Source organism: Xylophilus sp. ASV27, assembly GCF_016428875.1.
Classification (GTDB): Bacteria; Pseudomonadota; Gammaproteobacteria; order Burkholderiales; family Burkholderiaceae_C; genus Xylophilus.
In genome coordinates this window covers 1-56,246 of sequence record NZ_JAELTO010000013.1, presented here as the reverse complement: position 1 = coordinate 56,246, position 56,246 = coordinate 1, and the positions used below count along the sequence as shown (strand labels likewise).

Annotated in this window: 51 protein-coding genes, 1 tRNA gene and 1 pseudogene (1 of these 53 running past the window's edge); 20 read left to right on the top strand and 33 right to left on the bottom strand. The window is 68.7% G+C overall.

Annotated elements, in window-relative coordinates; translation table 11 throughout:
* The 5 genes from JHD63_RS04835 to JHD63_RS04815 all read right to left on the bottom strand — a co-directional run.
* On the bottom strand, positions 1-324 hold the 5' portion of the coding sequence (locus tag JHD63_RS04835; RefSeq protein WP_198969606.1) for a VOC family protein. 216 nt of this gene lie to the left of the window's left edge; 324 of the gene's 540 nt are visible here — the first part of the coding sequence; it begins with the start codon at positions 322-324; its stop codon lies off the left edge, out of view.
* Between the two features lie 703 nt (positions 325-1,027).
* A complete protein-coding gene (aroQ, locus tag JHD63_RS04830) occupies positions 1,028-1,483 on the bottom strand; it encodes a type II 3-dehydroquinate dehydratase (protein ID WP_198969605.1) in 456 nt (151 codons plus the stop codon).
* Complete coding sequence (gene pcaD / locus JHD63_RS04825; protein WP_198969604.1) at positions 1,480-2,244, bottom strand: 3-oxoadipate enol-lactonase; 765 nt, start codon at positions 2,242-2,244, stop codon at positions 1,480-1,482. The genes aroQ and pcaD overlap by 4 nt, the downstream gene beginning before the upstream one ends.
* Positions 2,241-2,609 (bottom strand): carboxymuconolactone decarboxylase family protein, encoded by a 369-nt coding sequence (locus JHD63_RS04820; RefSeq protein ID WP_198969612.1) that lies wholly within the window; start codon positions 2,607-2,609, stop codon positions 2,241-2,243. Before JHD63_RS04820 ends, pcaD begins: the two co-directional genes overlap by 4 nt.
* 34 nt (positions 2,610-2,643) lie before the next feature.
* A complete protein-coding gene (locus JHD63_RS04815; RefSeq protein ID WP_198969603.1) occupies positions 2,644-3,852 on the bottom strand; it encodes a lyase family protein in 1,209 nt (402 codons plus the stop codon).
* 204 nt (positions 3,853-4,056) lie between these two features.
* On the opposite strand from JHD63_RS04815, the pseudogene JHD63_RS04810 reads away from it, so the two are divergent.
* Positions 4,057-4,221: pseudogene (locus JHD63_RS04810) on the top strand (IS3 family transposase); the annotation flags it as partial.
* Positions 4,222-4,796: 575 nt separating this feature from the next.
* Here JHD63_RS04810 and JHD63_RS04805 read toward each other — a convergent pair.
* Positions 4,797-5,144 (bottom strand): hypothetical protein, encoded by a 348-nt coding sequence (locus tag JHD63_RS04805; RefSeq protein WP_198969602.1) that lies wholly within the window; start codon positions 5,142-5,144, stop codon positions 4,797-4,799.
* Positions 5,145-5,389: 245 nt separating this feature from the next.
* On the opposite strand from JHD63_RS04805, the gene JHD63_RS04800 reads away from it, so the two are divergent.
* The gene (locus JHD63_RS04800) at positions 5,390-7,255 is read left to right on the top strand and encodes a glutamine--tRNA ligase/YqeY domain fusion protein (protein WP_198969601.1); all 1,866 of its coding nucleotides are present in this window, start codon (positions 5,390-5,392) and stop codon (positions 7,253-7,255) included.
* A gap of 15 nt (positions 7,256-7,270) precedes the next feature.
* On the top strand, positions 7,271-9,133 hold the full coding sequence (locus JHD63_RS04795) for an ABC transporter transmembrane domain-containing protein (RefSeq protein ID WP_198969600.1): 1,863 nt from the start codon (positions 7,271-7,273) through the stop codon (positions 9,131-9,133).
* 17 nt (positions 9,134-9,150) lie between these two features.
* Here JHD63_RS04795 and JHD63_RS04790 read toward each other — a convergent pair whose 3' ends face one another.
* Positions 9,151-11,490, bottom strand: a complete 2,340-nt coding sequence (locus JHD63_RS04790; protein ID WP_198969599.1) for an IPTL-CTERM sorting domain-containing protein — start codon at positions 11,488-11,490, stop codon at positions 9,151-9,153.
* 334 nt (positions 11,491-11,824) lie between these two features.
* On the opposite strand from JHD63_RS04790, the gene JHD63_RS04785 reads away from it, so the two are divergent.
* Together JHD63_RS04785 and JHD63_RS04780 are read left to right on the top strand one after the other, a co-directional pair.
* A complete protein-coding gene (locus JHD63_RS04785; RefSeq protein WP_198969610.1) occupies positions 11,825-12,481 on the top strand; it encodes a response regulator in 657 nt (218 codons plus the stop codon).
* Complete coding sequence (locus tag JHD63_RS04780) at positions 12,453-14,384, top strand: sensor histidine kinase (protein ID WP_233167633.1); 1,932 nt, start codon at positions 12,453-12,455, stop codon at positions 14,382-14,384. The genes JHD63_RS04785 and JHD63_RS04780 overlap by 29 nt, the downstream gene beginning before the upstream one ends.
* 73 nt (positions 14,385-14,457) lie before the next feature.
* On the opposite strand, the gene JHD63_RS04775 is transcribed toward JHD63_RS04780, so the two are convergent.
* From JHD63_RS04775 to rpsO, 24 genes are all read right to left on the bottom strand, one after another.
* The gene (locus JHD63_RS04775; protein WP_198969598.1) at positions 14,458-14,640 is read right to left on the bottom strand and encodes a hypothetical protein; all 183 of its coding nucleotides are present in this window, start codon (positions 14,638-14,640) and stop codon (positions 14,458-14,460) included.
* Complete coding sequence (locus tag JHD63_RS04770) at positions 14,637-15,134, bottom strand: DUF1178 family protein (RefSeq protein WP_198969597.1); 498 nt, start codon at positions 15,132-15,134, stop codon at positions 14,637-14,639. The genes JHD63_RS04775 and JHD63_RS04770 overlap by 4 nt, the downstream gene beginning before the upstream one ends.
* Entirely contained in the window at positions 15,131-15,724 is a 594-nt protein-coding gene (locus tag JHD63_RS04765) for an NUDIX domain-containing protein (RefSeq protein ID WP_198969596.1), read from the bottom strand. Before JHD63_RS04765 ends, JHD63_RS04770 begins: the two co-directional genes overlap by 4 nt.
* A 19-nt stretch (positions 15,725-15,743) precedes the next feature.
* On the bottom strand, positions 15,744-16,049 hold the full coding sequence (locus JHD63_RS04760) for a DUF2818 family protein (protein WP_198969595.1): 306 nt from the start codon (positions 16,047-16,049) through the stop codon (positions 15,744-15,746).
* 30 nt (positions 16,050-16,079) lie between these two features.
* Positions 16,080-17,564 carry an NADH-quinone oxidoreductase subunit NuoN gene (gene nuoN / locus JHD63_RS04755; RefSeq protein WP_198969594.1) on the bottom strand — a complete coding sequence of 495 codons (1,485 nt, stop codon included), beginning with the start codon at positions 17,562-17,564 and terminating at the stop codon, positions 16,080-16,082.
* A 24-nt stretch (positions 17,565-17,588) separates the two neighbouring features.
* Complete coding sequence (locus JHD63_RS04750; RefSeq protein WP_198969593.1) at positions 17,589-19,064, bottom strand: NADH-quinone oxidoreductase subunit M; 1,476 nt, start codon at positions 19,062-19,064, stop codon at positions 17,589-17,591.
* A gap of 18 nt (positions 19,065-19,082) precedes the next feature.
* The gene (gene nuoL / locus JHD63_RS04745; RefSeq protein ID WP_198969592.1) at positions 19,083-21,125 is read right to left on the bottom strand and encodes an NADH-quinone oxidoreductase subunit L; all 2,043 of its coding nucleotides are present in this window, start codon (positions 21,123-21,125) and stop codon (positions 19,083-19,085) included.
* A 27-nt stretch (positions 21,126-21,152) separates the two neighbouring features.
* Positions 21,153-21,461 (bottom strand): NADH-quinone oxidoreductase subunit NuoK, encoded by a 309-nt coding sequence (gene nuoK, locus JHD63_RS04740; protein WP_198969591.1) that lies wholly within the window; start codon positions 21,459-21,461, stop codon positions 21,153-21,155.
* Positions 21,458-22,114, bottom strand: coding sequence for an NADH-quinone oxidoreductase subunit J (locus JHD63_RS04735; protein WP_198969590.1), 657 nt, complete (start codon positions 22,112-22,114; stop codon positions 21,458-21,460). The genes nuoK and JHD63_RS04735 overlap by 4 nt, the downstream gene beginning before the upstream one ends.
* 27 nt (positions 22,115-22,141) lie before the next feature.
* Entirely contained in the window at positions 22,142-22,657 is a 516-nt protein-coding gene (gene nuoI, locus JHD63_RS04730; RefSeq protein WP_198969589.1) for an NADH-quinone oxidoreductase subunit NuoI, read from the bottom strand.
* 7 nt (positions 22,658-22,664) lie between these two features.
* Positions 22,665-23,741: an NADH-quinone oxidoreductase subunit NuoH gene (gene nuoH, locus JHD63_RS04725; protein WP_198969588.1), complete on the bottom strand. Its 1,077-nt coding sequence runs from the start codon at positions 23,739-23,741 to the stop codon at positions 22,665-22,667.
* Positions 23,738-25,888, bottom strand: coding sequence for an NADH-quinone oxidoreductase subunit NuoG (nuoG, locus tag JHD63_RS04720; protein WP_198969587.1), 2,151 nt, complete (start codon positions 25,886-25,888; stop codon positions 23,738-23,740). The genes nuoH and nuoG overlap by 4 nt, the downstream gene beginning before the upstream one ends.
* A 16-nt stretch (positions 25,889-25,904) precedes the next feature.
* On the bottom strand, positions 25,905-27,260 hold the full coding sequence (gene nuoF / locus JHD63_RS04715) for an NADH-quinone oxidoreductase subunit NuoF (protein WP_233167629.1): 1,356 nt from the start codon (positions 27,258-27,260) through the stop codon (positions 25,905-25,907).
* Entirely contained in the window at positions 27,260-27,763 is a 504-nt protein-coding gene (gene nuoE, locus JHD63_RS04710) for an NADH-quinone oxidoreductase subunit NuoE (RefSeq protein WP_198969585.1), read from the bottom strand. Before nuoE ends, nuoF begins: the two co-directional genes overlap by 1 nt.
* Positions 27,760-29,013: an NADH-quinone oxidoreductase subunit D gene (locus JHD63_RS04705; RefSeq protein WP_198969584.1), complete on the bottom strand. Its 1,254-nt coding sequence runs from the start codon at positions 29,011-29,013 to the stop codon at positions 27,760-27,762. The genes nuoE and JHD63_RS04705 overlap by 4 nt, the downstream gene beginning before the upstream one ends.
* A gap of 23 nt (positions 29,014-29,036) precedes the next feature.
* Positions 29,037-29,654 carry an NADH-quinone oxidoreductase subunit C gene (locus JHD63_RS04700; RefSeq protein WP_198969583.1) on the bottom strand — a complete coding sequence of 206 codons (618 nt, stop codon included), beginning with the start codon at positions 29,652-29,654 and terminating at the stop codon, positions 29,037-29,039.
* Positions 29,655-29,665: 11 nt separating this feature from the next.
* A complete protein-coding gene (locus JHD63_RS04695) occupies positions 29,666-30,148 on the bottom strand; it encodes a NuoB/complex I 20 kDa subunit family protein (RefSeq protein WP_198969582.1) in 483 nt (160 codons plus the stop codon).
* 24 nt (positions 30,149-30,172) lie between these two features.
* The gene (locus JHD63_RS04690; protein WP_198969581.1) at positions 30,173-30,532 is read right to left on the bottom strand and encodes an NADH-quinone oxidoreductase subunit A; all 360 of its coding nucleotides are present in this window, start codon (positions 30,530-30,532) and stop codon (positions 30,173-30,175) included.
* A 58-nt stretch (positions 30,533-30,590) separates the two neighbouring features.
* Positions 30,591-30,675, bottom strand: a tRNA-Leu gene (locus JHD63_RS04685).
* A 148-nt stretch (positions 30,676-30,823) separates the two neighbouring features.
* A complete protein-coding gene (gene secG / locus JHD63_RS04680; protein ID WP_198969580.1) occupies positions 30,824-31,246 on the bottom strand; it encodes a preprotein translocase subunit SecG in 423 nt (140 codons plus the stop codon).
* Positions 31,247-31,282: 36 nt separating this feature from the next.
* Positions 31,283-32,029 (bottom strand): triose-phosphate isomerase, encoded by a 747-nt coding sequence (gene tpiA / locus JHD63_RS04675; protein WP_198969579.1) that lies wholly within the window; start codon positions 32,027-32,029, stop codon positions 31,283-31,285.
* Positions 32,030-32,066: 37 nt separating this feature from the next.
* Entirely contained in the window at positions 32,067-33,053 is a 987-nt protein-coding gene (locus tag JHD63_RS04670) for an NAD(P)H-quinone oxidoreductase (protein ID WP_198969578.1), read from the bottom strand.
* A 100-nt stretch (positions 33,054-33,153) separates the two neighbouring features.
* Positions 33,154-35,313: a polyribonucleotide nucleotidyltransferase gene (gene pnp / locus JHD63_RS04665; protein ID WP_198969577.1), complete on the bottom strand. Its 2,160-nt coding sequence runs from the start codon at positions 35,311-35,313 to the stop codon at positions 33,154-33,156.
* A gap of 200 nt (positions 35,314-35,513) precedes the next feature.
* The gene (gene rpsO / locus JHD63_RS04660) at positions 35,514-35,780 is read right to left on the bottom strand and encodes a 30S ribosomal protein S15 (RefSeq protein ID WP_198969576.1); all 267 of its coding nucleotides are present in this window, start codon (positions 35,778-35,780) and stop codon (positions 35,514-35,516) included.
* Positions 35,781-35,912: 132 nt separating this feature from the next.
* Here rpsO and JHD63_RS04655 point away from each other — a divergent pair, with 132 nt between their 5' ends.
* Positions 35,913-36,194 (top strand): hypothetical protein, encoded by a 282-nt coding sequence (locus tag JHD63_RS04655; protein ID WP_233167627.1) that lies wholly within the window; start codon positions 35,913-35,915, stop codon positions 36,192-36,194.
* 18 nt (positions 36,195-36,212) lie between these two features.
* On the opposite strand, the gene JHD63_RS04650 is transcribed toward JHD63_RS04655, so the two are convergent.
* On the bottom strand, positions 36,213-37,505 hold the full coding sequence (locus tag JHD63_RS04650; protein WP_198969575.1) for a branched-chain amino acid ABC transporter substrate-binding protein: 1,293 nt from the start codon (positions 37,503-37,505) through the stop codon (positions 36,213-36,215).
* A gap of 12 nt (positions 37,506-37,517) precedes the next feature.
* On the bottom strand, positions 37,518-38,555 hold the full coding sequence (gene tsaD, locus JHD63_RS04645; protein WP_198969574.1) for a tRNA (adenosine(37)-N6)-threonylcarbamoyltransferase complex transferase subunit TsaD: 1,038 nt from the start codon (positions 38,553-38,555) through the stop codon (positions 37,518-37,520).
* A gap of 54 nt (positions 38,556-38,609) precedes the next feature.
* On the opposite strand from tsaD, the gene JHD63_RS04640 reads away from it, so the two are divergent.
* The 14 genes from JHD63_RS04640 to JHD63_RS04575 form a co-directional block, all read left to right on the top strand.
* Entirely contained in the window at positions 38,610-39,863 is a 1,254-nt protein-coding gene (locus JHD63_RS04640) for a nitrate regulatory protein (RefSeq protein WP_198969573.1), read from the top strand.
* Positions 39,864-40,224: 361 nt separating this feature from the next.
* Positions 40,225-41,415: a CmpA/NrtA family ABC transporter substrate-binding protein gene (locus JHD63_RS04635; RefSeq protein ID WP_233167635.1), complete on the top strand. Its 1,191-nt coding sequence runs from the start codon at positions 40,225-40,227 to the stop codon at positions 41,413-41,415.
* 9 nt (positions 41,416-41,424) lie between these two features.
* Positions 41,425-42,357 (top strand): nitrate ABC transporter permease, encoded by a 933-nt coding sequence (ntrB, locus tag JHD63_RS04630; protein WP_198969571.1) that lies wholly within the window; start codon positions 41,425-41,427, stop codon positions 42,355-42,357.
* A complete protein-coding gene (locus tag JHD63_RS04625; RefSeq protein WP_198969570.1) occupies positions 42,354-43,166 on the top strand; it encodes an ABC transporter ATP-binding protein in 813 nt (270 codons plus the stop codon). Before ntrB ends, JHD63_RS04625 begins: the two co-directional genes overlap by 4 nt.
* A gap of 136 nt (positions 43,167-43,302) precedes the next feature.
* Positions 43,303-44,205, top strand: coding sequence for a pyridoxal kinase PdxY (gene pdxY / locus JHD63_RS04620; RefSeq protein WP_198969569.1), 903 nt, complete (start codon positions 43,303-43,305; stop codon positions 44,203-44,205).
* 254 nt (positions 44,206-44,459) lie between these two features.
* Entirely contained in the window at positions 44,460-46,925 is a 2,466-nt protein-coding gene (gene nirB, locus JHD63_RS04615; RefSeq protein WP_233167625.1) for a nitrite reductase large subunit NirB, read from the top strand.
* Between the two features lie 10 nt (positions 46,926-46,935).
* Positions 46,936-47,325 carry a nitrite reductase small subunit NirD gene (gene nirD / locus JHD63_RS04610; protein ID WP_198969568.1) on the top strand — a complete coding sequence of 130 codons (390 nt, stop codon included), beginning with the start codon at positions 46,936-46,938 and terminating at the stop codon, positions 47,323-47,325.
* A gap of 379 nt (positions 47,326-47,704) precedes the next feature.
* Positions 47,705-50,527 (top strand): nitrate reductase, encoded by a 2,823-nt coding sequence (locus JHD63_RS04605; RefSeq protein WP_198969567.1) that lies wholly within the window; start codon positions 47,705-47,707, stop codon positions 50,525-50,527.
* A 66-nt stretch (positions 50,528-50,593) separates the two neighbouring features.
* Entirely contained in the window at positions 50,594-51,526 is a 933-nt protein-coding gene (gene ybiB / locus JHD63_RS04600) for a DNA-binding protein YbiB (RefSeq protein WP_198969566.1), read from the top strand.
* A 21-nt stretch (positions 51,527-51,547) separates the two neighbouring features.
* Positions 51,548-52,351: a uroporphyrinogen-III C-methyltransferase gene (gene cobA, locus JHD63_RS04595; protein ID WP_198969565.1), complete on the top strand. Its 804-nt coding sequence runs from the start codon at positions 51,548-51,550 to the stop codon at positions 52,349-52,351.
* A gap of 133 nt (positions 52,352-52,484) precedes the next feature.
* A complete protein-coding gene (locus tag JHD63_RS04590) occupies positions 52,485-53,723 on the top strand; it encodes a BaiN/RdsA family NAD(P)/FAD-dependent oxidoreductase (protein WP_198969564.1) in 1,239 nt (412 codons plus the stop codon).
* 172 nt (positions 53,724-53,895) lie between these two features.
* On the top strand, positions 53,896-54,108 hold the full coding sequence (gene rpsU / locus JHD63_RS04585; RefSeq protein ID WP_007833691.1) for a 30S ribosomal protein S21: 213 nt from the start codon (positions 53,896-53,898) through the stop codon (positions 54,106-54,108).
* A 109-nt stretch (positions 54,109-54,217) separates the two neighbouring features.
* Entirely contained in the window at positions 54,218-54,685 is a 468-nt protein-coding gene (locus JHD63_RS04580) for a GatB/YqeY domain-containing protein (protein ID WP_198969563.1), read from the top strand.
* A 90-nt stretch (positions 54,686-54,775) separates the two neighbouring features.
* Positions 54,776-56,246: FecR domain-containing protein (locus JHD63_RS04575; RefSeq protein WP_198969562.1), on the top strand; the 1,471-nt coding region annotated here is incomplete at its 3' end.

Genomic DNA, 56,246 nt, shown 5'->3' with positions numbered 1-56,246 from the left:
GATGCCGTCGGCCTGCAGCGCGGCCTTGAGCGCCTCCAGCTCGGCCAGCGTCCCGACCTTGAAGGCGATGTGCTGGACCCACTCGGGCGTATTGCTGTCGCGCCCCATGGCCGGCGCATTCGGCAGCTCGAAGAACGCCAGCACGTTGCCCTGGCCGGCGTCGAGGAACACGTGCATGTACGGGTCGGGCTCCTTGGTCGAGGGCACCAGGTCCTCGGCGATGGCGAGCACGAAGTCCATGTTCAGGTGCTTCTGGTACCACTCGACGGTCTGCTTGGCGTCCTTGCAGCGGTAGGCGACGTGGTGGATGCGGCTGAGTTTCATGCGAGGTCTCCTGGAATGTCGGCTTGGGGGTTCCCGGGTCTTACAAATATTCGTCAATGAATAACCTATTCGTTACTAAAGAATGTAATCCCGGAATTTCGCTTTTGTCAAACAATTTCGTTTATTGCGAACTTTGCGTCCGTGCCGCACACGGGGCTCCACGAGGAAGCGGCATGCGCGGTCGGTCAAGCTGGGGGATTGCCTGCCGCGGGCACCGGGCAGCAGTGCGGCGGCCATGACGCGCAAGGAGTTGCCGGCAGCGGCCGACGTGCCCCCTCGCGCGTTGGCGTTTGATCGCGAGGATCAGCCGGCGTTGGGGATCGCGGTGATCCGCCGGGCCCGGCAGCCCGGGTTGAAAGGGGCTATGGCGGTTGCTGCCGGCCCAGCAGTGCAGCCGCCGCCAGAGCTGGCGCACATCGTCGGTCGGCGCCTGGCTGTGCGAGCGGATGGCGTCGGCGATCTCCGTATGGCTGCGATCCTCCTCGCGCGAGTCCTCCAGCAGCGACGCGGCCGGCAGACAGGGAATGCGTCCGCCCTCCTCGCCCAGCAGGCAATGCGCGCTCCTGCCCCCCGCTTGACAGCCTGGCTGCCGACGCGCCCCGATGGCGACACCCGCCCCGGGGCTGAAAATCCGCATTATCTTGGCGAAAAATGGCCCCAGCCCAGGTAATACCTGGGCTATCAGCTACATATTTGATAGCGCCTAGCGCGCCGAGTCGATCTGCGCCAGGCCCGCAATCGCCAGCCCGTAGCCGGCCACGCCGAAGCCGGCCATCACCGCCTTGGCCGCGGGCGAGATGTAGGAGTGGTGGCGGAAGGCCTCGCGCGCGTGGACGTTGGAGATGTGCAGCTCGATCAGCGTCACGCCCGCGCCCTTGATGGCGTCGTGCAGCGCCACGCTGGTGTGGGTGTAGGCGCCGGCGTTAAGCACCACGCCGGCGAGGCTGCCGGCGGCCTCGGCGCGGCCGGCCTGGTGCAGCCAGTCGATCAGTTCGCCCTCGTGGTTGCTCTGGCGGAAGTCCAGCGCCAGGCCGTGCGCGGCGCAGGCCCGCAGGCACAGCTGCTCGACGTCGGCGAGCGTGGCCGAGCCGTAGACGGCCGGCTCGCGCGTGCCCAGCAGGTTGAGGTTGGGGCCGTTGAGGACGAGCGCGGTTTTCATGCGTGGGCTTCCATGAACTGGGTGGTGATGCGGGCGAAGTCGGCCGGGCGCTCGGCCGGGCTGATGTGGGCCGCGTCGATGGTCTGCAGGCGCGCGCCGGGGATGGCGCCGGCGATCTCCTGCGACAGGGCGGGCGGCGTGGCCAGATCCTGGCTGCCGGCCAGCACCAGCGCGGGCACGGCGATGCGGCGGTTGCTCTGGCGCAAGTCGATGGCGGCGACGGCCCTGCAACTGGCGATGTAGCCGGCCGCGTCGGTGGCGACCAGCATGGCGCGCAATGCGGCGGCCCGCGCGGCGCCTGCGGGCGTGGCGCGGAAGGCCGGGGTGAGCCAGCGCTCGACCGCGCCGTCGGCAATCGCCGCCACGCCTTCGGCCTGCACCCGCGCCACGCGCGCCTGCCAGGGCGTCTGGTCGGCGTAGTGGGCGGCGGAGTTGGCGATCAGGATGCCCTTGAGCAGTTGCGGATGCCGCACCGCCAGCGCCTGCGCCGTCATGCCGCCCATGGAGACGCCGACGAAGAACACCGGGCCGCCGGCCTGGTCGCGGATCAGCGCGGCGGCGTCGTCGGCCAGGTCCTCGATGGAGAAGTCGCCCGGCAGCAGCGGCGAGCGGCCGTGGTTGCGGTGGTCGTAGCGCAGGACGGTGCAGCGCGCGGCGAGCGCGGCGGTCACCTCATCCCACATGTGCAGGTCACAGCCGAGCGCATGGCTCAGCACCACGAGCGGGCCGCTGCCGCGCTCCTCGAAATGCAGCGGGCTCATTCCAGCAGCCCCTTTTCCCGAAGGATGCCGGTGAAGATGCCGAAGGCATGGTTGGCCACCGGCACGCCGCAGTAGATGGCGGACTGCAGGATCACCTCCTTGATCTCGTCGGGCGTGAGGCGCGAGTCCGGCGCGCCGTCGAGCGCGGCGCGCACGTGCATGGCGAATTCCTCGTAGGCGTGGGTGCCGAGCATCATCGACAGCACCATGAAGCGGCGCGTCCTGTCGCCCAGCGCGGGGCGGCCCCAGATCTCGTTCCAGGCGTAGCGGCTGATCAGGTTCTGGAACTCGGCGTTGTAGGCGTGGAGGTTGGCGCTGGCCTTGTCCACCCAGGCGTCGCCCAGCACGCGGCGGCGGTTCTTCATGCCGTCCTGGTAGTCGGTTTCGCGGTCGCTCACATCACTCTCCTTGCAGGCTTTCCATCAGGGGGCGCAGCCGCGCCACCTGGGCGCGGGCCAGGCCGGCGCAGGGCTCGGCCAGCGCGGGATCGAACCATTCGTCAGCCACCTCGCGCGGCAGCTCGCCGCGCAGCGCGTCGAGGTTGGCGCGCATGCGCCCGGCATGCACCTGCAGGCCGGGCAGCGCGGTGGCCAGGGCGCGCACCGCGCCGTGCGCGGCCTGCAGCAGTTGCGGCCACTCGGCCAGCTCGGCCTGCCAGGCGCCCAGGGCGCGCTCGTGCTCCTGCGGCATGGCCGCGAGCAGCGCGGCCACGCGCTGCGGCGCGCGGTGCGCGGCGGCCAGCGCGACCATGGCCGCCACCGGATTGCGCTTGTGCGGCATGGCCGAGGAGCCGCCGCGGCCGGCCTCGTGCGGCTCGGCGGCCTCGCCCACCTCAAACTGGCCCATCAGCGCCAGGTCGCCGGCGATCTTGCCCAGGCTGCCGACCAGCAGGCCGACGTCGCAGCCCAGCGCGACCCAGACGTCGCGCTGCGTCTGCCAGGGCGCGTCGGGCGCGGCCAGGCCGAGCGCGGCGGCGACGCGCGCGACCACCTCCGGCCCCTTGCCGCGCAACTGCGACTGGCTGCCGACGGCGCCGCCGAGCTGCACCGCCAGCGCATGGCGCGCGGTAGCCTGCAGGCGCTGCAGGCTGCGCGCCACCGGCGCGGCCCACTGCGCGCACTTCCAGCCGAAGCTGATGACAGAGGCCGGCTGGCCCAGGGTGCGCGCCAGCATGGGCGTGGCGGCATGGCGCTCGGCCAGGTCGAGCAGCGCCGCGAGCACCTTGCGGCCGTCGGCCGTGACCAGCGCCAGCACGTCGCGGCTGACCAGCGCGGTGGCGGTGTCGATCACGTCCTGGCTGGTGCTGCCGAAGTGGGTGTAGGCCACCGCGTCCGGGTTGAACAGCAGCACCGTGTCCTTCAGCGCCTTGACCAGCGGGATGGCCAGGCTGCCGGCGCGCGCGCTGTCGCGCGCGATCCTGGAGACGTCGAACAGATCGACCTTGCAGGTGTCGGCGATCGAGCGGGCCGCCGCCTCGGGGATCAGGCCGGCCTGCGCCTGGGCCAGCGCCAGGGCGGCCTCGAAGCGCAGCATGGCGTCGACGAAGCTGCGCTCGCCAAAGGCCTCCAGCGCTTCAGGGGTGGAAAGAAAGCCTTCGAAGATGCTCATGCGTGCTTTTTTGAAAGAAATTGGCCTGAAGCCCAGGTACATCCTCGGCTTATAGCTATGAATTCAGTAGCATCGTGGCGCCACGCCAAACGCCCGGCACCCGGGCGCGCGGCGTCCGGGGCCGGGCGGTCGAGGATACCGCGCCGGTGCGCAGCGGCTTGCTTGCGGACCTTGGGGGTGGCCCGAGGACTCTGGGCCTCCTGCGACGCACGGCGGCTGGCGCACATCCGCGCCATCCACGAGCAGTTTCGCGGCGAGTACGGCTGGCCGCGCATGCACAAGGAACTGCCCGCCCGCGGCCTGCGGGCAGGCAAGGAGCGGGTGCGCCAACTGATGCAGCTCCACGGCATCCGTGCCAAGGGCAGGAAGCCGTGATGGACTGGATCGCCTTCTACGACCACTCTGGACTACATTCGGCGCTGGACCATCTCAGCCCGATGCAGTTCGAACAACGCTGGTTGGCGGCGCAGCGCAAATCTGCCGCTTGATCACCGGGCTGGGCACTCCGGTTTTCAGGGGCAACCTCCGTCTGGGGCATCTTGATTGCCCACACACTGCTGCGCCGATGGATGCGCCTGATGGCCCGGCACGCGGTTGTCGAGCCCACCCGCATCAGCTTCCATACAGCGCGCCATGCCGTCGTAGGGACGATCAACACGGTGCACCTGGCGCGCGCCGGCACCTTGCCTGCGCTCTTGCAGCGGCTGTTGGAGCAGGCCCGCTACTTCGTGCTCCCGCCTCGCCGCGCCGGGCGGTCATTCCCGCGCGAGGTCAAGCGCTCTCGCAGCAAGTTCCCCACAAAGAAAATGCCAGTCAGCTCTTAACTGACTGGCATTGGCCCCGTGGGGCGCTCTTTTGAAGAAAGAGCACTGCAAACCCTGCGCATGCCAGCAGGCCCCGGGGACATGCCCCGCACTACGGGCTCACCGCGCCTGCCGGGCGGCTCAACGCCAGTCGCGGCGCGGGCCGCCCTGCCAATGCGGACCACCGCCCCAATGGCCGCGCGGACCGTAGTAGATCGGGCGCGGTGCGTAGTACACCGGCGGCGGCGCGTAGTAGACCGGGCGCGGCGTGTAGTACACCGGCGGCGGCGCGTAGTAGACCGGTGCCGGATTGTAGTAGACCGGCGGCGGGGCGTAGTAGGACGGAGCGCTCGCACCGACCACGACTCCGGGGACCGACAGGCCGATGGACCAGGCCACGTTGGAGGCATGCGCCACACCCACGGTGCCGAGCGAGGCGGCGATCACGGCGGCGCCAAGGGCCAGCCGCGTCGAGAGGTGCTTGATCATGATGGGAATCTCCTTTCAGTCGCACGGAGGGTACCGCGCCATGGAACAAGTAACGCACGAAACCCGCCCGGCGATGGCAAGCCCGCCTGAAGACTCGTGTCGAGTGGTAACCCCGCCTGCACACGCCCCTTCGGCATGGCCGCGCCACCCGGGCGTTGGCGCCGCCCTGCCGATGGAAGGCGCCTACGTCCGGTAACCATCCTTGCAGGCCGGCACCAGGCAGCCGGGCCACCTAAAATCGCCGGATGACTTCCCCCTCCCATGGCGCACCGGCAGCGACCGCTGCCGCCACGCCCGCCGCAGAGACGGCGACCGATGCCGCCGGCCGTCCCAGCAACTTCCTCCGCCAGATCATCGAGCATGACCTCGAACGCGGCAGCTACGCCCAGCGGCGCTGGGCCGGCAGCCCGGGCGATGCGGCGCACCAGGCCGCCGGCGGGCCGGACCCGGCGCGCGTGCGCCTGCGCTTCCCGCCCGAGCCCAATGGCTATCTGCACATTGGCCACGCCAAGAGCATCTGCCTGAACTTCGGCCTGGCGCAGGAGTACGGCGGCGTCTGCCACCTGCGCTTCGACGACACCAACCCCGAGAAGGAAGAGCAGGAGTACGTCGACGCCATCGTCGACGCGGTGCGCTGGCTGGGCTTCGACTGGCGCGCCCACGGGACCGAGCACCTGTACTACGCCAGCCACTATTTCGACTTCATGTACCGTGCGGCCGAGGCGCTGATCGAAGCCGGCCACGCCTATGTCGACGAGCAGACGGCCGAGCAGATGCGCGCCACGCGCGGCGACTTCAACACGCCGGGCACCGACAGCCCGTTCCGCAGCCGCACCCCGGCCGAGAACCTGGAGCGCTTCCGCGCCATGCGCGACGGCCAGTTGCCGGACGGCGCGGCGGTGCTGCGCGCCAGAATCGACATGGCCTCGCCCAACATCAATCTGCGCGACCCTTCCCTCTACCGCATCCGCCGCGCCACCCACCACAACACGGGCGACCGGTGGTGCATCTACCCCATGTACACCTTCGCGCACCCGATCGAGGATGCGCTGGAGAACATCACCCACAGCATCTGCACGCTCGAGTTCGAGGACCAGCGCCCGTTCTACGACTGGCTGCTGGAGCGCCTGATCGAGGCCGGACTGCTCAGCGCCCCGCCGCCGCGGCAGTACGAGTTCGCACGGCTGAACGTGACCTACGTCATCACCAGCAAGCGCAAGCTGCGCCAACTGGTGGACGAAGGCCATGTCAGCGGCTGGGACGACCCGCGCATGCCCACCCTCGCCGGCCTGCGCCGGCGCGGCTACACGCCCGAGGCGATCCGCCTGTTCTGCGAGCGCAGCGGCGCGAGCAAGGCCGGCGGCTGGATCGACTACGGCTCGCTGGAGATCGCGCTGCGCGACGACCTCGACGAAAAGGCCGCGCGCGCCATGGCCGTGCTGGACCCGGTCAAGCTGGTCATCACCAACTGGGACGAGGTCATGGGCGCCGGCGCGCTGGACGCCTGCAGCGCCCCGGTGCATCCGCACCACCCGGACATGGGCCGGCGCAGCTTCCAGCTCGGCCGCGAACTGTGGATCGAGCGCAGCGACTACGCCGCCGTGCCGCCCAAGGGCTTCTTCCGCCTGTTCCCGCCGCACACCGCGGCGGACGGCACGGCCCGGCCCGGCAACAAGGTGCGCCTGAAGTACGGCCACGTCATCGAATGCACCGGCGCCACGCTGGACGCCAACGGCCAGGTGGCCGAGGTGCAGGCGCTGCTGGTGCCCGACACCAAGAGCGGCACGCCCGGCGCCGACGCGATCAAGGTCAAGGGCGTAATCACCTGGGTCGGCGCCAGCGACGGCGTGCCGGTGCAGGTGCATCTGTACGACCGGCTGTTCGCCGACCCGCACCCGGATGCGGGCGGGCGCGACTTCCTGGAAGCGCTCAACCCCGAGAGCCTGCGCACCGTGCGGGCGCTGGTCGAGCCGGCGCTGGCCCAGGCCGCGCCGGGCAGCCGCTTCCAGTTCGAGCGCCACGGCTACTTCGTGGTGGACACTGCAACGCCCGCCGGCGCAGCGCCGGTCTTCAACCGCATCACCGGCCTGAAGGACAGTTGGGCGCGCTGAGGCGCCCCGCACGCCATGGCCACCAAGACCCGCGCCGGCAGCAGGCCGGCTACGCCCTCGACCCCCGGCCGCCGGCGCCGCATGCTCGCCTTTCTGCGCCCCTACCGGTGGCAGATCGCACTGGCGCTGCTGCTGCTGGCGCTGGCCGCGGGCACCACACTGGTGTTTCCGGTGGCGCTGCGCAGCCTGGTGGACGATGGCCTGGCCGCCACCCAGCCGGGGGACGGACGCATGCAGGCGCTGCGCCAGCATTTCTTCGCGCTGTTCGGCGTGGTGGTGGCGCTGGGCGCGTTCTCGGCCGGGCGCTTCTACATGGTGAGCTGGCTCGGCGAGCGCGTGACCATGGACGTGCGCAACGCCGTCTACCGCCACGTGCTGCGCCAGAGCCCGCAGTTCTTCGAGACCACGCAGACCGGCGAGGTGCTGTCGCGCCTGACCGCCGACACCACGCTGGTGCAGACCGTGGTCGGCTCCTCGCTCAGCATGGGCCTGCGCAACGCGGTGATGGCCGCGGGCGCGCTGGCCATGCTGGTCTGGAGCCATCCGATCCTGATGCTGGCGGTGATCGGCATGCTGGCGCTGGTGATTCTCCCCAGCGCCTGGTTCGGCCGGCGCGTGCGCCAGCTGTCGCGCGCGAGCCAGGACCGCATCGCCGACGCCAGCGCCATCGCCGCCGAGGTGCTCAACGCCGTGCCGCTGGTGCAGGGCTACACCGCGGAGGAGCGCGAGTCGCAGCGCTTCACCGCCTCCAACGAGCGCGCGTTCGCCACCGCCGTGCGGCGCAGCAAGGCGCGCTCCTTCCTGGTGGCCTTCGTCATCATCGCCAGCAGCGCCGGCCTGCTGTGGGGCCTGTACGCCGGCACGCAGGCCGTGCTGCTGGGCCAGATGAGCGCCGGCGAACTGGGCCAGACCGTGGTCTACGCGCTGATCCTGGGCAGCGCCTCGGCCGTGCTGGGCGAGGTCTACGGCGACCTGCTGCGCGCCGCCGGTGCCGCCGAGCGGCTGATGGAGCTGCTGGAGAGCCGCTCGCCGATCCAGTCGCCAACGGCGCCCCAAGTGCCAGAATCATGGCAAAAAGTGGCTGAAGCCCAGGAAACACCTGGGGGTATAGCTATTGATTTCGTAGCAGTCGATTTCCACTATCCCTCGCGCCCGACGCAGCCCGCCCTGCGCGCGCTCAGCCTGCACGTGGCCCCGGGCGAGACCGTGGCCCTGGTCGGCCCGAGCGGCGCGGGCAAGACGACGGTGTTCCAACTGCTGCAGCGCTTCTACGACCCGGACCCGGGCGCCGGCCGGGTCGAGCTCGACGGCATGGACCTGCGGCAGATGGACCTGCACGCGCTGCGCAGCCGCATCGGCGTGGTGCCGCAGGACGCGGCGGTATTCTCGGCCACCGCGCGCGAGAACATCCGCTACGGCCGGCCCGAGGCGAGCGACGCCGAGGTCGAAGCCGCCGCCCGCGCCGCCTTCGCGCACGACTTCCTGAGCGCCCTGCCCGAGGGCTACGACACCTTCCTGGGCGAGCGCGGCGTGCGCCTGTCCGGCGGCCAGCGCCAGCGCATCGCCATCGCCCGCGCGCTGCTCAAAGACCCGCCCCTGCTGCTGCTCGACGAAGCCACCAGCGCGCTGGACGCCGAGAGCGAACGCATGGTGCAGGCCGCGCTCGACGCCGCCCTGCGGCGGGGCACCGGACGCCGCACCACGCTGGTCATCGCGCACCGGCTGGCCACGGTGCAGAATTCCGACCGCATCCTGGTGCTGGAGCACGGCCGGCTGGTCGAGCAGGGCACGCACGAGTCGCTGCTGCGCGCGGGCGGCCTCTATGCGCAACTGGCGGCGCTGCAGTTCACGCCTGATGCGGGCTCCCTGTCGACGTAGGAACAGCGCGCCAGGGGTCAGCGCCGCGGTCTCGCCCGCTGGGCCATGCCACGCTGGCGTGCCAGACCCAGCACGGCCAGCAGCCCGCTCAGCAGCGCCAGCGCCGCATGGCCCAGGGTGGGAATCGGGGTCGCCGCCGTGGCAGGGGGCACGGCAGGTGCCGACGGGGTGACCACGTCGGTCAGCGCTGCTATCGAATCGCCCTGGCTGTTGTGGGCCACCACCGCGAAGTTGTAGGCCGTGCCGTTGGCAAGGCCGGTGACGGTGCAGCCCAGGCCGGTGGTGGTGCAGGACTTGGTGGCATCCTGCACGGCGGTCACGGTATAGCCGGTGATGGCGGCACCGCCGTTGCTGGCAGGGGCGCTCCAGGTCACGCTGGCCTGCGCGTTGCCGGCGCTGGCGTGGGCATTGCCGGGAGCCCCCGGCAGTGTGGCGGGGGTGGCCATCACGCTGGGGGAAGCGGTCTCGCCCAGGACGTTGATCGCCGTAACAGTCACCGTATAGGACGTGCCGTTGCTCAGGCCGGTGACAGTGATGGGACTCACGGTGCCAGTCACGGTGATGTCCGGGCCGCTGGCGGGATGTGCCGTCACGCGGTAGCCGGTGACGGGGCTGCCGCCGTCCGACGCCGGCGCCGAGAAGTTCACCGTGATGCGCGCATCCGCGCCCACGGCCGAGACGATGGCCGGCGCGCTCGGTGCGGCAGCGGGCGTGGCGCTGGCCGGCACGGAGGCCGTCTCGCCCTGCGCATTGATCGCATAGACCGTGAAGCTGTAGGCCGTGCCGTTGTCCAGGCCCGTCACGGTGATGGGGCTGCCGCTGCCCGTGACCGTCACGTCAGGCCCGCTGGGCGGATGGGCCACGAGCCGGTAGCCGGTGATGGGACTGCCCCCATCGACCAGCGGCGGGGTAAAGGCAATGGTGACCTGCGCATTGCCCGCCGCGGGCTGCAGGTCCGTGGGGGCCGCCGGTGCGGCGGGCGCGCCGGCATAGCGCACCACGGTGCTCTGGTAGCCATTCTCCCAGTCCGCATAGGACACGTAGGGCGTGCCGCCGGGGCTGAAAGCGATTGCATGGCTGCGGTCGACGGAGTTCGTGGTCTTGGCGAAGCCGCGCGGGCCGAGTGTCTGCCAGGCGCCGCTGCCGCTGTCGAAGCGGCGCAGCGTCGAGTCGCCGAATTCGATCGGGAAATCCCGGTAGAGAACGTAGGGCGCACCGTCGGCGCCGAAGGCCAGGTGGGGGTGGGTAACCGCACCGTTGGACAGCCCCCCGCCGCCCACGTACTGCCAGTTGCTGCCGTCGAACGACACTAAGGATGCCTTGCCCAGGTTGCCCAATGGCGTGCTGACAGCCAGCGTGCCATCTCCAAAGGCCACGGCAGGCACGCCGTCCGGTGAAAAGGCCAGGGAGGGTTGCGAGGCGTTATCGCCTGAAAAACCTTCAGGGCCCCGCAGGATCCAGGCGCTACCGTCAAAGCTGCGCACGCTGAGCCGATAGCTGTTGTCCATGTCCACATAGGCCAGCCAGGGGGCACCATCGGGTGCGAAGGCCAGCGACAGGTCCGTCACGCCATCAGGCCCGGGGCTGTTCGACAGGTTGACACTCCCCACGGCGACCCAGGCGTTGCTGGCGCTGTCGAAGCGCCGTACCGTGGCACCCTGGCTGTTGCCGTAGTCCGCATAGGCCACCCAGGGCACGCCATCAGGCGCAATGGCGATGGTCAGGTAGACCGCCGGCGCACCCGAGAAATCGGCCGGCCCCACCTGCTGCCAGGCCGTGCCGTCGAAGCGCCACACATTGGCGTTCTGGTTGCCGTAGGCGACATAGGGCGTGCCGTCCGGCGCGACCGCTCCGGCCGACCAGTCGCCTTGGGCGAAGCCAAGGCTCCCCACCGGCTGCCAGTCCGCGGGCGAGCCGGAGAACCTGCGCATCGAGGTGTGGCCGCTGCCGGCGTCCCGATACGAAAGCTGGGGAGCCCCCTCGGGTGAGAACGTGAGCGACTGGTCGGCCGCCTGGACCTGCGAGAACAGCGCGGAGCCGACCTGCTGCCAGGCCGCGCCCGACATCGAGGCGGCCGGCAGGGTGCTGAAGCTGCGCGTGGCCGGCGCGGAAAGGCCCGTGCCATCGTCCACCGTCAGGCACACGGTGTAGGCCGTGGACTGCACCAGCGTCGGCACCACATAGGTCGCGGGCGTGCCAGCGGCCAAAAGCCCTGCGCCGCGCCGATAGGCGTTGTTGCCGCCCGCATCCCGCCCGGCCTTCACCTGCGCTGCGGTGCCGCAGGCGGTGCCGGCGCCGGAGAGCACGGTGAGGTAGCCGCTGCCGGCCGCACTGGAGTGCAGTTGCAGACGCGCCATCCCGGCGCCCGGCGCAATCTGGGTGATGGCAACGGTGGCCGCCCATGCCCCGGACCAGGCTCCCAATGCCAGGACGAGAAGCGCCGCCCGCCATGGCTGCGGCGAACACAGGGGACGATTCCAGCACCGCGCGGGCGTCCTCGGAGCGTAGAAGCGGCACATGGTGATTCCCGGTAACGACAACGGAGGCGGATTCTGGACGCCCCGCCGTGCCGTGTATGTCCCCAAAACAGGGGACATGACCGCCCCCGCGCTGCAGGAAAATGGCGGTAACCTGCCTCCATCCGTGACCGACCTGCGCCCCCTTTCCGCCGCCCACCCGCCACCGCCCGCCATGGCGCCGATCCGCGTGGCGATCGTGGAGGATGACCACCTGTTCCTGGCCGCAGTGGCCGCGGCCGTCGGCCATGCGCAAGGGCTGCAGCTGGAGTGGACCGCCGGCACCCAGGCCGAGGCTCTGCAGTCACTGCGCCGGGGCGCGGGTATCGAGGTATTGCTGGTGGACCTGGGGTTGCCGGACGGCTCGGGCCTTGAGGTGATACGCGCGGCGGCAGCGCTCTGGCAGCACTGCAACGTGATGGTCAGCACGGCCTTCGGCGACGAGGCGCACGTGCTGCAGTCCATCGAGGCAGGGGCCAGCGGCTACCTGCTCAAGGACAGCGAGCCAGAGCACATCGTCGACGAGATCCGCAGCCTGCATGCCGGCGGAAGCCCCATCAGCCCGCTGATCGCGCGCCAGGTGCTTATGCGCTTCAAGCAGGGGGCCATCCCGCCTCCGGCCGCCCCCGGGGACAAGGAAGTGGCGCTGTCCGTGCGGGAGCGCGAGGTGCTGCAACTGATCACCAAGGGCTTCACCACCCAGGAGATCGCACGGCTGCTGCAGGTATCGCACCATACGGTGCTGACCTTCGTGCGGCGCATCTATGCCAAGCTCAAGGTGCGCTCCAGGGCCGAAGCGATCCATGAAGCACGCACGTTGGGTCTCCTGTAGCCTGTTCTGCCCGGTACTGGCCGCCGGCCTTGTGACAGCCCACGCAGCATCGGCACCGCCGGACACACCGCAGGCCGTGCGCATCACCCGGGCCGATGTCCGCGCCACGCCCGGCCGGGGCTTCACCCCGCCGCCCTACGCCCTGGCAGCACAGGCGGACGCCGGCCCCTGGAACAGCGTGACGCTGCCTGACGCCGAGCCGCCGCAGGTGCCGCCCGCGCCGCCACAGGAGCTCCCCGCCACGCTTGAGGTCTGGTACCGCATGGCCGTGCCCACGCTCGCCGCCGATGCCGGCCCGCTGTATCTCTATCTGCCGCGCTGGAAGACGGATGGCCAGATCGCCCTCTATGGCGACGACCGCCTGCTCTACCAGTCGCATGCCAACCGGCTCTGGAACGGGTCGAACCAGCCGCTCTGGGTACCGCTCAACGAAACCTCCGGCACTCCACCGGTGCGATCGGTACAGATCCGCATCCAGCGGCTGCGCGGCACGGGGGGCGGCATTTCCTCGGCCTGGATCGGCACCGAGCATGCACTGGGCTGGCGCTACAAGTTGCGCTCATGGCTGCAGGCGGGCCTGCCGGCGATGAGCAGTGCCGCGTTCCTGGCCGCGGGCCTGTTCGCGCTGGGGGTGTGGACATGGCGGCGCCGCGAATCGCTGTACCTGCTGTTCTTCGCCATGTCGGTGGTCTCGTATGTCCGTACGCTGCACTACTTCGTGGGCCGGGAGCGCCTGCTGCTGTCGGATGCCTGGTTCGGCTGGATCACGGTCAGCTCTTTGTTCTGGCTGATCCTCACCGCGCATCTTTTCCTGGAACGGCTGCACTGCCAGCGCCGCCTCTGGCTGTCGGTGCTGGCCTGGAGCGTCACGCTGCTGGTCAGTCTGATCACCCTGCCCGGCGTCTCCGCCTTGCCCGAAGCCACGACGCTGGCCCCGCTGATCTATGTGGTCCTGCTGGCGCTGGGCCTCACGGTGTTCGTCTGCGCCTGGCGCAGCGCGCGGCGGGCCGGCTCGCATGAAGCCTTGCTGCTGGCAGGCTGGAGCATCGCCAGCATGGCGGCCGGCGGCTACGACTGGCTGCTGCAGAACAACCTGCTGGTGAGCGTGGAAGGCGCCTTCCTGGGCGCCTACGCCAACATCGGCGCCTTCTTCATCTTCTCGTACATCATGCTGCGCCGCTACCTGACAGCCATCGGGGGCATGGAGCAGCTCAACACCCGCCTGGAGCAGCGCCTGCAGGAGCGCGAGCAGGAGTTGGCCCTGAGCTACGAGCGGCTACGCGAAAGCGAGCACCGGCAGACGCTGGTCCGGGAACGCCAGCGGCTGATGCAGGACATGCACGACGGGTTGGGCTCTTCGCTGATGAGCACGCTGCGTGTGGTGCGCCATGGGCAGATCGGCAGCGAGGCGGTGGCGCAGATGCTGGAGGAATGCATGGATGACCTCAAGCTGGCAATCGACTCCATGGAGCCGGTCGATGCCGACCTGCTGCTGTTGCTGGCCACGCTGCGCTTTCGCCTCGCCCCCCGCATCGAGGCGATGGGCGTGGCGCTGCACTGGGAGGTGCAGGACGTAGCGCCCCTGCCCTGGCTCGATCCGCGCAGCGCGCTGCACCTGCTGCGCATCCTCCAGGAGTGCTTCGCCAACGTGCTCAAGCACGCGCAGGCCAGCGTCATCCACGTGGAAAGCGAAACCGTGGCAGACGGCGTGGAAGTCCGCATCGTCGACAACGGCCAGGGCTTCGACGTGGAATCGGCGTTGCGGTCGGGAGGACGCGGGCTCAAGAACCAGTTGCGCCGCGCCGAGGCCATCGGCGCACGGCTGGCATGGCACCGCGGGGAAAGCGGCACGCGCTGCGTCCTGTGGCTGCCTGCCGGCAGCAGCACCGCAACCGCCCGTTGACCGCAAGCGCAGGCCAGCCCTCTGCCTGCGGCGAGGCCGAGGGCCACATGCACCCCGCCAAGCTGCCAGCGAACTAGCGGCCGTCCTTGCGCGCGCGTTCCTGGGCGCGCCGCACCTGCCGGCTGGGCGCCGGCTGGCGGGCCTGCCATTGCGCCTGGCGGCGGCGCTCCACCCGGCGACGGATGAAGCGCACCACCACGGCCGTGACCACCAGGGCCACGGCGCCCATCGCCATGCCTGCCCACTGGTCGTTCATTGCAAGGTTTCTCCCAAGGCTGCGGGAAGAGGCAGCACGCCTATGCCCTCTTCCAGCAGGGCGCGTGCCTCCTCGAGCGAGGCCTTGCCGCGGATGCCGCGTTCGGCCGACTCGCCGTGATGGATGCGCCGGGCCTCCTCGGCGAAACGGTCGCCCACATCCTCTGCGCTGCGCATGGCCTGCCGCGCCAGCTTCCACCACGCGGCGTGCAGCGCTGCCGCGTCAGGCCCCGCCGGGACGACGGTCTCTGGCGCAGCCTGTTTCTGTGCAGCGCCTGCGGCGGCTGGCGCCGCCGGCAGCTCGGCCGGCACGGTGCCGTTGCGGGACGTGCTCAGGTTCAGGCGCGGCGCACTGGGCAGCTTGGCCACCTCGCCAGCGCCACACACCGGGCAGGTCACGAGGCCACGGCCGTGCTGGTCCTGGTAGTCCTGCTCGGAACCGAACCAGCCTTCAAAGCCGTGGCCCTGCGGGCATTGCAGGTTCAGGACCTTCATGGCGTGAGGCCCTCCGCCACGGGCTGCCAGTCCAGTGGCCAGGCGCCCGACAGCAGGTTCTGCAGATGGACCACGCAGGCCAGCGTCTTGGCATCGGTCACACTGCCATCGCGGCACCACTGCAGCAACTCCTCGGGGGTTGCCGCAAAGACGTCGAGAAACTCACCTGCGTCCAGGGCCTGAGCGCCGGCCACCAGGCCCCGCGCAAAGTAGATGTGGATGACCTCGGTCGAATAGGCGATCGCCAGGTGCATCGCCCCGGCCCGTGCCCATTCGCGCGCGGTGTAGCCGGTTTCTTCGAGCAGCTCGCGCCGGCCGCAGACGAACGGGTCTTCCCCCGCATCGAGCTTGCCCGCCGGGAATTCGACCATCGCCAGGCCTATGGGATAGCGGAACTGGCGCTCTAACACCACCCGGCCGTCGTCCAGCAGCGGCACGACCACGACGGCCCCCGGATGCTGCACGTACTCGCGCGTGGCCAATGTGCCATCGGGCAGGCGCACCCTGTCGCGGCGCACCTTCAGGAGACGGCCGTCGAAAACGGCCTCGCTGTCCACCTGGCGTTCGATCAGATGAGATTCGTCGGGCATGGATGACAAGGCCGGCCGCTCAATCACGGGTCCGCAGCAGGTAGCGGTAGACAAAGCCGGGGAAGGCGAGCGTCACGAACAGTGCGCCGGTGACGGCATAGAACTCCCAGCCCTGCGGGGCGATCTGCCCTGCACGCCTCTCCAGCAACAGGGCGAGGGCTCCCACCACGCAATAGCACAGCACCAGTTCCGCCAGCCGAAGCGCCAGGCTCTTGCGGCCGCGCGGCAGGTTCACCAGGCCCAGCACGCGCTGGCTGGCGAACGGGAGGTTGGCCCCGAGAAACGCGAGCAGCAGGACCAGCCAGACGGAGAGGGTCAGCGACATGCCGCGACGGTACTACCGAACCAGGGCCCCTCAGGTCCCCAGGGTCTTGACGATGGCCTGGGCGCACAGCGCCATCAGCCCGCCGGGCAGCAGGCCCAGCACCAGCACAAGCGCGCCGTTCAGCGCCAGCACCAGGCGGGCATCGGCACCCGCAACGACCGGCGTGGCATCCACGGGTGCATCGAAGTACATGACCTTGACCACGCGGATGTAGTAGAAGGCGCCGATCAGCGACATGACCACAGCGAAGGCGGCCAGGCCGACGTAAAGCGGCAGGCCGGAGGTCACCAGCGCCTGCAGCACTGCGAGCTTGGCGTAGAAGCCCACCATGGGCGGCACGCCGGCCATGGAGAACATGCACACGGCCATGACGGCGGCGTACAGGGGGCTGCGCTGGTTCAGGCCGGCCAGGTCGGAGATCTCGTCGCTCTCGAAGCCCTCGCGCGAGAGCAGCAGGATCACGCCGAACGCCGCCAGCGTGGTGAGCACATAGCTGACGATGTAGAACATGGCCGAGCTGTAGGCGTTGTAGGCGGAGGCGGCATCGCCGCGCACCACGCCCGACATCATGCCCAGCAGCACGAAGCCCATCTGCGAGATGGTCGAGTAGGCCAGCATGCGCTTGAGGTTGCTCTGCGCGATGGCCGCCAGGTTGCCCACCAGCAGCGAGGACACGGCCAGCACCGCCAGCATCTGCTGCCAGTCGATGGCCAGCGGCAGCAGGCCTTCGACCAGCAGGCGCATGGCCATGGCAAAGGCCGCGAACTTGGTCGCGCCGCCGATGATCAGCGTGATCGCCGTGGGCGCGCCCTGGTAGACGTCGGGCACCCACATGTGGAACGGCGCGACGCCGAGCTTGAAGGCAATGCCGGCGACGATGAAGACCACGCCGAACACCAGCACCTGGTGGCGGATCTGGCCGCTGCTGATGGCCTTGAGCACCTGCCCCAGGTCCAGCGAGCCGGTCGCGCCATAGAGCATGGAAAGGCCGTAGAGCAGGAAACCGCTGGCCATGGCGCCGAGCACGAAGTACTTCATGGCGGCCTCGGTCGCGGTGGTGTCGTCGCGGCGCAGCGCCACCAGCGCGTAGCTGGAGAGCGTGAGCAGCTCCAGGCCCAGGTAGAGCACGAGGAAGTTGTTGCCGCCGATGATGACGAACATGCCCAGCAGCGAGAACATGCCCAGGATGAACAGCTCGCCGCCGCGCATCATGCCGCGCTCACCGGCGTAGGCGTGGCTGTAGACCAGCGTGGCGATCATCGCCACCGCGGCAAAGCACTTGAGCCAGTTGCCCATCGGGTCGTTGACGACCATGTTGGAGAAACCGTAGGCCGTGCCGCCCTGCACCGCCTGCCAGCCGGCGATCAGCGCGGTGGCGGCCAGGGTCAGCAGCGTCAGGGTGTAGGTGAGCGTGCGGCGCGTGCCGGTGACGCTCAGGTCGACCAGCGCAATCACGCAGGCCATCACCAGCAGCACGATCTCCGGGGTCAGGGTGGCCCAGCCGAATGTGTCCATATCTCTTCTAGTCTCGTTCGTGGGTCAGGGCAGTTTCGACACCGCCACATGGCGCAGCAGCTCGGCGACCGAGGCGTCCATCACATCGGTGAAGGGCTTGGGATGGATACCCATGTACAGCACGGCGATGGCCAGCAGCGCCATGATGAGGAATTCGCGCCCGTTGATGTCGCTTAGTTCGCGTACATGGTCATTGGCGACCGGGCCCAGGTAGACGCGCTTGAACATCCACAGGGTGTAGGCCGCGCCGAAGATCAGCGCCGTGGCCGCCAGCAGGCCGATCCAGAAGTTGGCCTTGACCGCCGCCAGGATCACCATCCACTCCCCGACGAAGCCCGCGGTGCCCGGCAGGCCGCAGTTGGCCATGGCGAACAGCAGCGCGAAGGCGGCGAAGCGCGGCATCACGTTGACGACCCCGCCATAGGCCGCGATGTCGCGCGAGTGCATGCGGTCGTACAGCACGCCGATGGAGAGGAACATCGCCGCGGACACGAAACCGTGGGCGATCATCTGCACGATGCCCCCGGCCATGCCCAGGTCGCTGAAGACGAAGAAGCCGAGCGTCACGAAGCCCATGTGCGCCACGGACGAATAGGCCACCAGCTTCTTCATGTCCTTCTGCACCATGGCCACCAGGCCCACGTAGACCACGGCCACCAGGGACAGCGCGATCATCAGCCAAGCCCAGCGGTGGGAGGCATCAGGGGCGATCGGCAGCGAGAAGCGCAGGAAGCCGTAGGCGCCGAGCTTGAGCATGATCGCCGCCAGCACGGCCGAGCCGCCGGTGGGCGCCTCGACGTGCACGTCGGGCAGCCAGGTGTGCACCGGCCACATCGGCACCTTGACGGCGAAGGCGGCGAAGAACGCGAAGAAGATCAGCGTCTGCGCCGTCGCCGACAGCGGCAGGCGGTGCCAGGTGGCGATGTCGAAGCTGCCGCCCGACTGGGTGTAGAGATAGATCAGCGCGACCAGCGTCAGCAGCGAGCCCAGCAGGGTGTACAGGAAGAACTTGAAGGCCGCATAGATCTTGTTCGGGCCGCCCCAGATGCCGATGATCAGGTACATCGGGATCAGCGTGGCCTCGAAGAACACGTAGAACAGGATGCCGTCGAGTGCGCTGAACACGCCGATCATGAGCCCCGAGAGGATCAGGAACGCGCCCATGTACTGGTTGACGCGCTCGGTGATCACCTCCCACGCCGCGATCACCACGATCACCGTGATGAAGGCCGTCAGCGGCACGAACCAGAACGACAGGCCGTCCAGCCCGACGTGGTAGTGGATGTTGAAACGCTCGACCCAGGTATGGCGCTCCACGAACTGCATGGCCGCCGTGCCCAGGCGAAAGCCCTGGTACAGCGGCAGCGTCACCAGCAGGCCCAGGAGCGAGCCTGCGAGCGCCAGCCAGCGCACCAGGCCCTCCTGGCCTTGCTTGCCCAGCGCCAGCAGTACGGCGCCGAACGCGATCGGCGTCCAGATGGCGAGACTCAGCCAACCCATGTGTCGTTTTCCTTGTTGTTATTTGAAGAGCGCAACGATCTGGTCGTGCCAGACGAAGTAGGTCATCAGCACGAAGACGCCGACGATCATCACGAGCGCGTAGTGGTAGATGTAGCCGGTCTGCATCTGGCGCACGGCGGCCGCGATGCGCCCGACCAGGCGCCAGGAGCCGTTGACCAGGGTGCCGTCGATCACCGCCTGGTCGCCGCCCTTCCAGAGGCCGGTGCCGAGCGCCCGGGCGCCGCGCGCCAGGATGTTTTCGTTGATCCAGTCGAGGTAGTACTTGTTCTCGAGCAGGGTGTAGACCGGATGGAAGGCGCGCTTGATCGCCGCCGGCAGCGCCGGGTTGACCATGTACAGGTAGAACGAGGATGCGACGCCGGCCAGCGCGAGCCAGAACGGCCAGGTCGTCAGGCCGTGGATCGCCATCTGCAGCGGCCCGTGGAAGGCTTCTCCAAGCTCCGCCATCGCGTGGTGCCTGCTGCCATCGACGAAGATGACGTTCTTGAAGAAGTCGCCGAACAGCATCGGCTCGATCGTCAGGTAGCCGATCAGCACCGATGGGATCGCCAGCAGCACCAGCGGCACCCACACTACCCAGGGCGACTCGTGCGGCTCGGCATCGTGCCCATGGCCGTGGTGGTCATCGTGGGCATGGAGATGCGCATCCGGATTCTGGTCGTAGCGCTCCTTGCCGTGGAACACCAGGAAGTACAGGCGGAACGAATAGAAGGCCGTGATGAACACCCCCGCCAGCACCGCGAACGACGCGAAGCCCGCAGCCGGCAGATGGCTTTCATGCACGGCTTCGATGATGCTGTCCTTGGAATAGAAACCGGAGAACAGCGGAGTGCCGATCAGCGCCAGCGAACCCAGCAGGAAGGTGATCCAGGTAATCGGCATGTACTTGCGCACGCCGCCCATCCAGCGGATGTCCTGGTTGTGGTGCAGGCCCATGATGACCGAGCCGGCCGCGAGGAACAGCAGCGCCTTGAAGAAGGCATGGGTCATCAGGTGGAACACCGCGACGGAGTAGGACGAGACACCCAGGGCCACCGTCATGTAGCCCAACTGGGACAGCGTCGAATAGGCCACCACCCGCTTGATGTCGTTCTGGATGATGCCCAGAAAGCCCATGAACAATGCCGTGATCGAGCCGATCACGAGGATGAAGTTGAGCGCGGTATCCGACAGTTCGAACAGCGGAGACATGCGCGCCACCATGAAAATGCCGGCCGTCACCATGGTGGCGGCGTGGATCAGCGCGGAGATCGGCGTCGGGCCCTCCATCGAGTCCGGCAGCCAGACGTGCAGCGGAAACTGCGCGGACTTGCCCATGGCGCCGATGAACAGGCAGATGCAGATGACGGTGATCAGCATCCAGTCGGTGCCCGGGAAGCCGAGCGCGGCCAGTTCGCCGGTCTTTGCGAAGATCTCGGTGTAGTTGAGCGTGCCGGTGTAGGCCGCGATCAGGCCGATGCCCAGGATGAAGCCGAAGTCGCCCACGCGGTTGACCAGGAAGGCCTTCATGTTGGCGAAGATGGCCGTCGGCTTGTTGAACCAGAAGCCGATCAGCAGATACGACACCAGGCCCACCGCCTCCCAGCCGAAGAAGAGCTGGAGCAGGTTGTTGCTCATCACCAGCATCAGCATGGAGAAGGTGAAGAGCGAGATGTAGGCAAAGAACCGGTCGTAGCCGTCGTCCTCCGCCATGTAGCCCACGGTGTAGAGGTGGACCATGAGCGAGACGAAGGTCACCACGCACATCATCATGGCGGTGAGGCTGTCGATCATGAAACCGACCTCCATCTTCAGCGAGCCGACCGTCATCCAGGTGTAGATGGTCTCGTTGAAGCCCGCGCCTTCGGTCACCACGCTCCACAGCGTCATGGCGGACAGGACGAAGGCCACCAGCACGCCGAGGATGGTGAAGGAGTGGCTGGCTCGGCGGCCCAGCACGTTGCCCCCGAACATGGTGCCGGGAATGCCGGCCAGCAATGCGCCCGCCAAGGGCGCCAGCGGAATCGCCAGCAGCGTGGCGGCAGAAAGGGTTGCGCTCATCGTTCTCTAGTCTTTCTCTTCTTCGCGTCAGCCCTTGAGCGTGTCGAGGTCGTCGACGCTGATGCTGGACTTGTTGCGGAACAGCAGCACCAGGATGGCCAGGCCGATCGCGGATTCGGCCGCCGCCACCGTCAGGATGAAGAACACGAACACCTGGCCGTGCATGTCGCCCAGATAGTGGGAGAACGCCACGAAGTTCATGTTGACCGCGAGCAGCATCAGCTCGATCGCCATCAGCAGCACGATCAGGTTCTTGCGATTGAGGAAGATGCCGATCACCGACAGCGCGAACAGAATGGCGCCGAGCGAGAGGTAGTGTCCAAGGGTCAGCGTCATGCCTTATTCTCCACGGCGGCAGGGGCTGCCGCGGTTTCAGTGGCCGCGGCCACCGGGGCGCGGGTCGCCTCCACCTTCACCAGCGAGACGCGGTCCTGGGCGCGCACCCGGACCTGCGTCGCCACGTCGATGAACTTGCTGTCCTTGCGCCGGCGCAGGGTCAGCGCAATGGCCGCGACGATGGCCACGAGCAGGATCACCGCGGCAATCTCCAGCGGATAGAGATATTGCGTGTAGAGCAGCACGCCCAGCGCCTTGGTGTTGGAGACCTGCTCGATGGCCGACATGGCCTTGGGACCACCGCTGTTGCGAAAGCCCCCCATGAGCACGTAGGCCATCTCGAGCGCGATCACCACACCCACCAGCGCCGCGAGCGGAAAGTGCTTCCAGAACCCCTGGCGCAGCCCGTCCATGCTCAGGTTGATCATCATCACGACGAACAGGAACAGCACCATCACCGCGCCAAGGTAGACGAGCACGAGCGTGATGGCGAGGAATTCCGCCTGCAGCAGCAGCCAGACGGCCGAGGCCTGCGAGAAGGCCAGCATGAGGTAGAGCACCGCATGCACGGGGTTGCGGGCCGTGATCACCCGGAATGCCGCAAACAGCAGCACGAGCGAAAACAGATAGAAGAAACCGGTCTTGACGTCCATGGATGTGCGTTCTCTGGCGGGCTGCGCTCAGCGGTATTTGGCGTCGGCCGCCTTGGCCGCCGCGATTTCCGGCTCGTAGCGGTCGCCCACGGCCAGCAGCATGTCCTTGGTGAAATACAGGTCGCCGCGCTTCTCGCCGTGGTATTCGAGGATGTGGGTTTCGACGATGGAGTCCACCGGGCAGCTCTCCTCGCAGAAGCCGCAGAAGATGCACTTGGTCAGGTCGATGTCGTAGCGCGTGGTGCGGCGGCTGCCGTCCTCGCGCACGTCCGACTCGATGGTGATCGCCACCGCCGGGCACACGGCCTCGCACAATTTGCAGGCGATGCAGCGCTCCTCGCCGTTTTCGTAGCGGCGCAGCGCATGCAGGCCGCGAAAGCGCGGCGACAAGGGCGTCTTCTCTTCGGGGAACTGCACCGTGACCTTGCGGCGGAAGGCGTAGCGGCCGGTCAGGGCCATGCCCTTGAACAACTCCACGAGCATGAAGCTCTTGAAGAAATCCTTGATCGAAAAGGCGGATACAGCAGCGGCTGTCATCGTCACACTCCGTTTACTTCCAGATGTTCCAGGACGTCTGCATCCATCCACCGATGATCAGCAGCCAGACCAGGGTCACGGGAATGAAAATCTTCCAGCCCAGACGCATGATCTGGTCGTAGCGGAAACGCGGGAAGGTTCCGCGGATCCAGATGAAGAGAGACACCACGAAGAAGGTCTTCAGGCCCAGCCAGATCCAGCCCGGGATGAAGTCCAGGAAGGCCACCGGCGACAGCCAGCCGCCCAGGAACATCAGCGCCGCCAGGATGGACACCAGCCACATGCTGGCGTACTCGGCCAGGAAGAAGATGGCAAAGCCCATGCCCGAGTACTCGACCATGTGGCCGGCCACGATCTCGGCCTCGCCTTCCACCACGTCGAACGGATGGCGGTTGGTCTCGGCCACGCCCGAGATGATGTAGACCACGAAGATCGGCAGCAGCGGCAGCCAGTTCCAGGACAGGAAGCCCAGGCCCTTGTCCGCGAACATGCCCTGCCCCTGGCTGGCAACCACGTCGCCGAGGTTGAGGCTGCCGGTGACCATGATCACCACCACCAGGCAAAAGCCCATGGCGATTTCATAGCTCACCATCTGCGCCGAGGCGCGCAGCGCGCCCAGGAAGGCGTACTTCGAATTGGAGGCCCAGCCGGCGATGATCACGCCGTAGACCTCGACCGAGGTGATCGCCATGATCAGCAGCAGGCCGGCGTTGATGTTGGCCAGCACCACATCGGGGCCGAACGGGATCGCCACCCAGGCCGCGAGGGCGGGCATGATGGCCATGATCGGGCCGAGCCGGAACAGGCCGCCGCTGGCCGCCGACGGGTTGATCAGCTCCTTGGTCAGCAGCTTGAGCGCATCGGCAATCGGCTGCAGCAGGCCGAACGGGCCCACGCGGTTGGGGCCATGGCGGACCTGGATCCAGCCCAGCAGCTTGCGCTCCCACAGCGTCAGGTAGGCCACGGCGCCCAGCAGCGGCAACAGGACACAGATGATCTTCACCAGCGCCCAGATCACCGGCCAGGCGCCGCCGGTCCACCAGCTTGCGCCCACCAGTCCTTGGCCGAAGCCGTACAGGGTATCGATCATGCTGCGGCTCCCTCGAACGCCGCGCCACGGGTCTTGCGCGCGTCGGCGGTGAGCTGCAGCGAAGCGGCGCGGCGCACGATGCCGTCCAGTTCATAGATGGCAGCGACCGCCGGAGCGGCACTGCCCACAGTGGCGGCGCGCACGGCACCCGCCGGCGCATTCGACAGGCGGTCCGCCGGCAGATGCGTTGCGTCGGCAGGGAGCGTGCCACGGGCTGCGGCCAGCACTTCCTGCGAGGACTCGAAATCGAAACCCGGCAGGCCCAGCAGATTGCCAAGCACGCGCAGCACCTTCCAGGCCGGACGCGCCTCGCCCTGCGGCTTGACCACCGCGTGGAAGCCCTGGATGCGGCCTTCGGCATTGACGAAAGTGCCCGAGGTTTCGGTGAAGGGTGCGATCGGCAGCAGCACGTCGCTGCAGTCGAGGTTGGCCTTGAACGGGCTCAGCGTGACGACCATCTCGGACCGCGCCAGCGCCGCGACGGCGGCAGCACCCGCAGCGGAATCGAAAGCCGGCTCGGTGTTGAGCAGCAGCACCGCCTTGAGGCCGCCTTGCAGCATCTGCGCGGCATTCAGGCCGCCGGTCTGCGGCACGGCGCCGACGAACTGCGCGCCCACGGTGTTGGCGGCCTCGGTCAGGTAGCCGACGCTCGCGCCGGTCTGCTCGGCTATCCAGTGGGCCAGCGCCAGCAGCACCGAGGCGTCGGCATGATGGGCCGCGGCATTGCCCAGCAGAATGGCCTTGCGCTCGCCGCCCAGCAGCGAGCGTGCAATGGCCGTGCTGGCGTCATCGGCCTGGCCCGGCGCCGGAGCGGCAACGCCCTTTTCGGCGGCGACCGCGGCGGCGATATTGGAGAGGCTGGCCACCCACTGGCCGTGCGGCTGCACCAGCGAATGCGCCAGCGGCATGGCCCAGTCTTCGTCGGCCGAGCGGATCGCGCTGACGGAGGCGCCCTTGCGCACCGCCTGGCGGATGCGCTGCGCGAAAAGCGGGTGATCCTTGCGCAGGTTGGAGCCCAGCACCAGCACGCGCTGCAGCGTCGACAGCGAGGCGATGGAGGTGCCCAGCCAGCGCACGGCACCTTTCTGCGACGCGGCGAATTCGGCGTTGCGCAGGCGGTGGTCGACGTTGTCGCTGCCCAGGCTGCGTACCAAGGCACCGGCCAAGTACAGCTCTTCCAGGGTGCTGTGCGGGCTCAGCAGCGCGCCGACGGCGCCGGCGCCATGCTCGGCCTTGATCTGGCGCAGACCGTTGGCCACGTACTCGAGCGCCGTCTGCCAGTCGACCGTCTTCCATTGCCCGCCCTGCTTGAGCATGGGCTGGGTCAGGCGCTCCTCGCTGTTCAGCGCCTCGTAGGAGAAACGGTCGCGGTCGGCGATCCAGCATTCGTTGACCGCTTCGTTCTCGAACGGCACGACCCGCATCACCTTGTTGTTCTTGACCTGGACCACCAGATTGGCGCCGGTGGAGTCATGCGGGCTGACCGACTTGCGGCGCGACAGCTCCCAGGTCCGCGCGCTGTAGCGGAACGGCTTGCTGGTGAGCGCACCGACCGGGCAGATGTCGATCATGTTGCCCGACAGTTCGGAGTCGACCGTGTCGCCGAGCACCGTGGTGATCTCGGAGTGCTCGCCGCGATGGATCATGCCCAGCTCCATCACGCCGGCCACTTCCTGGCCGAAGCGCACGCAGCGGGTGCAATGGATGCAGCGGCTCATCTCCTCCATGGAGATCAGCGGGCCGACGTCCTTATGGAACACCACGCGCTTTTCCTCGGCATAGCGCGAGGCGGAGCCGCCATAGCCGACCGCGATGTCCTGCAACTGGCACTCGCCGCCCTGGTCGCAGATCGGGCAGTCCAGCGGATGGTTGATGAGCAGGAACTCCATCACCGACTGCTGCGCCTTGATCGCCTTGTCGCTCTTGGTGCGCACGATCATGCCCTGGGTCACGGGCGTGGCGCAGGCCGGCATCGGCTTGGGCGCCTTCTCCACGTCCACCAGGCACATGCGGCAGTTGGCGGCGATGGACAGCTTCTTGTGGTAGCAGAAGTGCGGTATGTAGGTGCCGGCCTTCTCGGCCGCGTGCATCACCATGCAGCCTTCGGCGACTTCGACCTTCTGGCCGTCGAGTTCGATTTCAACCATGTCGTGTGTCTCCGCGTCAGGCGTGCGCCGGTTTCGCGGAATTCCTGTTCTGCTGGATCAGCGCCTCGAATTCGGGGCGGAAGTGCTTGATCATGGCCCGCACCGGCATGGCGGCCGCATCGCCGAGCGCACAGATGGTGCGGCCTTGGATGTTGTCGGCCACCGAATTGAGCAGTTCGAGGTCGCCCACGCGGCCCTGCTCGTGCTGGATGCGGTCGATCACGCGCCACATCCAGCCGGTGCCTTCGCGGCAGGGCGTGCACTGGCCGCAGGACTCGTGCGAATAGAAGTAGGACAGGCGCAGCAGCGATTCGACCATGGAGCGCGAGTCGTCCATCACGATGACGGCGCCCGAGCCGAGCATGGAGCCGGCCTTGGCGATGGAGTCGTAGTCCATCGTGCATTCCATGATGATGGAAGCCGGCAGCACCGGAGCCGAGGAGCCGCCCGGGATCACCGCCTTGAGCTGGCGGCCCTTGCGCACGCCACCGGCCAGTTCGAGCAGCTTGGCGAATGGCGTGCCCAGCGGGACTTCGTAGTTGCCCGGCAGCTCCACGTCGCCCGACACCGAGAAGATCTTGGTGCCGCCGTTGTTGGGCTTGCCGACCTCCAGGTAGGCCGCGCCGCCATTGCGGATGATCCACGGCACCGCGGCGAAGGTCTCGGTGTTGTTGATGGTGGTCGGCTTGCCGTACAGGCCGAAGCTCGCCGGGAACGGCGGCTTGAAGCGCGGCTGGCCCTTCTTGCCTTCGAGCGATTCGAGCAGCGCGGTTTCCTCGCCGCAGATGTAGGCGCCGAAGCCATGCGCCGCATGCAACTGGAAGCTGAAGCCGCTGCCCAGGATCCGGTCGCCCAGATAGCCGGCGGCGCGCGCCTCTTCCAGTGCTTCCTCGAAGCGTTCGTAGGTCTGGAAGATCTCGCCGTGGATGTAGTTGTAGCCGACCGAGATGCCCATCGCGTAGGCCGCGATGATCATGCCCTCGATCACGATGTGCGGATTGAACTGCAGGATGTCGCGGTCCTTGCAGGTGCCCGGCTCGCCTTCGTCGGAATTGCAGACGAGGTATTTCTGGCCCGGGAACTGGCGGGGCATGAAGCTCCACTTCAGGCCGGTCGGAAAGCCGGCGCCGCCACGGCCGCGCAGGCCGGATTCCTTGACGGTGGCAATCACCTGGTCCTGGCTCAGGCCTTCGCCCTCGCCGGCGCCCAGGATCTTGCGCAGGGCCGCATAGCCGCCGCGCGCCTCGTAGTCCTTCAGCCGCCAGTTGGTCCCATCCAGGCCGGCATAGATCTGCGGCTCGATGTGGCGGCCGTGGAAGCAGGTCTGGACCCCGGTGGCCTGGAACTGCGACAGCACCTGTTCTGCGTTCATCACGCGCCCTCCTTGGCACCGGACTGCGTGGCGCGCAGGCCGTCGACCAGTTGATCGAGCTTCTCGTTGCTCATGAAGCTGCACATGGTGCGGTCGTTGACCAGCATCACCGGGGAATCCGCGCAGGCGCCCAGGCATTCGCTCTGCTGCAGCGTGAACAGGCCGTCGGCCGTGGTCTCGCCCATCCTGATGCCGAGCTTGTGCTCCAGGTGGTGCAGCGCCTTCTGCCCGTCGCGCAACTGGCACGGCAGGTTGGTGCACACGTTGAGCTTGTAGCGGCCCGTGGGCTGCTGGTTGTACATGTTGTAGAAGGTCGTGACCTCGTGCACCGCGATCTCGGGCATGCCGAGATAGGCGGCGATGGCGGCCTCGCTCTGCTGGCTGATGTAGCCCTGCTCCTGCTGCACGATGGACAGGCAGGCCATGACGGCCGACTGCTTCTGATCGGCGGGGTACTTGGCGACTTCCTTGTCGAAACGGGCTCGGGTGGAGTCGGAGATCATCGGTCAATCTCTCCAAAAACGATATCCAGCGTGCCGATCACGGCGACGGCATCGGCGATCATGTGGCCGCGCGCCATCTCGTCCATGGCGGCTAGGTGAACGAAGCCCGGGGCGCGGATCTTCAGGCGGTAGGGCTTGTTGGCGCCATCGCTCACCAGGTAGATGCCGAACTCGCCCTTGGGATGCTCGACGGCCGCGTAGGCTTCGCCCTCGGGCACGTGGAAGCCTTCGGTGAAGAGCTTGAAGTGGTGGATCAGCTCTTCCATGTTGGCCTTCATCGACTCACGCGAGGGCGGCGCCACCTTGTGGTTGTCGACGATGACCGGGCCGGGATTGGCGCGCAGCCAGTCCACGCACTGCTTGATGATGCGGTTGGACTGGCGCATTTCCTCCATGCGCACCAGGTAGCGGTCGTAGCAGTCGCCGGTCTTGCCCACGGGGATGTCGAAATCCATGCGCGCATAGACGTCGTAGGGCTGCTTCTTGCGCAGGTCCCAGGCGATGCCGGAGCCGCGCAGCATCGGGCCGGACAGGCCCAGGTTCAGCGCGCGCTCGGGCGTCATCACGCCGATGCCGACGGTGCGCTGCTTCCAGATGCGGTTGTCGGTCAGCAGCGTGTGGTATTCGTCAAGGTTCCTGTCGAAGCGCTGCGTGAAGTCGTCGATGAAGTCCAGCAGCGAGCCCTGGCGGTTCTCGTTCATGCGCGCCAGCGCCCGCGCATTCTTGATCTTGCTGACCGTGTACTGCGGCATGCGGTCGGGCAGGTCGCGGTAGACGCCGCCCGGGCGGAAGTAGGCCGCATGCATGCGCGCGCCCGACACCGCCTCGTAGATGTCGAACAGGTCTTCACGCTCGCGGAAGGCGTAGATCAGGATGGTCGAGCTGCCGCAGTCGTTGCCGTGCGAACCCAGCCACATCAGGTGATTCAGCAGGCGCGTGATCTCGGAGAACATCACGCGGATGTACTGCGCGCGGATCGGCACTTCCAGGCTCAGCAGCTTCTCGATGGCTAGGCAGTAGGCGTGCTCGTTGCACATCATCGAGACGTAGTCCAGCCGGTCCATGTAGGGCAGCGACTGGATGAAGGTCTTGTGCTCGGCCAGCTTCTCGGTGGCGCGGTGCAGCAGGCCGATGTGCGGGTCGGCGCGCTGCACGACTTCGCCGTCGAGCTCCAGCACCAGGCGCAGCACGCCGTGGGCGGCCGGATGCTGCGGCCCGAAGTTCAGGGTGTAGTTCTTGATTTCAGCCATGGGGATACCGTCGCCGCGGGCGCCTAGTGCAGACCGCCGTAGTTGTCTTCGCGGATGATGCGCGGCGTGACCTCGCGCGGCTCGATCGTGACCGGCTGGTAGACCACGCGGCGCAGCTCGGAGTCATAGCGCATCTCGACGTGGCCCGACAGCGGGAAGTCCTTGCGGAACGGGTGGCCGATGAAGCCGTAGTCGGTCAGGATGCGGCGCAGGTCCTCATGCCCCTCGAAGACGATGCCGAACAGGTCGAATGCCTCGCGCTCGAACCAGTTGGCCGAATTCCACAGGGCGTTCACGGACGGCAGCACCGGCAGATCGTCGTCGGGGCAGAACACCTTCACGCGCACGCGCTGGTTCAGGCTCAGCGACAGCAGGTGGGACACGGCGGCATAGCGCGCGCCCTCCCAGGCACCATCGCGGTAGGTGGAGTAGTCGACGCCGCAGAGGTCGATCAGTTGCTCGAACTGGCAGCCCGGCGCATCGCGCAGGATGCGCATGGCCTCGAGGTAGTGGGCCGGCGAAACGAACACGGTGACCTCGCCGAGCCGCACCACGAAGCGCAGGGCCTTGTCACCGAGCGCCGCGGCCAGCGTGTCCCTGAGCGCCTCGGGCGCGATGGCGACGGAGGAGGAAGAAGTCATGGCGGGCCCGCTCATACGCGTGCAATCGTGTTGGTGCGGCGCACCTTCTGCTGGAGCTGGATGATCCCGTAGATCAGGGCTTCCGCCGTGGGCGGGCAGCCAGGCACGTAGACGTCGACCGGCACGATGCGGTCGCAGCCGCGCACCACCGAGTAGCTGTAGTGGTAGTAGCCGCCGCCGTTGGCGCAGGAGCCCATGGAGAGCACCCAGCGCGGCTCGGCCATCTGGTCGTAGACCTTGCGCAGGGCCGGCGCCATCTTGTTGCACAGCGTGCCGGCCACGATCATCAGATCGGACTGGCGCGGGCTGGCGCGGAAAACCTCCGCGCCGAAGCGGCCGATGTCGTAGCGCGCCGCGGCGGCATGCATCATCTCGACCGCGCAGCAGGCCAGGCCGAACGTCATCGGCCATAGCGAGCCGGTCTTGGCCCAGTTCACCACCGAGTCATACGACGTGGTGATGAACCCTTCCTTGAAAACACCTTCGATTGCCATATCTGACTCCTCGGCCGAAACCGATCATTCCCAGTCGAGCGCGCCCTTTTTCCATTCGTAGGCGAAGCCCACGACGAGGATTCCCAGAAAGATCACGGCCGCCCAGAACCCGGTCGCGCCAATGTCCTTGAGCGCAACGGCCCAGGGAAACAGGAACGCGATCTCGAGGTCGAACAGAATGAAAAGAATGGCGACGAGGTAATAGCGCACGTCGAACTGCATGCGCGCGTCCTCGAATGCCTCGAAACCGCATTCGTAGGGAGAATTCTTGGCCGCGTCGGGGCGATTGGGCCCGAGAAGATAACCAAGCGCTTGCGGGGCGATTCCGACCCCTATGCCGACCAGAATGAACAGGAGGACAGGAAGGTACTGGTCGAGGTTCATCTTGGGGGTCAGCTTATCGCGTGAGCCTGCCCGGAACTGGAACCGGGCAGGCCGTGTATGGTGCCGTCGGCGAGACTCGAACTCGCACAGCTTTCGCCACTACCCCCTCAAGATAGCGTGTCTACCAATTTCACCACGACGGCGGTTTTGCGCTGCCCGGATGGCATGAGGACCTTGCGGTTTTGGCTTGCCGGGCAGACTCAGATTCTACTCTGGATTCGCACCGCTTTCCTTCGGGCGCGGGAGTTTTAGTGCCACGATTCCCGCACACGGGAAACAGCAGAAACCCGGTCAGGGCGTGGACTTGGGCGCCTCCGCCGGAGCCGGCACCGGCACGGCGGCCGCACCGGTGGCCGCGGGTGCGGCAGGCGCCGCGGTGTTGCCCGGGATCTGTGCGGCAGGGCTTGCGTCCGCAGGCGGCGCAACGGGCACGCTCACGCCGGCGCGGTCGAGCACGCTGCCCGAATCGACCGGGCGCAGGTTGCCGAAGTAGGCCAGGGCCAGCGTGCAGACGAAGAACACCGCGGCCAGCACGGCCGTGGTGCGCGACAGGAAATTGGCGCTGCCGCTGGCGCCGAACAGGCTGCCGGAGCCGCCACTGCCGAATGCCGCACCCATGTCGGCCCCCTTGCCATGCTGGACCAAGATCAGGCCGATCATGCCCAGCGCGGACAGCATCTGCAGGGCCAGGACGATGTTGAGGACGATGTTCATCGAATTACTCCAAAATTTCTCTTGCGATGGCCGCGCTCATTGCGCCGCGGCCACGATGGTCAGGAAGTCGGGCGCCTTGAGCGAGGCGCCGCCGATCAGGCCGCCGTCGATGTCGGGCTGGGCCAGCAGCTCGGCGGCATTGGCGGCGTTCATGCTGCCGCCGTAGAGGATGCGCACGCCCGCGGCCGCCGGGTAGGCGTCGCGCAGCCGCGCGCGCAGGCCCGCATGCACCGCCTGCGCCTGCTCGGGCGTGGCGGTCTTGCCGGTGCCGATCGCCCACACCGGCTCGTAGGCCAGCACGATGCCGTCGATACTTTCACCCAGCGCCTCGGCCACGGCCGCGAACTGGGCGCCTACGACCGCCTCGGTCTGACCCGCATCGCGCTGCACCAGCGTCTCGCCGATGCAGACCACCGGCACGATGCCCGCGGACAACGCCGCGCGCGCCTTGGCGGCCACCGTCGCGTCGGTCTCGCCATGGTACTGGCGGCGCTCCGAATGGCCGACCAGCACATAGCGCACGCCGAAGTCCTGCAGCATGGCGGCGGACACCTCGCCGGTGTAGGCGCCCTGGGCGTAGGCCGACACATCCTGCGCGCCGAGCGCGATCGGCGAGCCCTGCAGGCGCGCGCCCACCTGCGCCAGGTAGGGCGCGGGCACGCAGACGGCGACCTCGGCCGCAGCAGCGCCCACGCCGGCCAGCAGGCCATCGAGCAGCGCGGCGTTGGCCGCCAGGCTGCCGTTCATCTTCCAGTTGCCCGCGATGAGCTTCCTGATCTTCATGGATTGCGTCTTCGTTCTTTGGGGGACGGTGCCACCCCTACCAGGTGAGCACGATCTTGCCGACGCGGGCGCCCGACTCCATCAGCGCATGCGCCTGGGCGGCACGCGCGGCCTCGAAGGTGGCGTGGATCACCGGCTTGATGCGGCCGGCCGCCAGCAGGGGCCAGACATGCTCGCGCAGTTCGCGCGCCACCGAAGCCTTGAAGGCCACCGGCCGCGGCCGCAGCGTGCTGCCGGTGATGGTGAGCCGGCGCCGCAGCACCAGCCCGGCGTTGAAGCCGGCCTTGCTGCCGCCCTGCACGGCGATGATGACGATGCGGCCGTCTTCGGCCAGGCATTCGACCTCGCGCGCGACGTAGTCGCCCGCCACCATGTCGAGCACCACGTCCACGCCCTTGCCGCCGGTGAGCTTGCGGGCCTCTTCGGCGAAGTCCTGCGACTTGTAGTTGATCGCATGGTCCGCGCCCAGCCGCAGGCAGGCGGCGCATTTCTCGTCGCTGCCGGCCGTGGCGATGACCGTCGCGCCCATGGCCTTGGCGAGCTGGATGGCGGTCACGCCGATGCCGCTGGTGCCGCCCTGCACCAGCAGGGTTTCGCCGGGCTGCAGGCGGCCGCGCATGAAGACGTTGCTCCAGACGGTGAAGAAGGTCTCGGGCAGCGACGCCGCCTCGATGTCGCTCAGGCCCGCCGGCACCGGCAGGCACTGCCCGACCGGCGCGACCGCGACTTCCGCATAGCCGCCGCCGGCGAGCAGGGCGCAGACCCGGTCGCCGACCTTGAAACCGGCCTCGGCCAGCGCGGCGGCGTCACCGCAATCGATGACGCCGGCGACTTCCAGCCCCGGCACGTCGGACGCGCCGGGCGGCGCCGGATAGTGGCCGGTGCGCTGCAGCACGTCGGGGCGGTTGATGCCGCTGGCCGCGACGCGGATCAGCAGCTCGCCGGCACCGGCGACCGGCTGCGGACGCTCGCGCAGTTGCAGAACCTCTGGCGCCCCAGGGGAAGTGATGTCGACGGCACGCATGGCGTTTCTCTCGCGGTGGATCACATTTCAAGCATGAAATCTGGCTTTAGCCCAGGCAGCGCCTGGGCTTTTAGCTATTATTTCAATAGCAATCGAGGACTCAGCCCTGCTGGCCCGGCGCGACGCCGCCCTGTTGCTGCTGGCCGGCGTCGCCGTAGCCGCCGGCCGGACGGTCGAGCAGCGCCTTCATGGACAGCTTGACGCGGCCCTTCTCGTCGGTCTCGAGCACCTTGACCTTGATGATCTGGCCTTCGGTGAGGAAGTCGGTGACCTTCTCGACGCGCTGGTGCGCGATCTGGCTGATGTGCAGCAGGCCGTCCTTGCCCGGCAGCAGGTTGACGAGGGCGCCGAAGTCCAGGATCTTGACGACCGGGCCTTCGTACACCCTGCCGATCTCCACTTCCGCCGTGATCTGCTCGATGCGGCGCTTGGCTTCGTCAGCCTTGGCGGAATCGGTGGAGGCGATGGTGATGGTGCCGTCTTCCTCGATGTTGATCTGCGTGCCGGTTTCTTCGGTCAGCGCGCGGATGACGGCGCCGCCCTTGCCGATCACGTCGCGGATCTTCTCGGGGTTGATCTTCATGGTGTAGAGCTTGGGCGCGAAGCTGGAGACCTCGGTCTTGGCTTCACCCATGGCTTCCTGCATCTTGCCCAGGATGTGCAGGCGCGCTTCCTTGGCCTGCGCCAGCGCCACCTGCATGATTTCCTTGGTGATGCCCTGGATCTTGATGTCCATCTGCAGCGCGGTGATGCCGGCGTGCGTGCCGGCCACCTTGAAGTCCATGTCGCCCAGGTGATCCTCGTCGCCCAGGATGTCGGTCAGCACGGCGAAGCGGTTGGCGTCCTTGATCAGGCCCATGGCGATACCGGCCACGTGCGCCTTCATGGGCACGCCGGCGTCCATCAGCGACAGGCAGCCGCCGCAGACCGAGGCCATGGAGGAAGAGCCGTTGGACTCGGTGATCTCCGACACCACGCGCATGGTGTAGGGGAACTCGTCCTTGGGCGGCAGCACGGCGGCCAGCGCACGCTTGGCCAGGCGGCCGTGGCCGATTTCACGGCGCTTGGTCGAACCCATGCGGCCCACTTCGCCGGTGGCGAAGGGAGGCATGTTGTAGTGCAGCATGAAGCGGTCTTCGTACTCGCCGGCCAGCGCGTCGATGCGCTGGGCGTCGCGCTCGGTGCCCAGCGTGGTCACGACGAGCGCCTGGGTTTCACCGCGGGTGAACAGGGCCGAGCCGTGGGTGCGCGGCAGCACCGAGTTGCGGATCTCGATCGGGCGCACGGTGCGCGTGTCGCGGCCGTCGATGCGCGGCTCGCCGGCCAGGATCTGGCTGCGCACGATGCGGGCCTCGATGTCGAACAGCAGGCCTTCGACCTTGACGCTGTCGAACGCCACGCCTTCGGCGTTGAGGGCCTCCATCACGCTGGCCGTGGCCTCGCGCAGGGCCTGCGTGCGGGCCTGCTTGTTGCGCAGCTGGTAGGCGGCGCGCAGCTTGTCTTCGGCCAGGGCGTTGACCTTGGCGATCAACGACTCGTCCTTGGCCGGCGGCTGCCAGTCCCAGACCGGCTTGCCGGCCTCGCGCACCAGTTCATGGATGGCGTTGATGGCGATGTTGCCCTGCTCGTGGCCGAACACCACGGCGCCGAGCATCACGTCTTCGCTCAGTTGCTTGGCTTCGGACTCGACCATCAGCACGGCGGACTCGGTGCCGGCGACCACCAGGTCGAGCAGGGAATCCTTGCGCGCGGTCTGGCCCGGGTTGAGCACGTATTCGTTGTTGATGTAGCCCACGCGCGCGGCGCCGATCGGGCCGGCGAACGGGATGCCGGAGATCGCCAGCGCGGCGCTCACGGCGATCATGGCGGCGATGTCGGCATCGACCTCGGGGTTCAGCGACAGGGTGTGGATGACCACGTGCACGTCGTTGAAGAAGCCTTCGGGGAACAGCGGGCGGATCGGGCGGTCGATCAGGCGGCTGGTCAGGGTTTCGTGCTCGCTGGGCTTGGCCTCGCGCTTGAAGAAGCTGCCCGGGATCTTGCCGGCGGCGTAGGTCTTCTCGATGTAATCGACCGTCAGCGGGAAGAAGTCCTGGCCGGACTTGGCGGTCTTGGAGGCGGCCACCGTGGCGAGCACCACCGTGTCGTCGATGTCCACCAGCACGGCGCCGCCGGCCTGGCGGGCGATTTCGCCGGTTTCCATGCGGACCGTGTGCTGGCCCCACTGGAAGGTCTTGGTGACTTTGTTGAAAATGCTCATGGTATTCCTTTGCTCTTCAATTGATAGCAGAATGCCCAGATACTGCCTGGGCTAGAGCCGGATTCAGAACACGATGCCATTCCAGCAAGCCTGCGCCGCAGGGCTCCTGGAATGACACAGCTTCGCTCTGTTTCCCGGCTCCGGAAGTAAAAAACGCCTGAGCTAGCGCGCTAACCCAGGCGTTTCCTATGCGGTACGACTTACTTGCGCAGGCCCAGCTTGGCGATCAGCGCGGTGTAGCGGTCGGCGTCCTTGGACTTGAGGTAGTCCAGCAGCTTGCGGCGGCGGCTCACCATGCGCAGCAGACCGCGACGGCCGTGGTGGTCCTTGGCGTGGGTCTTGAAGTGGGGGGTGAGCTCGTTGATACGGGCGGTCAGCAGGGCGACCTGGACTTCGGGGCTGCCAGTGTCGTTGGCGGCGCGGGCGTTGTCCTTGACGACTTCTGCCTTGATGGAGGATGCGATCATTTCAGTGTTTCCGAGGGTGTTTGACTTGCGAGGCGGGTTGGAAATGCCTGCCACGTGCGCTTGCGAAATGCAAAGCCCGTGGATTATAACGTGGGGCGCCGCCCTGCCCTTGCCCACCCTTGAGGAGCCCCCATGACGCCTGCCTGCCGCCCCGCCCTTCGTCCGCTGTCCTGGCTGCTCGCGGCCGCGCTGCTGGCCGGTGCCGGCCCTCTGCCGGCCTGGGCGGCCAAGAAGGAAGCGCAGGCGGCAAAGGCCGACGGCAGCACCACCCGCAAGGCCAAGCGCCCGCGCGCGACGCATCCCAAGGTGCTGCCCGGCGGCTCGGGCGAGACCACGGCCGAGCGCGAGCGCCGGCTGCTGCGTGAATGCCGCGGGCTGCCCAACGCGGGCGCCTGCCTGGGCCTGGCCTCCTGAATCTGCGCTACGTCTGCGCTACGGCCGCCGCATGCGGCACGTGCTCGGCAGCTCCGCCTGGGCCGCCGGGATGGTGCGGATCACGCGAAACCCGTAGCCCGAACCCTCCACGTCGAACCTCACGCCGGGCGCGCCCTGGCGCTCCATCAGGCCGACCGAGAGGTCCTGCTGGAACTGGTGGTCCGCCGCACGCATGTGCCCGCGCTGGCCGTGCAGGCTGACGCTGGCGGTTTCGAGCTGCCGCGCGACGGCCGCGGCGTCGGTGCTGCCGGCGCGCTCCAGAGCCTGCGCCAGTGCTTCCACCATGAGCTGCGTGCGCATGTGCACATAGTCGTCCGAGGGCTTCGGGTAGCGCTGGCGGAACGACTGGTAGAAGGCCTCGCTCTGCGGCCCCGGCACGTTGGGCAGCCAGTCGGCCACGGCCACCACCCGGCCGACGCCGGCGTCGCCCAGCGCCGCCGGCGCCCCCAGCGCATTGCCATAGAAGGTGTAGAACTTGCCGTCGAAGCCGCTCTCGCGCGCGGCCTTCACCAGCAGCGTCAGGTCATTGCCCCAGTTGCCGGTGATCACCGCCTGCGCGCCGCTGGCGCGGATCTTGGCCGCATAGGGGGCGAAGTCCTTCACGCGGCCCATGGGGTGCAGCTCCTCGCCGACGATCTGCACGTCCGGGCGCTCGGCGGCCAGTTGGCGCCTGGCTTCGCGCAGCACGGCCTGGCCAAAGCTGTAGTCCTGGCCGATCAGGTAGATGCGCCGCAGGGCCTTGTCTTCGCGCAGCACCGACATCAGCGCGCTCATGCGCATGTCGGCATGGGCATCGAAGCGGAAATGCCAGAAGCTGCACTTCTCGTTGGTCAGCGACGGGTCCACCGCCGCGTAGTTCAGGAACAGCACGCGCCGCGCCGGGTCGCGCTGGTTGTGCTTGTCCAGCGCATCGACCAGGGCCGCGGCCACCGCCGACGAATTGCCCTGCATCACCACGCGCGCGCCATCGTCGATGGCCGCACGCAGGGTCGACAGCGCCTCCTCGTTCTGGCCCTTGCTGTCATAGCGCAGCAGCTCCAGCGGATGCATGCCGTCGGACAGCTTCACGCCGCCGCGCGCGTTCACCCGGTCCACGGCCCAGACCAGGTTGCGCAACACCGCCTCGCCGGTATTGGCGAACGGGCCCGACAGGCTCTCGAGCATCGCGATGCGGATCGGTGTCGGGGCTGGCGTGGAAGGCTGCGCGGCCAGCGGGCCGGCGAGGGCCAGGGCGCTCACGAGCAGCGCCGCCCAGCGCCGCTTCAGGGCCGGCGGGAATGACTTTTTCATGCCTCGCACCCTCTACTGCTCCGTCAAGGCATCCAGCGGCCAGCGCGGCTTCACGTCGAAGCTGTAGGCGCGGCTCGGTTCTGCGATGCCGGCCTGCAGCCGCATGGCCGCGGCCATGGCGATCATGGCGCCGTTGTCGGTGCACAGGTGCAGCTCGGGGTAGTGCACGCGCACGCCCTGTCTGGCGCAGGCGGCGTCGAGCTGCTCGCGCAGCCGGCGGTTGGCGCCGACGCCGCCGGCCACCACCAGGCGGCGCAGGCCGGTCTGGCGCAGCGCGGCGAGGGATTTCTTCAGCAGCACCTCGACGATGGCGGCCTGGGTGCTGGCGGCCAGGTCGGCCTTGCGGGCCCCCAGGTCGTCGCCGAGCTTCCTGGCCTGGGTCAGCACGGCGGTCTTCAGGCCGGCAAAGGAGAAGTCGAGGTCGCCGCTGTGCAGCAGCGGGCGCGGCAGCTTGAAGGCGGCCGGGTCGCCCTGCTCGGCCAGGCGCGACAAGGCCGGGCCGCCGGGGTAGCCCAGGCCCATGAGCTTGGCGGACTTGTCGAAGGCCTCGCCGGCGGCGTCGTCCATGGTTTCGCCGAGCATCCGGTACTGCCCGACGGCGTCGACGCGCATCAGTTGCGTGTGGCCGCCGGACACCAGCAGGGCGACGAAGGGAAATTCCGGCGGATCGGCGCTGAGGAAGGGCGACAGCAGGTGCCCCTCGAGGTGGTGGATGCCCAGCACCGGCACGCCCAGCGCGGCCCCCATGGCGCTGGCCACGCCCGCGCCCACCAGCAGCGCCCCGGCCAGCCCCGGGCCGCGGGTGTAGGCGACGAGCCCGGTCTGCCGCAGCACCCGGCCGGCGCTGCGCAGCACCTCGTCGGCCAGGGGCAGCACGCGGCGGATGTGGTCGCGGCTGGCCAACTCGGGCACCACGCCGCCATAGGCCTGGTGCATCTCGATCTGGCTGTGCAGCGCATGCGCCAGCAGGCGCGGCACCGGCCCGGCCATGGTCTCGACCAGGGCCACGCCCGTTTCATCGCAGGAAGATTCAATACCCAATACCAGCATGCGGGCGAGTGTACGGGGGCATCCGAGGCACGGAGCTTGCAGGATACTGCCCCGATGACCTCGGGCCTCGACTTCCTAGCCGCCGCCAAGCAGTGCGAGATCCGCGAGCTGGAGCAGCTCGCGCTGACCAGCGAGCTGGTGCAGCACACGGCCGAGCTGGTGCATGCGCTGCAGAAGGAGCGCGGCCTCAGCAACCTGTACCTGGGCTCGGGAGGCGCGCAGTTCGGCGCGGCGCGCAGCCGGCAGGCGGCGCAGTGCCTGCGGGTGGAGGGCGCGCTGCACCAGGCCTTCGACCGGCTCGATACCGGCGGCGCGCGCATCGGCAACGGCGCGCGGCTGTTCAGCCGCATCGCCTACGTGCTGCACGGTCTGCAGGCGCTGCCGGCCCTGCGCGAGCGCATCGAGGCGCGCGGCCTGGCGCCGGCCGAGGCCACGCAGGCCTTCGTCAAGCTCATTGCCGGGCTGCTGGCGGTGGTGTTCGAGGCGGCCGACAGCGCCACCGACCCGGAGATCTCGCGCCTGCTGGTGGCCCTGTTCCATTTCATGCAGGGCAAGGAGTTTTCCGGCCAGGAGCGCGCCGCCGGCGCCGCTGCCTTCACCAGCGGCCAGGCCGAGGCCGCGCGCCAGCAGCAGTGGCTGCACCTGATCGACTCGCAGGAGCGCTGCTTCAAGGTGTTCACCGAATTTGCCGAGCGCGGCCCGGTGGCGCTGTGGCGGCACTGCCAGGCCGGCGCCGCGCTGGCCGAGCTGGAGCGGCTGCGGCGCGTGGCCTGCACCGCGCCGGTGGGCAGCGCGCTGGACCGGGCGCTGGGCCAGACCTGGTTCGACTGCTGCACCGAGCGCATCGACGCGATGCAGGCGGTCGAGGCGCGTCTGGCGGCCGACCTGCTGGCGCTGTGCGAGCGCAAGATCGCCCAGGCGCGGGTCGACCTGCAGGCCTGCCAGGCGCTGCGCGACACGGCGCCTGCGGCCGGCCTGCCGCCGGGCGCCTTCTTCGACGCCCCGGCCGCCGACGGCCAGGTGCCGGCGCTGGGCCCGCACCTGGAGCGCTCGGTGCTGGAACTGGTGCAGGAGCAGTCGCGCCGGCTGCAGGCCATGGGCGACGAGCTGGCCACCGCGCGCGCCGCGCTCAACGAGCGCAAGCTGGTGGAGCGCGCCAAGGGCGTGCTCATGGCGCACCGCCAGTTGAGCGAGGAAGACGCCTACAAGCTGCTGCGCCAGACCGCCATGAGCCAGAGCCGCCGGCTGGTGGACGTGGCCGAGGCGGTGCTGTCCATGGCCGACTTCCTGCCGACCCGCGCGCGCTGAACAGGATGGTGCAACGCACCATGGCGCAGCCCCAATCTGGGGCTGCCGCGGCCGGCGCGCGCCCGAAGCCCCCGGGTTTTTCATTGGCACGCTTCCTGCGTAAGTCCTGGCGACACCGGGCCAATGGCGGCCTGGTTCAAGGTTTTGTTCTCGATTCCCGGACAACGGCGTCCATTCCCCGCTTGCGCAGGCGCGCATGGGGAATGGGCGCCGTTTCGTTTTACCGCCCCGTTTTTTTGTTTGTCCCACACACAGGAGTTTGAACATGGCGCAGCACCCCACCGAACGCCCCGCCCCCTCGCTGTCGGCCGCCGCCCCGGCGGACGCGTCGCGCCGCGACTTCGTGCGCAAGGGCGCGGCCATGGGCACGGCCGCGCTGTTCTCGACGCTGGGCCACCACGGCGCGTGGGCGGCGGGCTCGGACAAGCCGGAGAAGGAAGAGGTGAAGATCGGCTTCATCCCGCTGACCGACTGCGCCAGCGTGGTCATGGCCTCGGTGCTGGGCATCGACAAGAAGTACGGCGTGAAGATCGTGCCCAGCAAGGAGGCCAGCTGGGCCGGAGTGCGCGACAAGCTGGTCAACGGCGAACTGGACATGTCCCACGTGCTGTATGGCCTGGTCTACGGCGTGCACCTGGGCGTGGGGGGCCCGAAGAAGGACATGGCCGTGCTCATGGGCCTGAACCGCAACGGCCAGGCGATCACGCTGTCTAAGGCGCTGGCCGACAAGGGCGCGGTGGATGGCCCGGCGCTGGCCAAGGTCATGGCGAAGGAAAAGCGCGAATACACCTTCGCCGGCACCTTCCCCACCAGCACCCACACCATGTGGCTGAACTACTGGCTGGCGGCTTCGGGCATCAGCCCGGTGCAGGACGCCAAGGTGATCGTGGTGCCGCCGCCGCAGATGGTGGCCAACATGCGGGTGGGCAACATGGACGGCTTCTGCGTGGGCGAGCCCTGGGGCCAGCGCGCCATCATGGACAGGATCGGCGTCACCGCCATCACCACGCAGGACATCTGGCGCGACCACCCGGAGAAGGTGCTGGGCACGCGCGCCGAGTTCGTCAAGGCCAATCCCAACACCTGCCGCGCCGTGATGATGGCCGTCATGGAGGCCAGCCAGTGGATCGACGCCAGCCTGCAGAACAAGACCCGGATGGCTGCCGTGGTGGCCGAGAAGTCCTACGTCAACACCAGCGTGGACGCGATCAACCAGCGCATCCTCGGCCGCTACGAGAACGGCATGGGCAAGACCTGGGACGACCCCAACCACATGAAGTTCTTCGAAGACGGAGCGGTCAACTTCCCCTACCTGTCAGACGGCATGTGGTTCCTGACCCAGCACAAGCGCTGGGGCCTGATCAAGGAGCACCCGGACTACCTGGCCGTGGCCAGGCAGATCAACCAGATCGACCTGTACAAGGAAGTCGCGGGTGCCATGAAGGTCAGCGTACCCAGGGACCCGATGCGCAGCAGCAAGCTGTTCGACGGCACGGTCTGGGACGGCAAGGACCCGGCCAAGTACGCCGACGGCTTCAAGATCCACGCCTAGGAGCACGCCATGGTCAGCGCGGTATTCCACCAGCCCTACCCCGACGCCGCGCCGGCGACGGCCTTCACTACCAAAACCATAGCTAAAACCCGAGATTCCACCTTGGCTACAGCCATTATTTCTTCAGAAGAACCGACACCGGCCGCACGCCCCGGCCGGGACTGGCGCGGGCTCTGGCTGCGGGTGCTGCCGCCGGTCTTCGGCATCGGCCTGCTGCTGGCGCTGTGGGAAATGGTGTCGGTCTGGACCGCCGCCAGCATCCCCTCGCCGCGCGACACCTGGGCGCAGGCGCTGCAGGTGTTCAGCCACCCGTTCTACCGCAACGGGCCGAACGACCAGGGCGTGGGCTGGAACGTGCTGTCCTCGCTCCAGCGCGTGGCCATGGGCTTCGGGCTGGCGGCGCTGGTGGGCATTCCGGCGGGCTTCCTGATCGGGCGCTTCACCTTCCTGTCGCGCATGTTCAATCCGCTGATCAGCCTGCTGCGGCCGGTGTCGCCGCTGGCCTGGCTGCCGATCGGGCTGCTGGTGTTCAAGGGCGCCAACCCGGCGGCCATCTGGACCATCTTCATCTGCTCGATCTGGCCCATGATCATCAACACCGCCGTGGGCGTGCAGCGCGTGCCGCAGGACTACATGAACGTGGCGCGCGTGCTGAACCTGTCGGAACTCAAGATCATGACCAAGATCCTGTTCCCCGCCGTGCTGCCCTACATGCTCACCGGCGTGCGCCTGGCGGTGGGCACGGCCTGGCTGGTGATCGTCGCGGCCGAGATGCTCACCGGCGGCGTGGGCATCGGCTTCTGGGTCTGGGACGAGTGGAACAACCTCAACGTCAAGAACATCATCATCGCCATCTTCGTCATCGGCATCGTCGGCCTGCTGCTGGAGATGGTGCTGATCAAGCTGGCCACCGCATTCACGTTCGAGGAGGTGAAGTCATGAGCACCGCACTGCCCAAGTTCATCGAGATCCAGAACGTCGAGCAGACCTTCCGCACGCCCAAGGGCAGCTTCCCGGCGCTGCGCGACATCCGGCTGACCGTGGCCAAGGGCGAATTCATCGCGCTGATCGGCCACTCGGGCTGCGGCAAGTCCACGCTGCTGAACCTGATCGCCGGCCTGACCACGCCCACCGCCGGCACGCTGATCTGCGCCAACCGCGAGATCCGTGGCCCCGGCCCGGAGCGCGCGGTGGTGTTCCAGAACCATTCGCTGCTGCCCTGGCTGACCTGCTTCGAGAACGTCTACCTGGCGGTGGAGCGGGTGTTCTCGGCCACTGAATCCAAAGCCCGGCTCAAGGCCCGCACCGAGGCCGCGCTGGCGCTGGTCGGCCTGGTCGCCGCCGCGCAGAAGCGCCCCGGCGAGATCTCCGGCGGCATGAAACAGCGCGTGGGCATTGCCCGCGCCCTGTCGATGGAGCCGCAGGTGCTGCTGATGGACGAGCCCTTCGGCGCGCTCGACGCCCTGACCCGCGCCCGGCTGCAGGACGAGCTGCTGGCCATCGTCGCCAAAACCCGCAGCACCGTGGTCATGGTGACCCACGACGTGGACGAGGCGGTGCTGCTGTCCGACCGCATCGTGATGATGACCAACGGGCCCGCCGCCACCATCGGCGAGATCCTGGCGGTGGACCTGCCGCGCCCGCGCGACCGCGTGGCGCTGGCCGAAGACCCGCGCTACCTGCAGGCGCGCAAGGCGGTGATCGACTTCCTCTACACGCGCCAGGCGCATGTGGAGAAGACGGCGGCCTGACGCAGTTTTGCTACAAATTAAATAGCACACAGCCCAGGTGATTCCTGGGCCACAGGCACTTTTCGTTCAAATCCCGCAGCGGAGGCGGGTGCTGCGCGTACGATCGGCGTTCCCCGCCTTCAGCAACCGCACCACCATGACCCCGCTCCCGCCCCCGGCCGACGCGCCGCTCGTCCTCACCATCCAGTCGCATGTGGCCTACGGGCACGTGGGCAATGCGGCGGCGGTGCTGCCGCTGCAGTTGCTGGGCATCACGCCGGTGGTGGTGAACACGGTGCAGTTCTCCAACCACACGGGCTATGGCGAATTCAAGGGCCAGGTGTTCACGCCCGCGCACATCGAGGACGTGCTCGACGGCCTGCGCGCCCGCGGAGTCCTGGCGCGCTGCGCCGCGGTGCTGTCGGGCTACCTGGGCGACGCCGGCGTGGGCGAGGCCATCCTGTCGGCCGTGCAGGAGATCCGCGCCAGCCAGCCGGGCCTGCTCTACCTGTGCGACCCGGTGATGGGCGACGTCGGCCGCGGCGTCTTCGTGCGGCCGGGCATCCCGGAATTCCTGCGGCGCCGCGCGCTGGCGCAGGCCAACATCGTCACGCCGAACCAGTACGAGTTCGAACTGCTGCTGGGCGAGCCGGTCCGCTCGGTGGACGGCGCCGTGGCCGCCGCGCGCAGCCTGCTGGGCAGCACACCCGGTACCGGGCCGTCGCTGGTGGTGGTGACCAGCCTGCGCACGCCGGACCTGCCCGCAGAGCGCCTGACCACGCTCGCCGTGACCGCCGCCGAGGCCTGGCGGGTGCAGACGCCCTTCATCGACCTGCAGCCCCTGCCCAACGGCATGGGCGACGTGTTCTCGGCGATCCTGCTGGGCCACCTGCTGGGCGGCGCGGCCATCCCCGCGGCAGTATCGGGCGCGGTCAGCAGCCTGTACGCGCTGGTGGCGCGCACCACGCCCGGCCGGCGCGACCTGCCGCTGGTGGCCTGCCGCGCGCAGATCGTGCAGCCGGCCGAGCACTTCGCGGCCGAGGCCTGGCCGCCGCGCTGAACGCACCATCTTCAGGCGGGTGCAGTACGCCTTTGCGCACCAAGGGCGCGCAGCGCTACCCGCAAAGCGGACCTCCCGGCCTTGCGCCGCGTGGCACAACTTTTGCATAACTCCCCGCATGGGTTTCCCGCTGCAATGGCGCGGCAGGAAGCCTCAGGACAAAGGCGTCCGCATGCCGCACCGGCTTCAAAGCTGGTGTCGGGACATGCGGACGCCTTTTTGCGTTTCTGGCTGCCCCCACGGAGAAAACCGCCATGGACATGCGCGTGAAAAAGCAGAAGCTGGTGCTGATCGGCAACGGAATGGCCGGCGTGCGCACGCTCGAAGAGCTGCTCAAGATCGACCCGGAGCGGTACGACATCACCGTCTTCGGCGCCGAGCCGCACCCCAACTACAACCGCATCCTGCTGTCGCCGGTGCTCGCGGGCGAGCAGACGGTGGACGAGATCATCCTCAACCCATGGAGCTGGTACGAAGAGCACCAGATCACGGTGCACGCCGGCAGGAAGGTGGTGGAGGTGGATCGCGCGCGCCGCCTCGTGCGCGCCGACGACGGCACCGAGGCGCCCTACGACCGCCTGCTGCTGTGCACCGGCTCCAACCCCTTCATGCTGCCGGTGCCGGGCAAGGACCTGGCGGGCGTGGTCGCCTACCGCGACATTGCCGACACCCACGCCATGATCGAGGCCGCCAGGACGCACCGGCACGCGGTGGTGATCGGCGGCGGGCTGCTGGGCCTGGAGGCGGCCAACGGCCTGATGCTGCGCGGCATGGACGTGACGGTAGTGCACGTCAACGACTGGCTGATGGAGCGCCAGTTGGACGAGGTGGCCGGCGGCCTGCTGCGCAAGTCGCTGGAGGAACGTGGCCTGAAGTTCCTGCTCAAGGCGCAGACGCAGGAGCTGCTGGGCCACGAACACGGCCGCGTGCGCGCGGTGCGCTTCAAGGATGGCCGGGAGCTGCCGGCCGACCTGGTGGTAATGGCCGTGGGCATACGCCCCAACGTCGAGCTGGCCGAGAAGATGCGCCTGCACTGCAACCGCGGCATCGTCGTCACCGACACCCTGCAGACGGTGACCGACGCGCGCATCTACGCGGTGGGCGAATGCGCGGCGCACCGCGGCATCGCCTACGGCCTGGTGGCGCCGCTGTTCGAGCAGGCCAAGGTGGCGGCCAACCACCTGGCGCAGATGGGCATCGGCCGCTACCTGGGCTCGCGCACCTCGACCAAGCTCAAGGTCACCGGCATCGACCTGTTTTCCGCCGGCGAATTCATGGGCGGCGAAGGCACGGAGGAGATCGTGATGAGCGACCCCTTCGGCGGCGTCTACAAGAAGCTGGTGATCAAGGACGACAAGCTGGTGGGCGCCTGCCTGTATGGCGACACGGTGGACGGCAGCTGGTATTTCAAGCTGCTGCGCGAGGGCCGCAGCGTGCATGACATCCGCGACAAGCTGATGTTCGGCGAATCCCACCTGGGCGACGCCGGCCACCAGGGCCAGAGCAAGGCCGCCGCCATGGCCGACACGGACGAGGTCTGCGGCTGCAACGGCGTGACCAAGGGCACGATCTGCAAGGCCATTCAAGAGAAAGGCCTGTTCACGCTCGACGAGGTCAAGAAGCACACCAAGGCCAGCGCCAGCTGCGGCTCCTGCACCGGGCTGGTGGAGCAGATCCTGATGTTCACCGCCGGCGGCGACTACTCCGCCACGCCCAAGAATAAGGCGCTGTGCGGCTGTACCGAGCGCAGCCACCAGGAGGTGCGCGAGGCGATCCGCAACGCGCACCTGACGAAGATCGCCGACGTCTACCGCGCCCTCGGCTGGAAGACGCCCAACGGCTGCGCGAGTTGCCGCCCGGCGCTCAACTACTACCTGATCAGCACCTGGCCCAAGGAGGCGCGGGACGACCCGCAGAGCCGCTTCATCAACGAGCGCAGCCACGCCAACATCCAGAAGGACGGCACCTACTCCGTCATCCCGCGCATGTGGGGCGGCACCACCACGCCGGCCGACCTGCGCCGCATCGCCGACGTGGCCGACAAATACGCCATTCCCACCGTCAAGGTCACCGGCGGCCAGCGCATCGACCTGCTCGGCGTGAAGAAGGAAGACCTGCCGGCCGTCTGGAAGGACCTGGACATGCCCAGCGGCTTTGCCTATGCCAAGTCGCTGCGCACCGTGAAGACCTGCGTGGGCAGCGAGTGGTGCCGCTTCGGCACGCAGGACAGCACGCAGATGGGCCAGGACCTGGAGCGCGCGCTGTGGGCCATGTACGCGCCGCACAAGGTCAAGCTCGCCGTCAGCGGCTGCCCGCGCAACTGCGCCGAATCCGGCATCAAGGACGTCGGCATCATCGGCGTCGATTCGGGCTGGGAGATCTACGTCGGCGGCAACGGCGGCATCAAGACCGAGGTGGCGCACTTCTTCGTCAAGGTGAAAACGGCCGAAGAGGTGATGGAGTACGCCGGCGCCTTCCTGCAGCTCTACCGCGAAGAGGGCTGGTACCTGGAGCGCACGGTGCACTACATCGGCCGTGTGGGCCTGGACTACGTGAAAAAGAAGATCCTGGAGGACGAAGCCGGCCGCAAGGCCCTGTGGGAGCGGCTGCAGTTCTCGCTCGACGGCGCGCCCGACCCCTGGCGGGAGTCGTCCAGGGCTGCGGTTGATACACGCCAGTTCGCGCCGGTGATCCCCATTGCGGTCGCCACCCACGCCTGAGAGGAGCACCATGAGCCAATGGACCCCCATCTGCCGCGTCGAGGACATCCCCGTCCTCGGCTCCCGCCGTGTTGCCCGCCCGCAGGGCGTGGATGTGGCGGTGTTTCGCAATGACCAGGACCAGGTGTTTGCTCTGCTGGACCGTTGTCCGCACAAGGGCGGGCCTTTGAGTCAGGGGATCGTGTTTGGCACCAGCGTGGCGTGTCCGTTGCATAACTGGACTATTGGCCTGGAGGATGGGAGTGCCAAGTCGCCTGACGAGGGGTGCACCCCTCGGTTCTCTGTGCTGGTTTCTGACGGGGTGGTGCACCTGGATTCTGCTGAGCTTGCGTCGCTGGGGCTGGGGTTGGAGCGGCCCGTGGCGGGGCCTGTTCGCCGGGCGCTGGTGGTTGCGGATTGAGCTCTGCGCGTCATGGGTTTCTTTTCTTTGCAAACGGCGGAAGTGGGGCGTGCGCCGCCCCACTCCAGCCTAAGCCGGCGCAGTCGGATCGCGGTGATCTTCACGCCGCAAGCCGGAGTGCGCGCGCCTTCTCCCCTGCCCGCCTTGCCGGCGGCCTCTGGCCGCCGCCCGGCCCCTCGACCCACCCCCACCCAAACTGTCGCCCTCACAGCAACCGACCCCTCTCTTCCCAGGCCGAGCACAGCGACGGCCCGAAAAATTCTCCCGGCTTCACGCTTTTCTTTGGTGACTTTCTTTCAGCGGAAAGAAAGTTACCGCCGGTGTGGGGCGGCGCAAGCCCCACTTCCGCCCTCGGCAACGAGCAAGAAGTAGGCAGGAAATGAAGCAAACCAAATCCACCTGCCCCTACTGCGGCGTAGGCTGCGGCGTCATCATCGAATCCAGCGGCGCCCAGATCACAGGCGTAAAAGGCGATCCCACCCACCCCGCCAACTTCGGCCGCCTCTGCACCAAGGGCTCCACCCTTCACCTCACCGCCACAGCCGAAGTGACGATGCAAACGCGGCTGCTGCACCCCACGCTGCGCGCAAACCGTGGCGAAGCACCGCAGGCCGTGGCATGGGACACAGCCCTGAACCTGGCAGCAGACCGCTTCGCCAGCATCATCCAAACCCACGGCCCGGACGCAGTGGGTTTCTACCTCTCAGGCCAGCTCCTGACCGAGGACTACTACGTCTTCAACAAGCTCGCCAAGGGCCTGATCGGCACCAACAACGTCGACACCAACTCGCGCCTGTGCATGAGCAGCGCCGTGGCCGGCTACAAGCAGACGCTCGGCGCCGACGCGCCCCCCGCATGCTACGACGACGTGAACCACGCCCAGTGCCTGTTCATCACCGGCAGCAACACCGCCTGGGCGCACCCCATCCTGTTCCGCCGCATCGAAGACGCGCGCGCCGCCAACCCGACCATGAAGATCGTGGTGGTGGACCCGCGCCGCACCGACACCGCCAGCTTGGCCGACCTGCACCTCGCCATCCAGCCCGGCACCGACGTGCTGCTGTACCACGGCATGCTGCACCTGATGCTGTGGGAGGGCTGGACCAACGCCGCCTACATCGCCGCCCACACCAGCGGCTTCGACGCGCTGAAGGCGCTGGTACGCGACGCCACGCCCGATGCGGTGGCGCAGACCTGCGGCATCCCGAAGGAACAGATCCTGGAAGCGGCACGGCTGTTTGCCACCTCGGCCGCCACGCTGAGCCTCTACTGCATGGGCCAGAACCAGTCCAGCAGCGGCACGGCCAAGAACACGGCGCTGATCGGCTTGCACCTGGCCACGGGGCAGATCGGCCGGCCGGGCGCGGGGCCGTTCTCGCTCACCGGCCAGCCCAATGCCATGGGCGGGCGCGAGGTCGGCGGCATGGCCAATCTGCTGTCGGCGCACCGCGACCTGGGCAACCCGCAGCACCGGGCCGAGGTCGCCGCGCTGTGGGGCGTGGCCGACGTGCCGGCGCAGCCGGGCAAGACCGCGATCGAGATGTTCCAGGCCGCGGCCGATGGCGAGATCCGCGCGCTGTGGATCTCCTGCACCAACCCCGCGCAGTCCATGCCCGACCAGGCCACGGTGCGCCGCGCGCTCGACCGATGCGAGTTCGTGGTGCTGCAGGAGGCCTTCGCCACCACCGCCACCTGCGCCTATGCCGACCTGCTGCTGCCCGCCAGCACCTGGGGCGAGAAGGTGGGCACCGTCACCAACAGCGAGCGCCGCATCAGCCGCGTGCGAGCGGCCGTGCCCGCGCCCGGCACGGCGCGCCACGACTGGACCGCCGCCACCGACTTCGGCCGGCGCCTGGCCGCGCGCCTGCCCGGCGCGCCGCAGCACCTGTTCCCCTACGCGCTGGACGTGGCGGCCGGCGCCGAGGCGATCTGGACCGAGCACCGCGACAGCACCCGGGGCCGCGACCTGGACATCACCGGCCTGAGCTGGCCGCTGCTCGACAGCGCCGGCCCGCAGCAGTGGCCCTTCCCTGCCGCCGGCGCGCCCAAGGCGCGGCTCTATGAAGATGGCGTATTCGCCACGGCCGATGGCCGCGCCCGCTTCGTCGCCACGCCCTACCGCCCGGTGGCAGAGCCGCGCGATGCGCGCTACCCGTTCGCGCTAACCACCGGCCGCCTGCGCGACCAGTGGCACGGCATGAGCCGCACCGGCACGCTGGGCCGGCTGTTCGCGCACGTGGCCGAGCCCGCGGTGCAGATGCACCCGGGCGACATGGCGCGCCGCAGGATCGAAGCGGGCGAGCTGGTGCGCCTGACGTCGCGCCGCGGCTCCATCGTGCTGCCGGTGCAGGCGTCGGAGGACGTGGGCGCGGCCCAGGCCTTCGTCGCCATGCACTGGGGCGAGGAATTCCTCTCCGGCCAATCGGCCACCGGCGAGCGGCTGGCCGGCATCAATGCCATCACGCTGCCGGCCTATTGCCCCGACTCGAAGCAGCCGGAGCTGAAACACACCGCGGTGAAGATCGCCAAGGCCGAACTGCCCTGGACCCTGCTGGCCATGGCCTGGCTGCCCGATGCGCAGGCGCAGGCCACGCGCGCGGCGCTGCGCGCGCTGATGGCGCAGTGGCCCTTTGCCAGTTGCGTGCCCTTCTCCAACAACGCGCCGCTGGCCGCGCCGCAGGACGAGCGCAGCGGCGTGCTGTTTCGCGCCGCGGCGCACGAGGCGCCGCCCGAGGCGCTGCTGGCGCAGATCGAGGCCCTGCTGGGCCTGGCCGCGCCCGAGGTGCTGCGCTACGCCGATCGCCGCCGTGGCCGGCGCCGCGCCGTGCGCCTGCGCCGCGCCGGCGCCGATACCCGGGTAGACGGTTTCCTGCTGGCCGGCGACACCCGCGCCGAAGCCTGGCTGCGCACCCTGCTGCAGGAAGAGCTGCCGGCGCAGAGCTACGGCCGGCTGCTGCTCGTGCCCAGCGCGACGGCGCCGGTAGCGGTGGCCGCGCGCGGCCAGCAGGTATGCACCTGCTTCAACGTGGCCGAGCCGGCCATTCGGGCTTTCCTGGGCGGCTGCGCAGGCACCGACGACGCGCGGCTGGCAGCCCTGCAAGGCGCACTGCAATGCGGCACCAACTGCGGCTCCTGCATCCCGGCGCTGCGCCGGGTGGTGCGGGCCACACCAGTGGCCGCGCCGGCGTCATTCACCATATAGCCGGAAGTGGGAAACGATCTTCGACAATCGCGGATTCCCCACATCGACGCAGCAGAACGAACCGGCATGGGCATCAGCCACTACATCAAGGAAATAGGCCGCGGCGCGCGGGGCGCCAGGCCGCTGGACCGCGCCCAGGCGGCCGATCTGTTTGGCCAGGTGCTCGACGGCAGCGTCACCGACCTGGAGGTCGGCGCCTTCTGCCTGGCCATGCGCATCAAGGGCGAAACGCCCGAGGAACTGGCCGGCTTCCTGGACGCCACCGCCGCGCGCAGTAACCGCCTTCCGGCCGGCGGCGGGCCGGTGGTGGTGCTGCCCAGCTACAACGGCGCGCGCCGCCTGCCAGTGCTCACGCCCTTGCTGGCGTTGCTGCTGGCGCGCGAGGGCCTGCCGGTGCTGGTGCACGGCGCGGCCACCGAATCCAGGCGCGTGCTGGCCTCGGATGTACTGGCGGCACTGGGCATCGCGCCGCTGGCCGCCTTGCGCGCACTCGCGGCGGGCGAAGTCGCCTTCGCGCCCACCGCCCTGCTCTGCCCCGGCCTGCAGCGCCTGCTGGACGTGCGCCGCGTGGTCGGACTGCGCAACCCGGCGCACAGCGTGGTGAAGATCATGAACCCCTGCAACGGCCCGGCCGTGCTGGTCAGCAGCTACACCCACGCGCCCTATGCGCAAGCCATGGGCGCGGTGTTCGAGCTGACCGGCGCCACCGCCCTGCTGTCGCGCGGCCTGGAGGGCGAAGTCGTCGCCGACCCGCGCCGCACGCCCGAGATGACCGGCTTCCTCCACGGCCAGCGCCAGACGCTGCAGGAGCAGCAGCCCGGCACCCTGGCCACGCTGCCCGGACTGCCCGAGGACATCGGCGTGGATGCCACCGCCGCCTACACCCGCGCCGTGCTGGATGGCATCTACGCAGTGCCGGATGCGATCGCGCGGCAGTTGGCCCATATCCTGCAACTAGCCCAGGCGCAGGCAAGCCCGGCCTTGCGGCGCAGCGCCTGAGCCCCCCGGAACGACATCACGATGAACACCCCGACCTCCACCCCCTCCCTGCCGCGCATGGCACCGGGCAGTTGCACCCTCGTCGGCGCCGGACCGGGCGACCCGGAACTGCTCACCCTCAAGGCCTTGAAGGCGATCCAGGCCGCCACCGTGCTGCTGGTGGACGACCTGGTGAGCGACGCCATCGTGGCCCACGCCGCGCCCGGCGCGCGCATCGTCCACGTCGGCAAGCGCGGCGGCTGCAAGAGCACGCCGCAGGCCTTCATCGAGAAGCTGATGCTCATGGCCGTGCGCGACGGCGAGCGCGTGGTGCGACTCAAGGGCGGCGACCCTTTCATCTTCGGCCGCGGCGGCGAAGAGGTGGAGCACCTGCGCGCCGCCGGCGTGCAGGTCGAGGTGATCAACGGCATCACCTCGGGCCTTGCGGCGGTGACCTCGCTCGGCTTGCCGCTGACGCACCGCGAACACGCGCACGGCGTGGTCTTCGTCACCGGCCACGCCCGGCCCGGCAGCAGCGGCACCGACTGGCGCGCCCTGGCCGCCACGGCGCGCGACGCCCGGCTGACGCTGGTGATCTACATGGGCGTATCAGGAGCAGAGCGCATACAGCAAGAACTGCTGACCGGCCTGCCCGCCAGCACGCCCGTGGCCATCATCCAGAACGCCAGCCTGCCGACGCAGCGCCAGGCGCTCTCCACGCTCGACCGGCTGCACGCCACCATCGTCGAGCAGCAACTCGCCAGCCCCTCGGTGGTGGTGGTGGGCGACGTGCTGCGGGGTGTGGAAGCCGCATGCGGCGACGGTCTGCTCTTGAAGCTCGCCTGAGAACCGGCCCGGCAGCCGGGCCTGGGACGGCGCGGTCCTTCCTCCCTTCCTGAACCAACCAGTGGCCAGCACAACCATTGACGCCCTCGCGGCTGGGCGACAATCGGCGGCTTTGCCCGCCGCATCCCCGCCCGTGTCCCCTCCCAACTTCGACGCCATCATTTCCGGTGCCGGCGCAGCCGGCCTGTTCTGCGCCGGCGTGGCGGCGCAGCGCGGCCTGCGCGTGCTGCTGATCGACCACGCCGACAAGCTGGCCGAGAAGATCCGCATCTCCGGCGGCGGCCGCTGCAACTTCACCAACCGCGAGCTGGACCCGGCCGCACCGCAGCGCCACTTCCTGGGGCAGAACCCGCATTTCTGCCGCTCGGCGCTGGCACGCTACACGCCGCAGGACTTCATCGGCCTGGTGCAGCGCCATGGCATTGCCTTCCACGAGAAGCACAAGGGCCAGCTGTTCTGCGACCGCTCGGCCGAAGACATCATCACCATGCTGCTGGCCGAATGCGCCGGCGGCGCGGCCGGCGGCAGCGTCGAACGCTGGCAGCCCTGCCGCATCGAGGCGGTGCGCTTCTCCGATGCCGACGGCGGCCACTACGCGCTCGACACCGCCAACGGCCCGGCGCGCGCGCCGCAACTGGTGCTGGCCACCGGCGGGCTGTCCATCCCCAAGATAGGCGCCAGCGACTTCGGCACCCGGGTGGCGCGCCAGTTCGGCCTGCGCACGGTGGAGCAGCGGCCCGGACTGGTGCCGCTCACCTTCGACGGAGCGCACTGGGCGCCCTATGCGGGGCTGGCCGGACTGGCGCTGCCGGTGCGGGTGGCGACCGGCACGAAGAAGGCGCGCATGGAATTCCACGAAGACCTGCTGTTCACCCACCGCGGCCTGTCGGGCCCGGCGGTGCTGCAGATCTCCAGCTACTGGCAGGACGGCGCCGCGCTGCAGTTGGATTTCGCCCCCGGCACCGAGGTGGCCGCCTGGCTCGCCGAGGCCAAGGCGCGTTCGCGCAGGCGCGTGGACAACGAACTCGCCGCCCTGGTGCCCGCGCGCCTGGCCGACGCCTGGACGGCCCACGACGCCGCGCTGCAGCGCCCGATCAACGAAGCGCCGGACAAGGCCCTGGCGGCGCTGGCAGAGCGCATACAGCGCTGGCAGATCGTGCCCACCGGCAGCGAGGGCTACCGCAAGGCCGAGGTGACACTGGGCGGCGTCGACACGCGCGACCTGTCGCAGCAGACCATGGAGTCGAAACAGCCCGGGCTCTACTGCATCGGCGAGGTGGTGGACGTCACCGGCTGGCTGGGCGGCTACAACTTCCAGTGGGCCTGGGCCAGCGCGCACGCCTGCGGGCAGGCCCTGCGCCACGCCGCGTGACTTGCGAACGCCGCAGATGTTGCAAACCTGGCATCGGAACACGGTATAATTTTGGGCTTTGCTGGCAAACCCCGTCGGCCAATACTAGTTACAGACGGGGAATCGCCGCGTACGGTGCCCAGGCCCGATCTCCTGGTTACCCTCTGCCGGCATATTCGGAACACATTACGTAATGACGACCATCCGTGTAAAAGAGAACGAGCCCTTTGACGTGGCTCTCCGCCGCTTCAAGCGCACCATCGAAAAGCTCGGCCTTCTGACCGACCTGCGCGCCCGCGAGTTCTACGAGAAGCCCACCGCCGAGCGCAAGCGCAAGAAGGCCGCGGCCGTCAAGCGCCACTACAAGCGCGTGCGCAGCATGCAGCTTCCCAAGAAGCTGTACTGACCCGCAGGCGAAGGCGCAGGCCTTCCCGACCCAAACCCGCGCTCGGGACGCCAGGCGCGGGTTTTTGCGTTTGCGCTCCCATTTCCATTTGCTCACCAGGAGACCTTCCATGGCACTCAAGGACCAGATCACCGACGACATGAAGAGCGCCATGCGCGCCAAGGACAGCGAGCGCCTGGGCACCATCCGCCTGCTGCTGGCCGCCCTCAAGCAGAAGGAAGTGGACGAGCGCGTGGCGCTGGACGACGCCGCCGTCGTCGCCGTGGTCGACAAGCTGATCAAGCAGCGCAAGGACTCCATCACCGCCTTCCAGCAGGCCGGCCGCACCGACCTGGCCGACAAGGAGTCCGCCGAACTCCTGGTGCTGCAGGCCTACCTGCCGGCCCGCCTGAGCGCCGACGAGGTGGCCGCCGAAGTGCGCGCCGTCGTGGCCGACCTGCAGGCCGAACTGGGCCGCGCGCCCACGCCGGCCGACATGGGCAAGCTCATGGGCGCAGCCAAGGCCCGCCTGGCGGGCAAGGCCGAGATGGGCCAGGTCTCGGCGGCCGTCAAGGCCGCTCTCTCGAATCCCGGGTAAATCCTTGGCCGGTTTACCGGCGCTTGCAAAAACCCGCGCGATCGCGCCGCGCGGCGTTAACTTCGGGGCCTCTGGAACGTTCTAGCCCCTATGCCCGCCTATCTTCCACTCCTTCGCGTCTGCGCTGCGCGCCTGCTGGCCGCCATTGCCGCGTTGCTGCTGGGCGGCGCCCTGGCCCTGGCGCAGGAGGCCGCGCCGGTGGACCCGCCCACGCGCATCGCGCGCTTCGACAGCATCAGCGGCGGCGCCCGGCAACAGAGCGCCGCCGACGGCCAGACCCGCGCGGCCGACCCGAACTGGCCCATTGCTGCGGGCGACCGCGTCTGGACCGACCCGGCCGCGCGTGCCGTGGTGGACGCCGGGGGCGCCTCGCTGCGCCTGGATGGCGGCACCGCGATCGCATTCACCGCCCTCGACGACGGCGCGGCGCAGATCCAGTTGACGCAAGGCACGCTCGGCGTGCGCCTGTACGGCACCGACCCGAACCAGCGCTACGAGATCGACACCCCGAACCTGGCCCTGGTGCTGGTGCGCCCGGGCACCTACCGGCTCGACGTGGATCCGTCGCAGGGCCTCACCCGGGTGTCGGTGCTGCCCGGCGCCAGCGCAATCGCCTATGGCGAGAGCGGGCAGTCGCTCGCGATGGAAGGCGGCCAGCGGCGCGACTTCGTCGGCCGCGGGCTCGGCTCGCCGGGCCTGCTCCACGGAATTGCCGGCGACACCTTCGATGGCTGGCAGGCCGACCTGGACCGCGCCGCCGACCTGTCGGTGTCGGCGGGCTATGTCTCGCGCGACCTGCCGGGCTATCAATTGCTGGACAACTACGGCGACTGGCAGAACGACGACAGCTACGGCGCCGTCTGGTTCCCGCGTACGGTGGTCGGCAACTGGGCGCCCTACCGCTATGGCCACTGGGAGTGGATCGCCCCCTGGGGCTGGACCTGGATCGACGACGCGCCCTGGGGCTTCACGCCCTTCCACTATGGCCGCTGGGCCCAGTTCGGCGGCCGCTGGGGCTGGGTGCCGGGCCGGCCGGTGTCGCGGCCGGTGTATGCGCCCGCGCTGGTGGGCTTCATCGGCGTGGGCGGCGGCACGGTGGCCATGGGCTCGGGGCGCCCGGGCGTGGCCTGGTTCCCGCTGGCGCCGGGCGAACGCTGGCGGCCGGCCTTCCGCGCCAGCCCCGGCTACCTGGAGCGCCTGAACCGCGCGGGCCAGGTGCGCGAGCATGGCGACCAGTACCAGTTCCAGTCGCGCCCCGCCGCCGTCACCGCGCTGCCGGCCGACAGCTTCGGCAGCCGCGGCCGCGGCCAGCGACTGCAGATGGAGGCGCTGACCGCCGCCGCCCTCGCCCACGCGCGCCCCGTGGCGCCCCCTTCAGCCTGTCTCTTATACACATCTCCGAGCCCACGAGACCGTACAGGAAATCTCGTATGGCGTCTTCTGCTTGAAAAGGGGGGGGGGGGGGGGGGGGGGGGGGGGGGGGGGGGGGGGGGGGGGGGGGGGGGGGGGGGGGGGGGGGGGGGGGGGGGGGGGGGGGGGGGGGGGGGGGGGGGGGGGGGGG

Coding starts and splice junctions, on each gene's coding strand:
- JHD63_RS04820 (WP_198969612.1), bottom strand. CDS start 2,609: ATGAAGAACCGCCGCCGCGTGCTGGGCGACGCCTGGGTGGACAAGGCC.
- nuoK (WP_198969591.1), bottom strand. CDS start 21,461: ATGACGCTGACCCTTGGACACTACCTCTCGCTCGGCGCCATTCTGTTC.
- JHD63_RS04775 (WP_198969598.1), bottom strand. CDS start 14,640: ATGAACGACCAGTGGGCAGGCATGGCGATGGGCGCCGTGGCCCTGGTG.
- ntrB (WP_198969571.1), top strand. CDS start 41,425: ATGGTCAGCGCGGTATTCCACCAGCCCTACCCCGACGCCGCGCCGGCG.
- JHD63_RS04790 (WP_198969599.1), bottom strand. CDS start 11,490: ATGGCGCGTCTGCAACTGCACTCCAGTGCGGCCGGCAGCGGCTACCTC.
- tpiA (WP_198969579.1), bottom strand. CDS start 32,029: ATGAAGATCAGGAAGCTCATCGCGGGCAACTGGAAGATGAACGGCAGC.
- JHD63_RS04635 (WP_233167635.1), top strand. CDS start 40,225: ATGGGCACGGCCGCGCTGTTCTCGACGCTGGGCCACCACGGCGCGTGG.
- nuoG (WP_198969587.1), bottom strand. CDS start 25,888: ATGGTTGAAATCGAACTCGACGGCCAGAAGGTCGAAGTCGCCGAAGGC.
- nirB (WP_233167625.1), top strand. CDS start 44,460: ATGGACATGCGCGTGAAAAAGCAGAAGCTGGTGCTGATCGGCAACGGA.
- JHD63_RS04815 (WP_198969603.1), bottom strand. CDS start 3,852: ATGAGCATCTTCGAAGGCTTTCTTTCCACCCCTGAAGCGCTGGAGGCC.
- JHD63_RS04705 (WP_198969584.1), bottom strand. CDS start 29,013: ATGGCTGAAATCAAGAACTACACCCTGAACTTCGGGCCGCAGCATCCG.
- nuoF (WP_233167629.1), bottom strand. CDS start 27,260: ATGAACGCAGAACAGGTGCTGTCGCAGTTCCAGGCCACCGGGGTCCAG.
- JHD63_RS04695 (WP_198969582.1), bottom strand. CDS start 30,148: ATGGCAATCGAAGGTGTTTTCAAGGAAGGGTTCATCACCACGTCGTAT.
- JHD63_RS04640 (WP_198969573.1), top strand. CDS start 38,610: ATGACCTCGGGCCTCGACTTCCTAGCCGCCGCCAAGCAGTGCGAGATC.
- nuoN (WP_198969594.1), bottom strand. CDS start 17,564: ATGGACACATTCGGCTGGGCCACCCTGACCCCGGAGATCGTGCTGCTG.
- JHD63_RS04805 (WP_198969602.1), bottom strand. CDS start 5,144: ATGATCAAGCACCTCTCGACGCGGCTGGCCCTTGGCGCCGCCGTGATC.
- cobA (WP_198969565.1), top strand. CDS start 51,548: ATGAACACCCCGACCTCCACCCCCTCCCTGCCGCGCATGGCACCGGGC.
- nuoL (WP_198969592.1), bottom strand. CDS start 21,125: ATGAGCGCAACCCTTTCTGCCGCCACGCTGCTGGCGATTCCGCTGGCG.
- pnp (WP_198969577.1), bottom strand. CDS start 35,313: ATGAGCATTTTCAACAAAGTCACCAAGACCTTCCAGTGGGGCCAGCAC.
- JHD63_RS04795 (WP_198969600.1), top strand. CDS start 7,271: ATGGCCACCAAGACCCGCGCCGGCAGCAGGCCGGCTACGCCCTCGACC.
- nuoE (WP_198969585.1), bottom strand. CDS start 27,763: ATGATCTCCGACTCCACCCGAGCCCGTTTCGACAAGGAAGTCGCCAAG.
- JHD63_RS04765 (WP_198969596.1), bottom strand. CDS start 15,724: ATGCCCGACGAATCTCATCTGATCGAACGCCAGGTGGACAGCGAGGCC.
- nirD (WP_198969568.1), top strand. CDS start 46,936: ATGAGCCAATGGACCCCCATCTGCCGCGTCGAGGACATCCCCGTCCTC.
- pdxY (WP_198969569.1), top strand. CDS start 43,303: ATGACCCCGCTCCCGCCCCCGGCCGACGCGCCGCTCGTCCTCACCATC.
- JHD63_RS04690 (WP_198969581.1), bottom strand. CDS start 30,532: ATGAACCTCGACCAGTACCTTCCTGTCCTCCTGTTCATTCTGGTCGGC.
- JHD63_RS04655 (WP_233167627.1), top strand. CDS start 35,913: ATGACGCCTGCCTGCCGCCCCGCCCTTCGTCCGCTGTCCTGGCTGCTC.
- nuoH (WP_198969588.1), bottom strand. CDS start 23,741: ATGATCGATACCCTGTACGGCTTCGGCCAAGGACTGGTGGGCGCAAGC.
- rpsU (WP_007833691.1), top strand. CDS start 53,896: ATGACGACCATCCGTGTAAAAGAGAACGAGCCCTTTGACGTGGCTCTC.
- JHD63_RS04670 (WP_198969578.1), bottom strand. CDS start 33,053: ATGCGTGCCGTCGACATCACTTCCCCTGGGGCGCCAGAGGTTCTGCAA.
- JHD63_RS04760 (WP_198969595.1), bottom strand. CDS start 16,049: ATGTCGCTGACCCTCTCCGTCTGGCTGGTCCTGCTGCTCGCGTTTCTC.
- JHD63_RS04735 (WP_198969590.1), bottom strand. CDS start 22,114: ATGGACGTCAAGACCGGTTTCTTCTATCTGTTTTCGCTCGTGCTGCTG.
- JHD63_RS04650 (WP_198969575.1), bottom strand. CDS start 37,505: ATGAAAAAGTCATTCCCGCCGGCCCTGAAGCGGCGCTGGGCGGCGCTG.
- pcaD (WP_198969604.1), bottom strand. CDS start 2,244: ATGAGCCCGCTGCATTTCGAGGAGCGCGGCAGCGGCCCGCTCGTGGTG.
- JHD63_RS04580 (WP_198969563.1), top strand. CDS start 54,218: ATGGCACTCAAGGACCAGATCACCGACGACATGAAGAGCGCCATGCGC.
- aroQ (WP_198969605.1), bottom strand. CDS start 1,483: ATGAAAACCGCGCTCGTCCTCAACGGCCCCAACCTCAACCTGCTGGGC.
- tsaD (WP_198969574.1), bottom strand. CDS start 38,555: ATGCTGGTATTGGGTATTGAATCTTCCTGCGATGAAACGGGCGTGGCC.
- JHD63_RS04770 (WP_198969597.1), bottom strand. CDS start 15,134: ATGAAGGTCCTGAACCTGCAATGCCCGCAGGGCCACGGCTTTGAAGGC.
- JHD63_RS04785 (WP_198969610.1), top strand. CDS start 11,825: ATGGCGCCGATCCGCGTGGCGATCGTGGAGGATGACCACCTGTTCCTG.
- JHD63_RS04800 (WP_198969601.1), top strand. CDS start 5,390: ATGACTTCCCCCTCCCATGGCGCACCGGCAGCGACCGCTGCCGCCACG.
- rpsO (WP_198969576.1), bottom strand. CDS start 35,780: ATGATCGCATCCTCCATCAAGGCAGAAGTCGTCAAGGACAACGCCCGC.
- secG (WP_198969580.1), bottom strand. CDS start 31,246: ATGAACATCGTCCTCAACATCGTCCTGGCCCTGCAGATGCTGTCCGCG.
- JHD63_RS04605 (WP_198969567.1), top strand. CDS start 47,705: ATGAAGCAAACCAAATCCACCTGCCCCTACTGCGGCGTAGGCTGCGGC.
- JHD63_RS04700 (WP_198969583.1), bottom strand. CDS start 29,654: ATGACTTCTTCCTCCTCCGTCGCCATCGCGCCCGAGGCGCTCAGGGAC.
- JHD63_RS04625 (WP_198969570.1), top strand. CDS start 42,354: ATGAGCACCGCACTGCCCAAGTTCATCGAGATCCAGAACGTCGAGCAG.
- ybiB (WP_198969566.1), top strand. CDS start 50,594: ATGGGCATCAGCCACTACATCAAGGAAATAGGCCGCGGCGCGCGGGGC.
- JHD63_RS04780 (WP_233167633.1), top strand. CDS start 12,453: ATGAAGCACGCACGTTGGGTCTCCTGTAGCCTGTTCTGCCCGGTACTG.
- JHD63_RS04750 (WP_198969593.1), bottom strand. CDS start 19,064: ATGGGTTGGCTGAGTCTCGCCATCTGGACGCCGATCGCGTTCGGCGCC.